46 protein-coding genes are annotated in these 52,238 nt (G+C 41.3%); 28 read left to right on the forward strand and 18 right to left on the reverse strand.

The genetic code is table 11. From position 1 onward, the window contains the following. Window positions 1–670: 670 nt before the first annotated feature. Together Q0R88_RS17020 and Q0R88_RS17025 are read right to left on the reverse strand one after the other, a co-directional pair. Complete coding sequence (locus Q0R88_RS17020; RefSeq protein ID WP_295718329.1) at window positions 671–1,183, reverse strand: DUF5606 domain-containing protein; 513 nt, start codon at window positions 1,181–1,183, stop codon at window positions 671–673. Window positions 1,184–1,271: 88 nt separating this feature from the next. Then, window positions 1,272–1,709 (reverse strand): peptidylprolyl isomerase, encoded by a 438-nt coding sequence (locus Q0R88_RS17025; protein WP_295718332.1) that lies wholly within the window; start codon window positions 1,707–1,709, stop codon window positions 1,272–1,274. 291 nt (window positions 1,710–2,000) lie between these two features. Here Q0R88_RS17025 and Q0R88_RS17030 point away from each other — a divergent pair, with 291 nt between their 5' ends. Beyond that, window positions 2,001–3,182 carry an asparagine synthetase B gene (locus Q0R88_RS17030; protein WP_295718335.1) on the forward strand — a complete coding sequence of 394 codons (1,182 nt, stop codon included), beginning with the start codon at window positions 2,001–2,003 and terminating at the stop codon, window positions 3,180–3,182. 373 nt (window positions 3,183–3,555) lie between these two features. Here Q0R88_RS17030 and Q0R88_RS17035 read toward each other — a convergent pair whose 3' ends face one another. The 3 genes from Q0R88_RS17035 to lpxK are packed head-to-tail and all read right to left on the reverse strand — an operon-like array spanning window position 3,556 to window position 7,494. Beyond that, a complete protein-coding gene (locus tag Q0R88_RS17035; protein WP_295718337.1) occupies window positions 3,556–5,652 on the reverse strand; it encodes a putative porin in 2,097 nt (698 codons plus the stop codon). Continuing rightward, entirely contained in the window at window positions 5,652–6,467 is an 816-nt protein-coding gene (locus tag Q0R88_RS17040) for a purine-nucleoside phosphorylase (protein ID WP_295718340.1), read from the reverse strand. The genes Q0R88_RS17035 and Q0R88_RS17040 overlap by 1 nt, the downstream gene beginning before the upstream one ends. After that, window positions 6,451–7,494, reverse strand: a complete 1,044-nt coding sequence (gene lpxK / locus Q0R88_RS17045; protein ID WP_295718343.1) for a tetraacyldisaccharide 4'-kinase — start codon at window positions 7,492–7,494, stop codon at window positions 6,451–6,453. Before lpxK ends, Q0R88_RS17040 begins: the two co-directional genes overlap by 17 nt. Before the next feature lie 272 nt (window positions 7,495–7,766). Between lpxK and Q0R88_RS17050 the strand changes: the two genes are divergently transcribed. Together Q0R88_RS17050 and Q0R88_RS17055 are read left to right on the forward strand one after the other, a co-directional pair. After that, window positions 7,767–8,675: a serine hydrolase gene (locus Q0R88_RS17050; RefSeq protein ID WP_295718346.1), complete on the forward strand. Its 909-nt coding sequence runs from the start codon at window positions 7,767–7,769 to the stop codon at window positions 8,673–8,675. Between the two features lie 139 nt (window positions 8,676–8,814). Beyond that, complete coding sequence (locus tag Q0R88_RS17055; RefSeq protein ID WP_295718348.1) at window positions 8,815–9,381, forward strand: hypothetical protein; 567 nt, start codon at window positions 8,815–8,817, stop codon at window positions 9,379–9,381. Window positions 9,382–9,472: 91 nt separating this feature from the next. Here the strand turns inward: Q0R88_RS17055 and purN are convergent, their stop codons facing one another. Together purN and Q0R88_RS17065 are read right to left on the reverse strand one after the other, a co-directional pair. Then, on the reverse strand, window positions 9,473–10,051 hold the full coding sequence (purN, locus tag Q0R88_RS17060) for a phosphoribosylglycinamide formyltransferase (RefSeq protein WP_295718351.1): 579 nt from the start codon (window positions 10,049–10,051) through the stop codon (window positions 9,473–9,475). Between the two features lie 110 nt (window positions 10,052–10,161). Next, window positions 10,162–10,683: a hypothetical protein gene (locus Q0R88_RS17065; protein ID WP_295718354.1), complete on the reverse strand. Its 522-nt coding sequence runs from the start codon at window positions 10,681–10,683 to the stop codon at window positions 10,162–10,164. 252 nt (window positions 10,684–10,935) lie between these two features. Here Q0R88_RS17065 and Q0R88_RS17070 point away from each other — a divergent pair, with 252 nt between their 5' ends. From Q0R88_RS17070 to Q0R88_RS17085, 4 genes are read left to right on the forward strand one after another with little or no spacing between them, the layout of a single operon-like run. Beyond that, the gene (locus Q0R88_RS17070; protein ID WP_295718357.1) at window positions 10,936–11,103 is read left to right on the forward strand and encodes a hypothetical protein; all 168 of its coding nucleotides are present in this window, start codon (window positions 10,936–10,938) and stop codon (window positions 11,101–11,103) included. Window positions 11,104–11,126: 23 nt separating this feature from the next. Next, window positions 11,127–11,924: a 3-dehydro-L-gulonate 2-dehydrogenase gene (gene yiaK, locus Q0R88_RS17075; RefSeq protein ID WP_295718359.1), complete on the forward strand. Its 798-nt coding sequence runs from the start codon at window positions 11,127–11,129 to the stop codon at window positions 11,922–11,924. Between the two features lie 59 nt (window positions 11,925–11,983). Then, entirely contained in the window at window positions 11,984–12,295 is a 312-nt protein-coding gene (locus Q0R88_RS17080; protein ID WP_295718362.1) for a type II toxin-antitoxin system HigB family toxin, read from the forward strand. 5 nt (window positions 12,296–12,300) lie between these two features. Continuing rightward, a complete protein-coding gene (locus tag Q0R88_RS17085) occupies window positions 12,301–12,657 on the forward strand; it encodes a helix-turn-helix domain-containing protein (RefSeq protein ID WP_295718366.1) in 357 nt (118 codons plus the stop codon). A 52-nt stretch (window positions 12,658–12,709) separates the two neighbouring features. On the opposite strand, the gene Q0R88_RS17090 is transcribed toward Q0R88_RS17085, so the two are convergent. Then, entirely contained in the window at window positions 12,710–13,432 is a 723-nt protein-coding gene (locus Q0R88_RS17090; protein WP_295718370.1) for an RluA family pseudouridine synthase, read from the reverse strand. Between the two features lie 149 nt (window positions 13,433–13,581). Next, on the reverse strand, window positions 13,582–14,394 hold the full coding sequence (gene panB / locus Q0R88_RS17095; RefSeq protein WP_295718372.1) for a 3-methyl-2-oxobutanoate hydroxymethyltransferase: 813 nt from the start codon (window positions 14,392–14,394) through the stop codon (window positions 13,582–13,584). Window positions 14,395–14,887: 493 nt separating this feature from the next. Here panB and carA point away from each other — a divergent pair, with 493 nt between their 5' ends. Further along, a complete protein-coding gene (carA, locus tag Q0R88_RS17100; protein WP_295718374.1) occupies window positions 14,888–15,988 on the forward strand; it encodes a glutamine-hydrolyzing carbamoyl-phosphate synthase small subunit in 1,101 nt (366 codons plus the stop codon). A gap of 99 nt (window positions 15,989–16,087) precedes the next feature. Here the strand turns inward: carA and Q0R88_RS17105 are convergent, their stop codons facing one another. Further along, complete coding sequence (locus tag Q0R88_RS17105; RefSeq protein WP_295718377.1) at window positions 16,088–18,331, reverse strand: tetratricopeptide repeat-containing sensor histidine kinase; 2,244 nt, start codon at window positions 18,329–18,331, stop codon at window positions 16,088–16,090. A 122-nt stretch (window positions 18,332–18,453) separates the two neighbouring features. Between Q0R88_RS17105 and Q0R88_RS17110 the strand changes: the two genes are divergently transcribed. After that, window positions 18,454–18,930, forward strand: a complete 477-nt coding sequence (locus tag Q0R88_RS17110) for a helix-hairpin-helix domain-containing protein (RefSeq protein ID WP_295718379.1) — start codon at window positions 18,454–18,456, stop codon at window positions 18,928–18,930. Window positions 18,931–19,043: 113 nt separating this feature from the next. Here the strand turns inward: Q0R88_RS17110 and Q0R88_RS17115 are convergent, their stop codons facing one another. Then, a complete protein-coding gene (locus tag Q0R88_RS17115) occupies window positions 19,044–20,648 on the reverse strand; it encodes a hypothetical protein (RefSeq protein WP_295718381.1) in 1,605 nt (534 codons plus the stop codon). Window positions 20,649–21,248: 600 nt separating this feature from the next. On the opposite strand from Q0R88_RS17115, the gene Q0R88_RS17120 reads away from it, so the two are divergent. The 8 genes from Q0R88_RS17120 (at window position 21,249) to Q0R88_RS17155 (ending at window position 28,843) form a co-directional block, all read left to right on the forward strand. Beyond that, a complete protein-coding gene (locus Q0R88_RS17120; RefSeq protein WP_295718383.1) occupies window positions 21,249–22,013 on the forward strand; it encodes an ABC transporter ATP-binding protein in 765 nt (254 codons plus the stop codon). Between the two features lie 147 nt (window positions 22,014–22,160). After that, window positions 22,161–23,261 (forward strand): ABC transporter permease, encoded by a 1,101-nt coding sequence (locus tag Q0R88_RS17125; RefSeq protein ID WP_295718385.1) that lies wholly within the window; start codon window positions 22,161–22,163, stop codon window positions 23,259–23,261. A 67-nt stretch (window positions 23,262–23,328) separates the two neighbouring features. After that, a complete protein-coding gene (locus tag Q0R88_RS17130; protein WP_295718387.1) occupies window positions 23,329–23,697 on the forward strand; it encodes a hypothetical protein in 369 nt (122 codons plus the stop codon). Between the two features lie 345 nt (window positions 23,698–24,042). Continuing rightward, window positions 24,043–24,780: a DUF2490 domain-containing protein gene (locus Q0R88_RS17135; protein ID WP_295718389.1), complete on the forward strand. Its 738-nt coding sequence runs from the start codon at window positions 24,043–24,045 to the stop codon at window positions 24,778–24,780. A gap of 96 nt (window positions 24,781–24,876) precedes the next feature. Then, window positions 24,877–26,172, forward strand: a complete 1,296-nt coding sequence (gene eno / locus Q0R88_RS17140; RefSeq protein WP_295718391.1) for a phosphopyruvate hydratase — start codon at window positions 24,877–24,879, stop codon at window positions 26,170–26,172. Between the two features lie 139 nt (window positions 26,173–26,311). Beyond that, entirely contained in the window at window positions 26,312–26,842 is a 531-nt protein-coding gene (gene lspA / locus Q0R88_RS17145; RefSeq protein WP_295718393.1) for a signal peptidase II, read from the forward strand. Between the two features lie 214 nt (window positions 26,843–27,056). Further along, window positions 27,057–28,382: a DEAD/DEAH box helicase gene (locus Q0R88_RS17150; protein ID WP_295718395.1), complete on the forward strand. Its 1,326-nt coding sequence runs from the start codon at window positions 27,057–27,059 to the stop codon at window positions 28,380–28,382. Window positions 28,383–28,519: 137 nt separating this feature from the next. Continuing rightward, window positions 28,520–28,843, forward strand: coding sequence for a septum formation initiator family protein (locus Q0R88_RS17155; RefSeq protein ID WP_295718398.1), 324 nt, complete (start codon window positions 28,520–28,522; stop codon window positions 28,841–28,843). Window positions 28,844–29,008: 165 nt separating this feature from the next. Here Q0R88_RS17155 and Q0R88_RS17160 read toward each other — a convergent pair whose 3' ends face one another. From Q0R88_RS17160 to fabG, 3 genes are all read right to left on the reverse strand, one after another. After that, window positions 29,009–29,434 (reverse strand): endonuclease domain-containing protein, encoded by a 426-nt coding sequence (locus tag Q0R88_RS17160; RefSeq protein WP_295718399.1) that lies wholly within the window; start codon window positions 29,432–29,434, stop codon window positions 29,009–29,011. A gap of 150 nt (window positions 29,435–29,584) precedes the next feature. Then, complete coding sequence (locus Q0R88_RS17165) at window positions 29,585–31,669, reverse strand: hypothetical protein (protein WP_295718401.1); 2,085 nt, start codon at window positions 31,667–31,669, stop codon at window positions 29,585–29,587. Window positions 31,670–31,927: 258 nt separating this feature from the next. Then, window positions 31,928–32,671: a 3-oxoacyl-[acyl-carrier-protein] reductase gene (gene fabG / locus Q0R88_RS17170; protein WP_295718403.1), complete on the reverse strand. Its 744-nt coding sequence runs from the start codon at window positions 32,669–32,671 to the stop codon at window positions 31,928–31,930. Window positions 32,672–32,963: 292 nt separating this feature from the next. Here fabG and purH point away from each other — a divergent pair, with 292 nt between their 5' ends. The 6 genes from purH to rodA all read left to right on the forward strand — a co-directional run bounded on the left by purH (window position 32,964) and on the right by rodA (window position 40,522). Then, window positions 32,964–34,493, forward strand: a complete 1,530-nt coding sequence (gene purH / locus Q0R88_RS17175) for a bifunctional phosphoribosylaminoimidazolecarboxamide formyltransferase/IMP cyclohydrolase (RefSeq protein ID WP_295718405.1) — start codon at window positions 32,964–32,966, stop codon at window positions 34,491–34,493. 276 nt (window positions 34,494–34,769) lie between these two features. Continuing rightward, window positions 34,770–35,792, forward strand: a complete 1,023-nt coding sequence (locus Q0R88_RS17180; protein WP_090651245.1) for a rod shape-determining protein — start codon at window positions 34,770–34,772, stop codon at window positions 35,790–35,792. Window positions 35,793–35,897: 105 nt separating this feature from the next. After that, the gene (gene mreC, locus Q0R88_RS17185) at window positions 35,898–36,722 is read left to right on the forward strand and encodes a rod shape-determining protein MreC (RefSeq protein ID WP_295718408.1); all 825 of its coding nucleotides are present in this window, start codon (window positions 35,898–35,900) and stop codon (window positions 36,720–36,722) included. Further along, window positions 36,722–37,240, forward strand: coding sequence for a rod shape-determining protein MreD (locus Q0R88_RS17190; RefSeq protein WP_295718409.1), 519 nt, complete (start codon window positions 36,722–36,724; stop codon window positions 37,238–37,240). The genes mreC and Q0R88_RS17190 overlap by 1 nt, the downstream gene beginning before the upstream one ends. Then, window positions 37,237–39,249, forward strand: a complete 2,013-nt coding sequence (gene mrdA / locus Q0R88_RS17195; protein ID WP_295718411.1) for a penicillin-binding protein 2 — start codon at window positions 37,237–37,239, stop codon at window positions 39,247–39,249. The genes Q0R88_RS17190 and mrdA overlap by 4 nt, the downstream gene beginning before the upstream one ends. 1 nt (window position 39,250) lies before the next feature. Continuing rightward, window positions 39,251–40,522 carry a rod shape-determining protein RodA gene (rodA, locus tag Q0R88_RS17200; protein WP_295718414.1) on the forward strand — a complete coding sequence of 424 codons (1,272 nt, stop codon included), beginning with the start codon at window positions 39,251–39,253 and terminating at the stop codon, window positions 40,520–40,522. Window positions 40,523–40,655: 133 nt separating this feature from the next. On the opposite strand, the gene Q0R88_RS17205 is transcribed toward rodA, so the two are convergent. Then, window positions 40,656–42,743, reverse strand: a complete 2,088-nt coding sequence (locus Q0R88_RS17205) for a TonB-dependent receptor (RefSeq protein WP_295718417.1) — start codon at window positions 42,741–42,743, stop codon at window positions 40,656–40,658. An 81-nt stretch (window positions 42,744–42,824) separates the two neighbouring features. Continuing rightward, window positions 42,825–43,190, reverse strand: a complete 366-nt coding sequence (locus tag Q0R88_RS17210) for an MmcQ/YjbR family DNA-binding protein (protein WP_295718419.1) — start codon at window positions 43,188–43,190, stop codon at window positions 42,825–42,827. 118 nt (window positions 43,191–43,308) lie between these two features. Here Q0R88_RS17210 and Q0R88_RS17215 point away from each other — a divergent pair, with 118 nt between their 5' ends. The 3 genes from Q0R88_RS17215 to Q0R88_RS17225 all read left to right on the forward strand — a co-directional run bounded on the left by Q0R88_RS17215 (window position 43,309) and on the right by Q0R88_RS17225 (window position 48,838). Further along, complete coding sequence (locus Q0R88_RS17215) at window positions 43,309–43,920, forward strand: class I SAM-dependent methyltransferase (protein ID WP_295718422.1); 612 nt, start codon at window positions 43,309–43,311, stop codon at window positions 43,918–43,920. Window positions 43,921–44,210: 290 nt separating this feature from the next. Then, window positions 44,211–46,571: a TIM-barrel domain-containing protein gene (locus tag Q0R88_RS17220; RefSeq protein WP_295718424.1), complete on the forward strand. Its 2,361-nt coding sequence runs from the start codon at window positions 44,211–44,213 to the stop codon at window positions 46,569–46,571. Window positions 46,572–46,663: 92 nt separating this feature from the next. Then, window positions 46,664–48,838, forward strand: a complete 2,175-nt coding sequence (locus Q0R88_RS17225) for a DUF5916 domain-containing protein (RefSeq protein WP_295718426.1) — start codon at window positions 46,664–46,666, stop codon at window positions 48,836–48,838. A gap of 81 nt (window positions 48,839–48,919) precedes the next feature. Here Q0R88_RS17225 and Q0R88_RS17230 read toward each other — a convergent pair whose 3' ends face one another. Then, window positions 48,920–49,714, reverse strand: coding sequence for an SAM-dependent methyltransferase (locus Q0R88_RS17230; RefSeq protein WP_295718428.1), 795 nt, complete (start codon window positions 49,712–49,714; stop codon window positions 48,920–48,922). Between the two features lie 70 nt (window positions 49,715–49,784). Further along, a complete protein-coding gene (locus Q0R88_RS17235) occupies window positions 49,785–50,078 on the reverse strand; it encodes a GNAT family N-acetyltransferase (RefSeq protein ID WP_295718430.1) in 294 nt (97 codons plus the stop codon). Window positions 50,079–50,355: 277 nt separating this feature from the next. Between Q0R88_RS17235 and Q0R88_RS17240 the strand changes: the two genes are divergently transcribed. Continuing rightward, window positions 50,356–51,021, forward strand: a complete 666-nt coding sequence (locus Q0R88_RS17240) for a hypothetical protein (RefSeq protein ID WP_295718431.1) — start codon at window positions 50,356–50,358, stop codon at window positions 51,019–51,021. Between the two features lie 105 nt (window positions 51,022–51,126). After that, on the forward strand, window positions 51,127–52,238 hold a 1,112-nt coding region (locus Q0R88_RS17245; RefSeq protein WP_295718433.1), incomplete at its 3' end, for an ATP-binding protein.

A 52,238-nucleotide genomic window follows, 5' to 3' on the forward strand; every position in this document is an offset into this window, starting at 1 on the left:
TAATATCGGCTGTCCGGTAAAAAAAGTACTTTTGCTCATGTTGGTTATTAAAGTGTGGTAACTCTAATATCAACACAAAAGGGGTGGCTTTTAGCTACCCCTTACTTTTTTTCAAAAAATTCGTTTACCGGACAACAGTGAACGCAGTGAAGGATCTAATCGCAGACTTTACAGGTCGAAAAAGCATGGCGAATAATAGATCCTTCACTGCGTTCAGGATGACAAAAAGGTTTTTTGCAAAAAAGAAACGTCATACGAGTGAAAGAATTTTGCGGAACTCTGAAGGAGAAATGACGCTCTTAAAAAAGGCTGTCTTGCTGAGTTTTAAAATCCGTTTCGGCCTGTGAAGGAGAAAATGACGTAACAAAAATGGCTGTCACCCTGAGTGGTAAAATTCGGTGGCCTCTGAAGGGGAAATGACGTAACAAAACTGGCTGTCATCCTGAGCCTGTCGAAGGATAGCGGGCAAAGGCCTCTCCGCGCGAGTCTTCGACAGGCTCAGACTGACAGGCCGACACGCCTCAAAATCCAATACGTCATGGGTAGCCTGTCGAAGGATAGTGGGCAAAGGCCTTTTCGCGCGAGTCTTCGACAGGCTCAGACTGACATGCCTACCCACCTTGCAATGACGGTCGAAAAATGATTAATAGGGAGAAAAGCAAAAAGCCGATTACTCGGCTTTTTTTGTAGTCTTTTTAGCTTTTGCTTTGGGGGCCTCGGCTGGTGCAGATTCTGCTGCTACGGTTTCTGCAACCGGTTCTTCTGCAACCGGAGTTTCAACTGCGGGTGCCTGGGTTGGATCAACTTCGTTAAAAAGTGGCAAATCCTTTAATAACTGGAACCATGATATGATCTTTTTCATATCAGAGGCATATACTTTTTCTTCGTCGTGCTGTGGTGCTACTTCATAAAAGAAAGTTCTTAGCTTTTTACCATCAGCCTTAGCATCCGGAACATTTGAAGCAGCTTTCATTTGCTCAAATACATCAGTAAGCCTGATATCATCATCAACACCAAAAATGGTGATCTCGCTCAGTGCAGCTAATTTGGCTGTTGAAAGGTTGGCTACCAGTTTGGTTTTTTGAGCATCAAGGCTCTCCAGTACATAACCGGTTTTATTTTGTGCTAAAGCTCTCCACAAGCCCGGTTTACCCGATACGGCTACAATTCCTTGTAAATTCATTTGTTTTGGTTGATTAGGTGAGTGGTTGATTGAGTGAAGTTGTTTTGGAAATTTAACCTGATCAACTCAATCAACCGTTCACTATTCGCTATTCTTCTATTACTTCGATTGTTAAAATTTTATCGCCCTGGCGGATAGCATCAACTACGTCAACATTCTCAATCACTTTACCAAACACAGTGTGGTTACGATCTAAGTGAGCTGTATTTGCGCGGCTATGGCAGATGAAGAACTGTGAACTGCCAGTGTTACGACCTGCATGAGCCATTGAAAGTACACCACGATCATGGTATTGGTTTTCGCCGGTAAGTTCGCAATCAATTTTGTAGCCTGCGCCACCAGCACCAGTGCCGGTTGGGTCGCCACCTTGAACCATGAAATTAGGGATAACGCGGTGAAAGGTTACGTTATCATAAAACTTTGATTTTGCTAATTTTTTAAAGTTAGCTACAGTATTTGGGGCATCCTGATCGTAAAACTCTACGGTCATATCACCTTTTTCAGTTTTGATTATTGCTTTGCTCATTTCTTTGTTTTTTTAAAAACAGTTGGCAAAGGTAATAAAAAAGCATAAAGCCAAAAGCATAAGGCTTAAAGCTTTTTATACAATAGTTGTAAGATAAAAAGACAAGCCTTGCATGGTAATACATTAACCGTTTATTCGTTACATTTGATAAATCGACACCCAAACAAATACTACCGGATAGTGAATAATCAATTATATAAAAAACGTTTTTTATCTTCTTTCCGGCTTTTAGCTTTCTGCCTTTTGCTTTTAGCTCCAATAATATCCCGGGCTGCATCTATCCTAATCCCCATGGATGAGGAGCAAAAAGACCACCTGAAATCATATGGTATCGCTTTTCTGGCTTTAAAAAATGGCGAGGAAGTTGACTGGCTGCTTAATTACCGTGGCGGGAGTTTTATGCTGAAGTACGATGAGAAGATAGAGCAGGAGTGTAAGATCCGCGGGGTAAGCTACCAGGTGCTGGCAGATGCTAAGGTGAACGAGATTGTGACCGAAGTAAGTGATCCATCTGTAAATATGGATTTGGTAAAACTGGAGAAAGCTCCCAAAATGGCAGTATACTCGCCCAAGAATAAGCTGCCCTGGGATGATGCCGTTACGCTGGTGTTAAAATATGCCGAGATTCCTTATGATGTGGTTTATGATGAGGAAGTAATAAAAGGCGATCTGCCTAAATACGACTGGCTGCACCTGCACCATGAGGATTTTACCGGGCAGTACAGCAAGTTTTATGGCGCATTCAGGTTTGCGCAGTGGTATAATGATGATGTAAAAGGGCAGGAGGCATTGGCGCACAAACTGGGCTTTAAAAAGGTATCGCAAATGAAACTGGGAGTAGCCAAAAATATCCGTGATTTTTGTGCAGGCGGAGGCTTTTTATTTGCCATGTGTTCGGGTACCGATACGTTTGATATTGCCCTGGCATCGGCTAATACAGATATTTGTGAGCGCATGTTTGATGGTGATGCTGCCGACCCGGATGCGCAATCAAAGCTTGATTTTACCCAAACCTTCGCCTTTCAGAATTTTACGCTTGATTTGAATCCGATGTCGCATCAGTTTAGTAATATTGATGTAACCACCACCCGGCAGGTTGAGCGTCAGCGGGATTTTTTTACCTTGTTTGATTTTTCGGCCAAGTGGGATGTGGTGCCGAGTATGCTTACGCAGGATCATGATAAAGTAATTAAAGGCTTTATGGGGCTTACCACCGCCTTTAACAAAAGCATGCTTAAGCCAGGCGTAACTATCATGGGCGAAATGAAAACATCCAACGAGGCCCGCTATATTCACGGCGAATTTGGAAAAGGCCAATGGACTTTCTACGGTGGCCACGACCCCGAAGATTATCAACATGCCGTTGGCGATCCGCCAACCGATCTTAAACTACACCCAAATTCGGCAGGTTACAGGTTAATACTTAACAACGTATTATTCCCCGCTGCTAAAAAGAAGAAACAGAAAACGTAGTCGGGTTCGGGGATCGAGGTTCGGGTTTCGAGGTTCGGGTTTCGGGTGTTTGCAGTTTGCAGTTTGCAGTTTGCAGTTTGCAGTTTGCAGTTTGCAGTTTTTTGAGAGGCCCATCAAGTTAGGTAAAATTCTGAGAATTCTTTAGTTCTGAAAATTCTGATTCAGACAAATGCGTAAGGGATATTAGCGGATACCGTCCGCTAGCCAGCGGATAAGGCCTGGGTAGTATGAGCGGTTAGCCCGGCCCGAAGGGATACGCCCAATAAGCTTTTAATTCATAACAAATTCTTTCTCCACGAACCTCGCAACCCAAACCTAGCAACAGGTATCCCGAACCTCGCAACCGGCAACACGACCCCCGAACCCCGCAACTCTAATTATAAAACGTCCAGCTTACGCCAAATTTTAACAGGCGATCTTGTTGCGGATACCGGTTAACAGTATAATATCCTTTGCTTTGAATACCCTGGTTGGCATAATCATACATCAGGAACAGGTTGGTGCGTTGCAGGGTGGCTTTAAAATACACAGATGCAACAGGATACGAGGAAAAGGTAATGTTTGGTCCGTTATAAAACTGGGCAATCCCTACTGCATATGATGGCGCAACATACGGGCTATTATAACGAACGCTCACCCCAAAATTTGATTTCAGTACCCCGAAAAATGTTTTGTTGAAATACAGGTTGCTATAAGTGTAAACCTCCGGTGTGCGCAGGGTTGACTGATAATCTGTTTTTTGATAAACCACATAATTATCAAAGTGCAGGCTATGGTAGCTTAAATTTTTACCAATACTGATTTTAAGCAGGTTTATGTCATTGCTTAACTGGGCAGGGTGTGCATCAATGCCGCCTGGCTGTGCTGTAAAATACAGGTAGTTGGCTATCAAAAAATACTCGGCCTTAATATCTAACTGTAATGGATTGTTCACATAGTTAAATGAGGCGCTTGTAGTTTTTTGATTATCAAAACTGTTGTGAAAAATGTAGTGGTTTGATACCCAGTTGGTGTATATTAACGGGGGCGTACTGTTTTGCGAGTAAGCTTCTAAAATAATTTTCCCTGCTTTGGCTCCACCGGCAAGGGTAAGCTTTGCGCCATAGTAATAATCGCCAAAATCGCGTCCCTGTACTATTTGTCGCAGATCGCCCTCCAGGCCAATTCTATCGCTAAAACGGTAGCTTAGTTTTGCTTTAAGGGTGATATCCTGGAAAGTATTATTTTGAACCTTATTCTGGTGAATGTATTGGTAACCATATTGGTTTAAGGTAGTATCACTTACATATTGCGCGTAATGATAAAGGTCATGTATCAGGCCCAGATCAAGCTTCAGCTCATTCTTTACAAACTTTACCGATTTGCTCCTCAGGTAAAAACTGTACGAAAACTCATTTTGAATATGCGTAACCACCAATGAATCTCTCGACCTGTTATTGCTGTAATAATAATCGGGGAATACATTATAGGTATCGGGCTGGTTGGTTTGCAGGTAATTGTAGGTGTTGTTTTGTACAAGGAAAGTATGTGCAACGCGTTGTGTTGGCAATATTTTAGAATTGGCGTTCCCTTTATTTAAGCTGTCAATCCGCCCTAAATAATAAAACTGTTTAATGTAAAGGCTTTTATCAGTCCAGTTTTCATAACTATTGGGTAGGCGTACTGCTGAGGAATTTTTATAAAAAAGGGTGTTGCCTGAGCTTGTAAAAACCGAGTCATTGAGGATAGCGCCAGTTTCGGGCGATTTTAAGTTGTTATATATCACATTAGCCAACAGGTTGTACCGCTTGCTTTTTGATTGGTACCAGGTAAATAATGCTGCGTTAACGTCGCTCACATTTTGCTGCAGAACATTGCTGTAACTATAGAAACCCCTTGATCCATTAAAATTAAGGTTAAAGCCCACATTCCAGTTAGGCTTAATGTTTTGGGTATGAATGATTTTAAACACCTGCTCGGCCGAACTGCCGAAACCGTTGAATAGGGTGAGATTGGAGTAAGCTACCCGCGCATTGTAATATTTTATATCCTGCGGTCGTAAAGCATAAACATCAAGCGCATGCTGACCGGCATCAAAGCCAATAGTTTTACTGGGCTCAAACAGCAAACTCCTTTGCGACAGGCCCGTATAGCCCAAACTAATACGCGGGTTGCGCGGATCCATGAGGGGACTATAGTTTTCAAAATTATACAAACCTGTATCCAGGGCGAAGGTTTGTGTACTATCGCTCAGGAACCGTTCCATAGTTACCCGGATAAATTTGGCGCTAAAAACAACGGAGTCTTTTTTATTGTCTTCTTTTTTACGCAAACTATCCAGCAGTTGGTCGTCGCTAACTTTTTTTTCCGTTCTTAATGTATCCCTTGTTGATAGTGGTTTTGCACGGTTTATTTGGCCGTATTGCGCAAAAACAGTGTGCACATTGAGGCACAACAGTAACAATAAAATATATTTGAGCTCTTTACGCATTAATTACCTGCTATCAGATTTTTTAAGATCATGGTCAGTTTGGGTTCGGCATCCTCGGCAATTTTTATGATATCCTCAAGAGATACAGGTTCCAGTACATCAGTAAAGCCTTCGTCTGTTAATACAGATATGGCAAATACCGGTAAGCCCATGTGGTTTGCAACAATAACTTCTGGTACGGTACTCATGCCAACTGCGTCGCCGCCTATAATCCTTAAGTAAGTGTACTCTGCCTTGGTTTCTAAATTAGGGCCGGTTACAGCAACATAAACTCCCTTGTGGCAGGTAATATTGTTTGCAACGGCAATACTTAAAGCTTTATCAATAAGTACGCGCTGGTAGGGCTGGCTCATATCCGGAAAACGCGGGCCTAGCTCTTCATAATTGCGCCCCACAAGTGGATTTTGCGGCTGCAGGTTAATATGATCGGCAATAACCATCAGGTCGCCTTTTTTAAAGTCGGGGTTTAGTGATCCGCTGGCGTTTGATACATACAGGGTTTTAATCCCCAGGTATTTCATTACCCTAACGGGGAAGGTGATCTGTTGCATGCTATACCCCTCATAATAGTGTAAGCGGCCCTGCATGGCAACAACCTTTACACCGCCAAGGGTACCAAATATTAATTTACCAGAGTGGAATTCCAGTGTGGAGATAGGGAAATCGGGTATATTAGAATACATTAATTGTTTTTCAACAACTATCTCTTTAACCAGGCCGCCCAGTCCTGTGCCTAAAATAATACCCACTTCGGGTTCAAAATCGCCAATACGGTTTTTAATATACCGGGCGGTGCTTTCAATATTGTCTAACATATTCAGTTACTAAATTATCAAACTGCTGCTGGCTTTTATTTAAAAAATTGATGCCTATTGGCAATACCAAAACAGGGAGTTTTTTTATGGCCGATTGCAATTCCTGTTCCCCTAAACGCTGCGCATCCTTTTCTGTTGTGATGATTATTTTTTTTTGTGATGGGCAGCCAGAAAAATCATCGGCAAGTTTACTGATATTTTTTAAGGTAAACTGGTGATGATCGGGATAATTATGGTGAATGATGAGCGGGGTGAACTTTTTTAAATGCGATAATAATGGTGCTGGATTGGCAATGCCAGTAAGCAGGAATACGGTTGTATGCTCATCAATAGTATGATAAATAGTAGAGCCTTCCATGTTACGCAAGGGCAGATAGCTTATTGACGTAAAGAATAAAGACTGATGTGGAAACGGCTTTATACGTTTGATAATTCTCGCTTGGTCCTCAGCAGATAACGTTGCCGGGCATTTGCTGATGACGAGGATATTCGCCCTTTCGCGACCGCTGAAGGGTTCACGCATATTGCCGGCCGGTAATAAAAAATGGGGCTCAAATACGCGGCTATAATCAAACAGTAAAATGTTAAAACCGGGTTTAACCGCCCTGTGCTGGTAAGCATCATCCAAAATAATAACGTTATGTTTATAAGCAAGCTGCTTAATGCCTTCCACCCGCTTTTCGCAAACGGCAACCGTAACGCCGGGGAATTTATTTTTAAATTGGGCAGGCTCATCGCCAACTGATGATGCACCGGTTGTGTCATCAGCAATTAAAAAACCTTTGGTTTTTCGGCCGTAACCCCTGCTCAGTGTGGCCAGTTTATACTTATCCTTAAACAGGCGAATCAGGTACTCCGTCATCGGGCTTTTGCCTGCACCGCCCACATCCAGGTTGCCTACAGCTAATATTGGTTTATTAAAAGTTGTGGTTTTAAATACCCCTGCATCATAACACCAGTTACGAATGGTAACTACCAGGTTATAAATTAGTGAGAAGGGAAACAGAAGCCAGCGCAGGTATTTCATATATGTTGTGAACTTCTTAAAACGTTATTGCTTTGTATTTTCCTATGACTTGTTGTAAAAAACTTTTTGTCATCCTGAACGCAGTGAAGGATCTACTATGCGCTATGCTTCTTCGCCCTGCAATGTCTGCGAATAAATCCTTCCCTGCGTTCAGGATGACAAATCTTTTTTATTATGTCATCTCCTCAAAACCCGCAATAACGTTTTAAGAAAACAAATCTAATTATTTAAAGCCCATTTTAATAACTTAGTGTTTCAACGTATCATTCCTTATGAAATTTAAACTCTTTACTCTTTTTACATTTCTCACTCTTTCTTCCTTCGCTCAAACTGATAAAAAGCTTATTGCCCAATTGCAAAATGCCATTAGCAGTTTTCACGGGCAGGCAGGTATCTATGTGCAAAACCTTAAAACGGGTAAAACAGTTGCCATAAATGCCGATACGCTGTTCCCTACAGCCAGTATGATCAAGGTGAGCATTCAATGTGGCTTGATGGATAAAATAGAAAAGGGCGAATTGAAGTACAATCAGAAACTTGTTTACCGCGATTCGCTTTTGTACGCCGGTGAGGATATTTTGGGCTCGTTTAAAGATAAAGATACCGTACAGTTAAGCAAGGTGGCCATGCTGATGATTACCATGAGTGATAATACTGCCAGCCTGTGGCTGCAAAAGCTGGTTGGCGGCGATTATATTAATAGCTGGCTGCAACAAAACGGTTTTAAAGTGATGCGGGTAAATTCAAGGGTAGCCGGTCGCGAGGCTATCCGCAAGGTTTATGGCTGGGGGGTAAGTACTCCTTATGAAATGTGCCGTTTGTTTACCATGATAAGACAGGGAGAAGCGGTAAGCCCGGCGGCCAGCGAACGTATGTATCGTAATATGGGCCGGATTTATTGGGATGAGAAAGCGCTGTCACAGATTCCGCCGTATGTACATACCATATCCAAACAGGGCGCGGTTGATGAATCAAGATCCGAAACCGTACTGGTGAACGCTCCTCATGGCGATTATGTATTCTCCATTATTACCAACCACAATACCGATCAAAGCTGGGGTACTACTAATGAGGCCGGTTTGCTTATAAAAAAGGTATCGGCGCTGCTGTGGCATTACTATGAACCAGGCAGCGACTGGAAGCCTGCCGATGGCGTTGATAAATACATGCTAAATGAGTAAAATGCAGATAAACTGAATAGTAAGGGTATTGAAGAACAGATAAGTATCGCCCTGTTTAATTTTTACTATGTATTGAGCTAAGCATCAACAAATAAGGTAAGTTTTAATAAATTAGAGTGATTTATTAAAACTTACCATTATGACTCAGCCTACTTCACCGAAATATAAAGTGTTAACGATTAAGAAAAAATTCCTGACGTTAATATGTCTCGTGGTTTTAACCTTGGTTTACCAACCATCCCGAGCCCAGGTAATTACCAAATACGGTGATAACGTGAGCACGCTTGACGGTATCATGAAAGCCTATTACGATGTAGTAACCGTGAAGAAAGGGGAGAAGGTAAGCTATGAGCGCGATAGCCTGCTGCATATTGCCGATGCGCGGGTAGGTTCGGGCTATATTGATAAGCAGGGAAAACAGCGTTTTAATTATATGACGCTTAAAGAATATCACCGCCTCTCGGATGCCTCACTTTCCCGTGATGGCTTTGATGAAAGGGAAATTTCCCGGAAGGTGGAAAAGTTTGGCAGTATATACCATGTTTTCAGTACCTATGAATCGCGCAATATTAAAAACGGACCTGTGATTGAGCGTGGCATCAACAGCATCGAACTATTTAATGATGGTATCCGTTTCTGGATCCTGGCCTGGTTTTTTGATGGCGAACGGAAAGATAACCCTATACCAAAGGAGTATTTAAATTAGTATCAAGTAGTTAGTATCAAGTATCAAGACTTGATTGGAATTGCAGCGAAAGGAAAAAATTCTGTCAATCCTGCCAAATCCTAAAATCGTGTTAGCTTTTCATCTTCTTCAACAGTGCTTCAACCACTTTAGGAAAATGCAGATGTTCTAGTTGCTGCCCCTTGAATTTTATCATTTCCAGGTTATCACCGGCCTCTATTTTGAATTTCGACTGGTGGATAACTTCGCCTTCGTCAAAATTCTCGTTCACAAAATGGATGGTGATGCCGCTTTCTTCTTCCTTAGCGTCTAAGATAGCTTTGTGTACATGATCGCCATACATGCCTTTGCCGCCATACTTAGGCAACAGGGAAGGGTGCAGGTTGATGATTTTATTGGGGAAAGCCTTTAGTAAGGATCCCGGTATCAGCCATAAAAAACCGGCCAGTACAATGAGGTCAACCTGGAGGTTTTTAAGCAGGCGAATTACATCATCTGTCTCAAAAAATTCATGACGGGTAAATATGTGCGATGGCACTTCAAAATTGTCGGCACGTTGTAATACGTAAGCTTGTGGGTTGTTGGTGAGTATCAGTACAACTTCGGCTTCGGCATTGCGTTTAAAATGCTCCATTAATTTTTGGGCGTTTGATCCCGAACCTGAAGCAAAAATGGCAATTCGTTTCTTCATTAAAGTTTATGCTTTTCAAAAGGTTATGAAGCTACCGGTAATCTGTATGCTACCGGTAATTAAGTAATAAATCGTTCAATTATATTTCAAATATATATTTATTACGTGTTTTAATTGGTAATTGTTGTCGCATTTTGCCTTATAAATCCATATCGTACTACCTGCCGCTTTTTCGTTGCCGAATAATTGGGTTCAACATCACCGGTTTGCAATACCAGCGAGTAGGTGCCAAGGTTAAATATCTGCGTGTTTTTAAATGGGGTACTTGTACTAAAGCCACCACCTGCTACATTAATCTTACAAACCATATCCGATGCAAAATATAACCTGTTAGGCGTCAGTGTCCAGGTGCTGTTTGTGGTTTGATCAAGGCAGTCAAAATTTGTATAAGAACAGGTATTGTCTGTTTTAAAGGTGAAAAACTGCGATTTTTGACAATCGGTATTTAATGTATCCGGGTCGCCTACCTGTGCATTGCCTAAGTAATGATAAACCTGTACAGAGGCCAGTTGCCAAACACCGGTTGTTAACAGGTGGGGTATATTGCTGTTATTGTCCTTTTTGCAGGAATTACTGAACAGGCTAAGCGTAACTAAACCAAGTATAAATATTAATGGGAGTTTATTTTTCATGTAAAGTGTACCCGCAAAAGTAAAAAATCCTGTTTATTAGTTGGCTATCAGGATGTATTTATAACTGTTTTAAAGAAAAATTATTACCTAACCCAATAACGGGCGTAAGAAAGGGCTTGAAAACCTGAAAATTGCCGATAGACCTGGTTATTGCTATAGCGCAAATTCTTGACTACAGAATCGGCATCAAAAATTGATTGTCCTGCTATAATAAGGATTGATTTTTTACATTTGAATTTTGACGTTAATACTATGCGTATTCCCTTCCCTCAACTCAAAGCCGAATTTAAACGTGTTTTGCAAAGTCTTGATTTTACAGAAACCAAGGCTGAAGCATGTGCTGATATTTTTGCGGGTAACAGCAGAGATGGCGTATATACCCATGGACTTAACCGGTTCCCGGTTTTGTACAGCATGTAAAGGATGGTTTGGTAAAGCCAGGCATGGAGCCAACCAAAGAAGGTGGTTTTGGCGCGATGGAACAATGGAACGGTAACTACGGACCAGGCATACTGAACGCTGTTTTTTGTATGGACAGAGCAATTGAGCTGGCTGATTTGAGTGGGATAAGTTGTGTAGCTATAAAAAATACCAACCACTGGATGCGTGGCGGCACCTATGGCTGGCAGGCTGCCGAAGCTGGTTATATTGGGATCTGTTTTACCAATACCATAGCAAACCTGCCGCCCTGGGGAGGGCTTGATCCACGTTTAGGGAATAATCCATTGGTTATAGCCGTGCCGCGTAAAGGTGGTCATGTGGTGCTGGATATGGCTATATCCCAATACGCTGTAGGTAAATTGCAGCAATACAAATCAAATCATGAAGAATTGCCTTTACCCGGCGGGTATGATAGTAAAGGTAATTTAAGTACTGATGCCGCTGCCATTCTGCAGTCTAAAAGATTGTTGCCGGTTGGTTTCTGGAAAGGCTCGGGCTTATCATTGGTGCTTGATCTGTGGGCAACGGTTTTAAGCGGGGGTAATTCCACAGCTAAGATTACTGAAAGCGGTGCAGAATCCGGCGTATCGCAGGTTTTTATATGTATAAAACCTAACAGCGATGCGCAAACAACTGCACTTATTGAAGAGATTATAGCCTATACTAAAACCAGCGCCCCTGAGCCCGGAGGCGGATCAATATCATACCCGGGAGAAAACACCATTAAAACGCGCGTAAAGAATTTAAATGAAGGTGTATTAGTGGATGAACGGATATGGGAAGAGGTGAGAGGGTTGTAAGGATGTTTCAATTCAGCAATTGAATAATAAATTCCCAATTCGGGAACTTTTCATTATGTTTGTTTAAAGAAAATGCTTTGAGAGTTATAGCAAAGAAAATACTTAGAGACTTTTGGGAGATACATCCAGACTGTCAGCAACAATTGAAGGCTTGGTTCCAGGAAACAAGTAGCAGTGAATGGCAACACCCAAACGATATTAAGAAAGAATATCCGAGTGCAAGCATTTTACAGGATAACAGGGTTGTATTTAATATTAAAGGAAATAACTATCGTTTAATTGTGAAAATAAGCTACAACTATCAAATGGTTTGGGTTAGGTTTATTGGAACCCATTCTGAATATGATAAAATAGACGCTACAAAAATCTAATCATCATGACTATAAAACCTATTAAAAATGAAAACGATTATCAACGGGCTTTAGAAAGGCTTGAATTGATATTTGATGCGCGAAAAGGTTCTGAAGATGGTGACGAGCTTGAAGTTTTAGGGATTTTAATTGAAAGGTACGAGGATGAGCATTTTCCAATCGATTTTCCAGATCCTATTGAAGCCATAAAATTCAGAATGGAACAAATGGGATATAACCAAAACGACCTTGCAAAAGTGATAGGGCTTAAAAGTAGAGCAAGCGAAATTTTAAATAAAAAGAGAAAACTGTCATTAGAAATGATCAGGCTTTTACATGATAACCTGAAAATTCCTACTGAAGTATTGATCCAGGCTTATTAATGATTAAAAATTTTTGATAATATACTAAATCAAGCTTTTATAGGATAGGAAATTAATCCATCATCCCCTGAAATTTTTCCCAAAAGCCATCATGCGGAACAGGCGCTACTATTTCAACCGGCTCATTTTTTACAGGATGAATAAAGGTTAACCGGCGTGCATGCAGGCAGATACTTTTACGCAGGCTGCCACGCGGATAACCATATTTATTGTCGCCCACAATAGGGGTGCCCAAAGTGGATAGCTGTACCCTGATCTGGTGAGGACGGCCGGTTATAGGGTCAACCTCAATTAAGTAATAGCCGTTAAGCTCGCCAACCAATTTGTAACTCAGTTCGGCCCGTAAGCTACCCTGTACTTCTTTGTCGTGCGCTTTAGTTACGTTTTTCTGCGGATTTTTAACCAGCCAGTGCACTAAAGTACCTGCTTCGGGGTATGGTTTTTTGCGTACTACGGCAAAATAAGTTTTGTGCATTTCGCGCCCCTTAAACATTTTATTGATTCGCTCCAGGGCCTTGCTTGTTTTGGCAAACAGGATAACGCCACTTACGGGCCTGTCAAGCCGGTGTACCACACCCAGGAAAGCGCCATTAGGTTTGCTGTATTTTTTGGCAATATATTTTTTTACCTTGTCATCAAGCGATTCATCGCCGGTATCATCAACCTGCACAATATCGCCGGCACGCTTGTTTATGGCAATAAGGTGGTTATCCTCATAAAGAATATCCGCATCGGTAATATCGTAACTTGTATAATTAAATTCTGGGCGAGCCATTTTTATTTAGTTCATGGTTGATGGTTAATAGTACATGGTAGCTGCAAATGACTATGAACAATAATCTGCTAACTATTAACTATTTAATCGGTTCATTTTCAAATCTTCAAATCATTTGCATATCTGCACATCTGAAATTTGCACATCTATTAATATTGTTCCTTATCATTAGGGAAGCTCTTTGATTTTACATCGCTGATGTAGTTTTTAAAGGCCCCGTTCATTTGCTCGTATAAATTGGCGTACTGGCGTAAAAAACGAGGTTTAAAATCGTTATTGATACCCAGCATATCGTGTACCACTAAAACCTGTCCGTCGCACTGGCCAGCGCCGATACCGATGATCGGGATCTGTACGCTTTCACTTACTTCCTGGGCAAGTTTGGCCGGGATTTTCTCCAGTACTATGGCAAAACAACCCAACTCCTGTAATTTTAAGGCATCTTCCCTTAGTTTTTGGGCTTCTACTTCTTCTTTTGCACGTACGGTATAGGTGCCAAATTTATAAATAGACTGTGGTGTTAAACCCAGGTGACCCATAACCGGTATGCCTGCGGTAAGTATGCGACTAACGGATTCTGCAATTTCTACGCCGCCTTCCATTTTAACACCATGTGCACCCGATTCCTTCATGATACGGATAGAGGAGTTCAGCGCTTCTTTTGAGTTACCCTGGTACGAACCAAAAGGCAGATCGACCACCACCAACGCGCGTTTTGCAGCGCGAACCACCGAAGAGGCGTGGTATATCATCTGATCGAGCGTTATAGGCAATGTAGTTTCATGACCGGCCATTACGTTGGAGGCCGAGTCGCCCACCAAAATAATATCCATACCGGCATCATCAACAATGGCCGCCATAGAGTAATCATAGGCGGTTAGCATGGCAATCTTTTCGCCACGGTTTTTCATCTCCTGCAGTATATGCGTGGTGATTCTTTTAACTTCTTTGTTTACAGACATTGTTAATTGTATTAAAGAAAGCACAAAGGTATTGAAAGGCACGAATTTCACGAATTTAATCGAATCGGGCTAACTGGATATATGAAATGAATAAGAAATATCAACTTTAAAAAAGAGATTTAGGATGGGTTTTATAACCAGCCATTAAAAAAAATGCAGCATAAATTCGTGAAAATCTGATTTTCTAATTTGTGAAATTCGTGTTTTATAAATTGATACTGTGGAATTAATGAATAAGAAATATCAACTTTCAAAAAGAGATTTAGGAAGGGTTACATAACCTGCCAGTAAAAAATCTGCTGCGTAAATTCGTGAAAATCCGGTTTTCTAATTTGTGAAATTCGTGTTTTATAAATTTGTCTTTTAAATCCGAAATAAATTCCTACTTTTGCACCGTGAATCCGGAAGTTCCTTACTTCAATATTTCTATCAGTTTTCACGGGGCTTTGAACCAGGCGATCCGATTTAATAATCCATTCAATTTTTTTGCTAAATGACTTACTTCACCAAATTACCGGCTGTACTTTTATTGGCCGACGGAACCGTTTTTCACGGTAAAGCCGCCGGAAAGATTGGCACTACAACCGGCGAGATCTGTTTTAATACAGGTATGACCGGCTACCAGGAAATTTTTACCGACCCATCATACTTTGGGCAAATAATGGTTGCAACCAATGCTCATATTGGTAATTATGGCATTGCCGATAACGAAGTTGAATCTGGAAATATCCAGATCTCGGGCTTGGTTTGTAAAAATTACAATATCGCTTATAGCCGTAAACAGGCCAATGAATCTATCCAGGATTATTTTCAGACGCAAAATATTGTAGGTATCTCTGATGTGGATACCCGCCAGATAGTTCGCCACATCCGTGATAAGGGTGCAATGAACGCTATCATCTCATCTGAAATACTGGATATTGAAGAATTGAAAGCCCGGCTTGCCGAAGTGCCTTCAATGGATGGACTGGAGCTTTCATCGCAGGTATCAACTACCGAAACTTATACTTTTGGTGATGAAAAGGCTGCTTACCGCGTTGCTGTGCTTGACCTGGGTGTTAAAAAGAACATCTTGCGCAATTTTGATGATCGTGATGTATATGCCAAGGTATTCCCTGCAAAAACCACTTTTGCCGAAATGGAAAAAGATTTTGCACCAACCGGTTACTTTATATCAAACGGCCCCGGTGATCCATCGGCTATGCCTTACGCTATAGATACCGTAAAAGAAATTTTGGCGGCTGATAAGCCAATGTTTGGGATTTGCTTAGGCCACCAGTTGCTGGCTTTAGCCAATGATATTCCGACCAAAAAAATGTTTAATGGTCACCGCGGCTTAAATCACCCGGTAAAAAATATCATCATTAACCATTGCGAAGTGACTTCACAAAACCATGGTTTTGGAGTAGTGCCGGAAGCTGTGCGCGCATCTGATAAGGTAGAGATCACCCACGTGAACCTTAATGATCAGTCGATAGAAGGCATTCGTGTAAAAGATAAAAAAGCATTCTCGGTACAATATCACCCCGAGTCATCTCCTGGTCCACATGATTCAAGGTATCTGTTTGATGACTTTATAAAATTGATGAAATAAGTTTTTTTAATTTGAAGATTTGAAAATCTGAGGATTTGAAAATGATTTTAAAAGCCTTTTGAGTTTTAAACTTGAAAGGCTTTTTTGTTGCTTTATCTACTAAACTGCTACTGCATTAGCAGCAGCCATTACAGGCACGGTAAACATAAATTCAGTGCCAACCCCCGGCTCGCTGGTTACCCATATTTTACCATGGCAGCGTTCAACCAGGTCTTTACAAAATAGCATACCCATGCCCGTGCCTGATTCATTTTTGGTGCCAACTTTACTATTCACCTTACCTTTAAAAAGTTTTTCGCGCTGATCTGCAGACATGCCGACCCCGGTATCTTTTACTTTTATAGTGATTTGCTGGTCGTTATCCTGCCAGGCGGTTATCTCTATGGTATCATGCTCGCGCGAGAACTTTAAGGCATTGGTGATCAGGTTACGTATAACAATGCGGATAGAGTTGGGGTCGGCCAGGGCCGATAGATCATTAGGGATGCTATCTACCAGTTTAATGCCTTTTAACGCGGCCTGTTCCAGGTAGCTATCAATTTCAAAACTTACCAGCTCCTTTATTGAAAAGTTTTTTACCGAAGCATCAAAGTTCTCCATCTGACTATTGATCCAGAACAATAAGGTATCTAAAAAGTCGGATGTGTATTCCAGTTTTTTCAATACGTTAGGTATCATCTCCAGCAACTCATGGTGACTGATACTATCATCCTGTAACAGATCAAACAGTCCCCGTAAAGTACTTAACGGTGCGCGCAGATCATGCGCTAAAATAGAGATAAGGCGGTCCTTTAAAACGTTCAGGTCATTTAGCTTCTCGGCCTGATCATCAATATTGGTTTTTTGTTGCAATATTTCATGGTTTCTATCTTCAAGCAGGGCGTTTATCTTTTGCTGTTTGCGTTTTTGCCGGTAATAAATGCCAACGGTAACTATCATTGCCAGGATGATAATGAGGAATATAGCATTTATAAGGCGTTGGCTTTTTATTTTTTGCTGATATATCAGGTCGCGCTCATGTTGCTGTTGGGTTAGTTGCCGCTTTTTTTCGGCAAATCCAAGTTCGTAATTATAGGAGGTAAGTTTTTGAATGCTCTCGTTATCATTGACTTGATTTTTCAGGTCAATGTATTCATTCAGCAAGCGGTTGGCATCTTTAAACTTACCCAAACCTGCCATTGCCTTATTTAGCTGCAATGCCGCGTTTGAGCGTACCGATATGTTGCCTAATTTAATGGCATATATTTCACCGTGGATGGCATATTTATAGGCGTTTTTATAGTCCTTCATCAAATTATATACAGTTGCATAACCATTTAAGGCATAAGCCTGGTTGTATACAATTTTAAATTTGGTGGCTATTTGTAATGAAGTGTCAAGATAGGCTATTGCCAGCTTCATTTGGTTTTTGTTGGCATAGCACAGCCCAAGGTCGGTATAAACAGAACTCAGGCCATCTTTATCATCCTGTTTTTTAGCAATATTTATCGATTTTAGTAAATAAGTAATCGCCTCATCATATTTGCCTTGTGCAAGCAATACCTCACCAATGTTTTCATTTATGGTACCCATAGCTTGTTTGTTATTGGTCGTTTCAAACACCTGGGCGGCTTTCTTATAATTTTCAAGCGCATTTGGATATACCTCCATGCCTTGCAATACTACACCTATATCATTATAAATCTCTGCCGATGTGGTAGTATAGCTGTTTTTCAGGGCAATAAAAAGGCCCTTGTAGTAAAAATCAAGCGCATTTGAAAGTTGTCCCTTGCTAAAATAGGTAATACCAATGTTTTTATAGCAATCCGTTAATGTAGCTTCATCATTATCTCTGAGGCATATCAAACGCGCCATATCTAAATAGTTCAAAGCCAATTTATATTCGGCAAGCAGGTTGTACATGCGTCCGTATGAAATATAGCACTTGCTTAGCCCCTTATTATCATTCAGGCTTTTGAATAGGGCAATGGCTTCGTCAAAGTTTTGTTTGGCTTGTGCCGATTTACCTTTAAAATAATTTACGTGGCCGGTTTCAAGCAACCCATTGGCTATGCCGGCCCTGTATTTGATTTTTCGGGATAGCTCGATGCCTTTTTGACCGTAATAGAAAGCACTATCAGGATTGGATTTGAAATAATTCGCCGCCAGTTTGTTCAACGTATTTATGGTGGCAGTATCCGGAGTTTTTTGATGAAGCGCGGCAGGAGAAAGCGAGTTTTTGATGCTGTCCACCTCGGGATTCGATGTTGCAAATGCCGGTATAAACAAAAACAAAAAGAAAAGCATCGGCAAAAGCTTCGACGGATGAGGATTACCAGTATCGATATGTTGTGTAAATTTCAAACTCAGTTAAATAGTTAAAGTACTTTATACGAAAGTAATAGACGATTTAGTTCGGTTTATTTTTAATTAATAATTTATTGTTGTGCCTTTTGATTTTATATAAATTAGCTATTTGTTGAGCTATGAAAAAGAATATCGATCTGAAGCTAAGTGCCCCTGAAAAGGCTTTACTAAAAGTGCAAAAGATAAAAATAAGTGAGTTGGGCGGATATGCACCTGATGAAATTGCGTCCGTATTAAAAGCCCCTGCCCAACGGGCAAAAGAGATAGCTGCACTGATTGAATTTCAAAGCATCCCATCATTAGGGATCAATTTCGCTACTGAGCTGATTGATCAGGGTTATTATTCGTTACAACAATTGGAAGATAAAGATCCCGTTGAACTGTTTAATGCTTTTGAAAAACATTGCGGCGCATGGGCCGATCCGTGCGTGGAAGATTCATACCGTTTGTTAACCCACTATATTCAACACCGGGACGATAGTAAACGCTGGTGGCATTTTACAGCTGAGCGAAAAGCTTATCGTGAAAAACATGGCTTCCCGACTGACAGGCCGGTTAAACCATGGCATCATTTACCGCAATATCAAAAAACTTGAATGACAGTAATTGATTTATGCGATGTTCAAATGTGCAGATGAACTGAAAACGTAATTAAAAAAAGCGGTGGAATTTAAACTTCACCGCTTTTTTTAATTATTAAAACTTTACTTTATGGCTGTAGCCAAACAACTTTCACACCTTTTCTACCGCTTTCTTTTGATAATTCAAGGGTTACATATACGTTGTTTTTACCATCGTAATCTGATATAGAGAATAAGCCCAGGTTATGGTCGTGTTTACCTGCCGGGTTACCAAAAACATAATCTCTTTTTGGTACAGTGCCGGCTCCCGTAAGCCCGTAGTAAAACCCATCTGAATCACTTACTCCTTGTATAGATACTAAGCTTCCTTTTTCCTGCTTTTCATTATTACGCTCTGTATCGTTAAATAAGATGAAGCTTTTTGTATTTCCACTGAGGTACGCAAATGATTTAAACTGGTTGCCTTCGTTAAGTTCCTGCCCGGTACCTTCTCTTAAAGAATGATAAAAAGGTTCCAGGTACGATTTACTTAAAATGTGGTTTTTACGGATAAGAAAGTCATTTGTAAATTCACCTGTTTTGCTGTAGTTAACTATGGCCATATCTCCTAAAGTTGTAGAAGAGTTACCGGCAGAAGCTATAGTTATACCATAATTAGTGCGGGTTGATGTTTCCATCTCTTCATATACAACAGTAAAAGTACCATCCTGGTTTATAAAAATATTTTGAGGCAAACCTCTAAAACCCTTTTTTGAACTTGCATATTGATTTACCCTGTCTGAGGGGGAAATAATATTAAATCGGTTTATCTTTTTTTCGAATGGATTAATGAATGCCAAAACAGATGTGTAACCATCATCATTTTTCTTTTCTTTAACAACGGCAGATAATATGAGTGATTTTGTAACCGGGCTATAACGGGTAATACCTACGTAAACCATAAGGTCTTTTGAAAAGCCTAATTCAGTAAAATTAACAGAAGAAGATCCTTTATCAAGGTTAGCCAAAATAAGCTCACTCGCATCGCCACCGCTGTGTTTGGTGTTGTAACCATAGGCTAATACACAAACTTTATCGCTGCCAAGTACAGCCATATCTACATATTTAAGATATTTATATTTTTCATCAGGCGATGCATAGTAGGCCCTGCTCACTTCTTTATTGTTTGCACCATAACTTACTATTTCTATGCGTTTGCTTCTTTCACTTTCAAAACTGTTGAACATAACTACCGCATAATTATCGCTGTTTGGATCTTTCCGTACAAAAAAGTCGGGTATTGGAACACCGCCAAAGGCCACAGAATAGCCTTGAAACATATTTACTTTATTTAATTCGCCAATTTTTGTATCGTCTTTTACGTTCCCGGTTTTACCGTCAACAATAATTCTGTATAAGGTGGGTACACGTGAATCAAGCGAACTGATCATCAAAACAGCATCTCCGTTAATTTCAAATGCGCCTTTAATGTTACCGCCCCTACTTATTTTGCCGTAAGATGGGTCAATGTGTGTTACTGCTGTTTCATGATGGCCCGGGTTATACATGTGAATATCAATCCCGTCTTTAACAGTAATGTGAATAAACATGGTGTTGCCATTCTTCATTTGTAAAATCTTGGCAAACCCTTCTTCAGGTTCTTTAAATACCGGTCCTTCGGCAATGAGTTTAAATTGGGCATTAGCAATGTTGAACGCTAAAATGGATAGAAATAGTAATAAGGTTTTTTTCATATTTTATAATAATAAGGAGGCTAAAGGTATAAGTAATACTTATAATCGGGGTTATGTGAAATAAACTTATATGACTATATCGTATTGATGCTACCGTTGTTTGGGATTGTTTTAAGTAAATTAATTAATATTTAATATCTGCCCGCGACTTTTACCGATGTCGCTCCATTTTCACCATACATTCATCGGTGTTTTTCCGCCGTTTACCGGAACTTTGGTCAACTTCGCCTAATAACTATTTCGTAAAGGGCTTTCTGTGTGCAATTTTGAATCAACAAATCGCAACCATCATGAAAACTTTACTTGCAATACAGATAATCCATTTGGTAATGAAGGCAGCCCAACATGCCGAATCCATCATTCACTCCATTGGTCACCTGGTAAAATAAGCCTCAACCCATAAAAGGGGCTTAAATCAAGAATTAAAAAAAGGGAATAATTAACCTGGAACAGGGTGAAACCGGAAGCTTAAGGCACGATGAACCCGTAACCAAAATCATAAAAGTGTAGCCTCACCCGGCTCTTATCCAAAGGATAGGAGCCGGGTGAGGCTTAAAAATAATTCATGGTTATTTCATTATTCTGATGCATTTTTACGCTATGGCAAAACAACCTATTATCACTGTAAAAAACCTGGTAAAAAATTACGGCGATTTTGCAGCCGTAAAGGGAATTAGTTTTGAAGTTTATGAGGGCGAGATCTTTGGCCTGCTTGGGCCTAACGGTGCCGGTAAAACCACCACCCTCGAAGTAATAGAAACCCTTCGCGAAAAAACATCGGGCGAGATCACCGTTGATGGTTTCAATATTGAAACTGATAAAGACAGCATTAAACAACGCATCGGGGTACAACTGCAAGCCGCGGGCTATTATCCAAATCTTAATCTGTCGGAGCTGATCGACCTGTTCTCTGGCTTGTACGGAATTGATAAAAGCCCCATGGAGATGTTGAGCAAGGTAGCACTCACAGACAAAGCCAAAGCAAAATACAAAGACCTTTCTGGCGGGCAAAAGCAAAGGTTCTCCATAGCCACTACGCTTATTAATAATCCAAGGATCATTTTTTTGGATGAACCAACTACCGGCCTTGATCCGCAGGCCCGCCGCAATCTTTGGGATCTGATCCGCGAGATTCGCGACCAGGGGACTACTGTTGTAATCACCACGCATTATATGGATGAAGCTGAAGTATTGTGTGATCGTGTGGCTTTTGTTGATGGCGGACGCATTATTGGTATTGATACCCCCGATCATTTTATTGATCAGTTGGTCGCATCCGGTTTCGAACGCAAGAAGCAAGTAAAATTGGCCAACCTGGAAGATGTATTTATAAAACTTACGGGTAAGGAGTGGAGAGAAGGGTAGCCCCCCGGCCCCCTTAAGGGGGAGCAAGTTTGCAGTTTTAAGTCGGCAGTTTAGGAGCCCAAAAACTATGGATGGATTACGCTGCAACCAAATGACCTGGCGATACTTCGCCAAAAAAGACCAATGAACTAATGAACAATTGAACCAATGAACCAAAATCCAAAATACAGCAATACAAAAGCAACCCTGGCTATTGCCAAAGCAAGTTTCCGGTCGATACTGCGCAGTCCTTCGGCGGTGGTGTTTACATTGGCTTTTCCTTTAATTTTCATTATTGTTTTTGCCAATATTGGCGGCGGCGGTGTTAAGGTTGATGTGGGTTTGGCTAAAACCAGCGATACTTTAAGCCCGGTTTACCAGGCGCTTAAAAATATAAAGGTTGTTCATTTGATACAGGATCAAACAGCGGAGGATATGAAGGGCAACCTGGCAAAGGGCATTATTGATGCCGTGGTTGATATTCATAAAAACAATGCACAACCCATCTATACCATAAATGTACAGTATACCAAAGCATCTGCCGAAAAGGGTAATATTTTGCGGTCGGTGCTGAGCAATATTTACTATAATATAAATAGCAGAACCTTGGGCGCTACCCCGCCCGTAGCCGAGATTAAAGAAACCACGGTGTCGGGTCGCGAATACAAATACATCGATTTTATTTTACCCGGGCAGTTGGGCTTCTCTATTTTAAGCAGCGGGGTTTTTGGTACAGCCTTTGTGTTTTTAAGCCTGCGTTTAACGCTGGTGATCAAGCGTTTTTTTGCTACGCCGGTAAAACGCTCCAGCATAGTTTTGGGCGAGGCGTTGGCCCGCATCACATTCTCTTTATTAGGTGCGTTGTTCATTATCCTGGTAGGCCATTACTTGTTTGGTTTCACGCTGATACATGGCGTAATTACGGTATTGAATATGCTGGTGCTCTCCACCTTAGGGCTTATCATATTTATGGGGTTTGGGTTTATTATATCGGGCATTGCCAAAAACGAAAGTACGGTTCCACCGCTTTCCAACATCATTACTATGCCGCAGTTTTTATTGTCGGGAACTTTCTTTTCCGTAACGGCGTTCCCCAAATGGCTGCAGGCAATCAGTAACGTGCTGCCGTTAACGCATCTCAACAACGCCATGCGCAAAGTAGCCTTTGAAGGCGCAGGTTTAGGCGATGTAACCCATCAGTTGCTCATACTGCTTGTTTGGTTTGTAATTACTTACGCCGTTGCGGTGAAGACGTTTAAGTGGGAGTAAGTTTTACTATTATCAGACGATCAAAATGATAACAACCGGCGACAACGGCCAGAAAAACGAGTTTCAGATGACCAAAACAACCCGGATTGTCGTTGGGTGTTTTATAGCATTTGCAATGGCTTTACCCCTTGGCTTAGCTTTGTTAGCAAACCTTACTAGGGGGCCCAGTGGTGTAGAGGCGCTTTCGATTGAAGCTTCAATCGAAATTTTAAATGGTAAAGTAGATTCCATTTACAGAGATAATCGGAACCATAATGTTGAAATGCTTGTGTTATCCAATGGGCAACTATACAAAGTTTGGTCGGAATGGGAGGGGAAAATAGAATTAGGGGATTCTTTATCAAAAAAAGCAGGCGTTTTTATATTAGAAGTGCATAAAAAAAGTGGGGCGAAAGTTATATTAAATTATAAAGACATCTTTAAAGATTTTAAGTAGCTATTTTATGTATGAATGGCGATAGTTCGATGGATATTGAATCAACAAGGAAAGCCTAAACTAAAACTTATTGGTATAACAATGGTATAAGTTTTCTAATTAAAGCACTTACTAATTTATCCTGTTCATTCTTTAATTCTGAAAATTCTGATTCAGACAATTCCTTTGTGATAGCAGATCAACCTTATGAACCCCTCTGTACAGCTTAGAGAATGCTTTGTACCTCGAATGACGATTTTTAAAGCCTACTACTGCCAAAACTTAACATTAATTTAACATTAACACTCTTGTATTTAACATTGAGATAACATTAAGGAAATACATTTGCAGAATTAAACTCCTGTAATGATGTATAAAGTGTTTATTAATATTGTTTTAGTGTTTGTTTTGTTAACGGTGTGTTCAATTACTGTTAAGGCACAGGATTCCAAATTGGGTACCTGGGGTATTGCCACCGTAGTTTTACCTGGCGATAGCAGCCATAAATGGGGTGGATATTCAGAACTGCAAATCCGTACCAACGGTGCATTTACCCAATTCCAGTATTACGAGGCTAAGGCTGGTGTAAGTTATGACCTGGACAGAAACTTTACCGCATTATTAGGTACCGGTACTTACCATACTTATGATTATACAGATTTAGGTAAAGGCCCTACTACAAACGAGTTTCGGTTATGGGAGCAAATGACCGTTAACCAATTTCTTTATCGCTTTAAATTCGAACATCGTTACCGTGTAGAGCAACGCTGGGTAAATGGTGATTTCCGAAACCGTTTCAGGTACAGGTTAAACCTGTTTATCCCTTTAAATAATACCAAAATTGTAGCCAAAACACTATTTATATCTGTTTTTGATGAGGTGTTTTTTAATAACAAAGCCCCCAATTTTGAGCGTAACCGTGTATCAGCAGCTTTAGGTTATCAGTTTGATAAAAAATGGATAGTACAGGCAGGTTGGATAAACCAGCACAATTATACGCTTACGCAAAGTAGCGGTAAAAATAATATTATGTTAATGTTAATGTATCGCATTGGTCGCAAAAATGCGGTTGAGCAAGAGCATGTTCCTACAACAACAGATTAAGAATTATAACAAATACGAAATTTCCATTGTGATTTCTTGTTTTTGCTATTAACTTAGCCGCCGGTTTACAAATTACAAATATCTGACAATAAAGAAATGAGCTTAATAATTGACGTACACGCCCGCCAGATTTTAGATTCGCGCGGTAACCCTACTATCGAAGTAGAAGTATTAACTGAGAATGGTGCATTCGGTCGCGCCGCGGTACCTTCAGGTGCATCAACCGGTATACACGAGGCTGTTGAACTTCGCGATGATGATAAAACAAAATACATGGGTAAAGGCGTGTTAAAGGCCGTTGCCAACGTAAATGACATTTTAGCTCCTGAATTAAAAGGTATTGATGTTTTTGACCAAAACACCATTGATGCGTTAATGATTGAGATTGATGGCACCGAAAACAAAGGTAAAATTGGCGCTAACGCTATATTAGGTGTTTCTTTAGCAGTTGCAAAAGCAGCAGCACAGGAAAGCCGCCAGCCTTTATACCGCTACATTGGTGGTGTAAATGCAAACACATTGCCTATCCCGATGATGAATATCGTTAACGGTGGTTCACACTCTGATGCTCCTATCGCTTTCCAGGAATTTATGATCATGCCGGTTGGCGCGCCATCTTTTTCTGAAGCATTACGTTGGGGTACCGAAGTATTCCACAATCTGAAAAAGATCCTTCACGATCGTGGCTTATCTACAGCTGTAGGTGACGAAGGTGGTTTTGCTCCAACTTTTGACAGCACTGAAGATGGTGTTGAAACTATTTTAAAAGCTATTGAAAAAGCTGGTTACAAAGCTGGCGAAGATATTTTTATCGCGTTTGACTGTGCTGCTTCTGAGTTTTACAAAGATGGCAAATACGATTACACTAAGTTTGAAGGCGAAAAAGGTGCTATCCGCACCAGCGCTCAGCAAGCTGATTACCTTGCAGAACTTGTAGCTAAATACCCTGTTATTTCGATAGAAGACGGTATGGCTGAGGATGATTGGGATGGCTGGAAAATTTTAACCGAAAAGCTTGGTAAAACTGTGCAGCTGGTAGGTGATGATTTATTTGTTACCAACACCAAACGTTTACAACGCGGTATTAACGAAGATACAGCAAACTCTATATTGGTTAAAGTAAACCAGATTGGTTCGTTAACCGAAACCATTAACGCGGTAACTTTGGCGCAAACTAATGGCTATACCTCTGTAATGAGTCACCGTTCTGGCGAAACTGAAGATGCAACCATTGCTGATTTAGCTGTAGCATTAAATTGCGGTCAGATCAAAACCGGTTCGGCTTCACGTTCAGACAGGATCGCTAAATACAACCAATTGCTTCGTATTGAAGAAGAATTAGGCAGCAATGCAAAATTCATTGGTAAAGATTTTAAATTCTACAAAAAATAATTTAACCTTATTAAAGAGCCATCTGCATAAAACAGATGGCTCTTTTTTATTTAAACCTATATATCAACCACAGTATTTTCGGTTGATAATTAAAGTAACTCCTGTTACGTTATATACTAATACCAGTAATTGAATTTTGATGAATAAGAAAAGGATTTCGCGCGGATTGGGTTTATTGTTGCTTTTAGCTTTCGTTATTGGTTTTGACAGGGTTACAAAAATATATGTTAGGGATCATATCCATTTTTCTATCGTGATCACCGTTATAAAGGATTTTTTAACCATTACCAGGGTTGAAAATACCGGCGCGTTTTTAAGCCTGGGTACTTCTCTTCAAAACCCATGGCGCTTTATAATTCTCAACCTTTTACCGGCGATAGCACTTGTTTGGGGTTTACTTTATGTATTAATTAAACCTAATCTGCACTTGCTCAACCAGGTTGGTATTATAACCATTTTGGCTGGTGGTATGGGCAACCTGTATGACAGGGCTGTTTACGGAAGCGTAACCGATTTTGTACATATGAATTTCGGCATTTTTGAAACAGGCATATTTAACATAGCCGATGTAGCCATCATGATTGGTGTAGGCATATTACTGTTAAACGCTTATTTACGTGAGCGTGATGAGAAGAAACAGGCTTCGGACGAGAAACCGGTTACGGTTTAAGTATCTATTCCCCTTTGCACATCTGGAAGCTGAGGTTACATACCCAAACAGCTTCCTGAACCTGCATATTTGCACAGCCAATATTATCTAAGATTAAAACTGTATCTTTGCAGAAATTTAATGCCTTAATTAAAACATGAGGACATTAGCAATCTATAATATTACCAGCACATCTGCACATCTGAAATTTGCACATCTGCACATTTAAAGAATCATGTCATTCGAAAATTTAAAATTGATTGAGCCTCTCCTCAAGGCCTTAAAAACTGAGGGATATACAACCCCAACTCCAATACAAGCGCAAGCTATTCCTATTGTACTAAACCATCGCGACCTGTTGGGATGCGCGCAAACAGGTACCGGTAAAACGGCTGCATTTGCACTACCTACCTTACAGTTGTTGTACGAGGATAGGATGGCTCATAAAGAGCAAAAAACCATCAAGGCTTTGGTTTTAACACCAACCCGTGAGCTGGCCATACAAATTGCCGAAAGCTTTACTGCTTACGGTAAAAATACCGGACTGAAAAACCTGGTTATATTTGGTGGTGTATCACAAAATCCACAGGTTGATGCCTTACGTCGTGGTGTTGATATATTGATAGCAACTCCGGGCCGTTTGTTGGATTTAATGAACCAACGCTTTGTACACCTTGAGCACGTTAAAATGCTGATATTGGATGAAGCCGACCGTATGTTGGATATGGGTTTTGTAAATGATGTAAAAAAGATCATTGCCAAAGTTCCTTCAAAAAGACAAACGCTGTTTTTCTCGGCTACAATGCCTAATGAGATCCAGTCTTTGGCTAATACTATATTAACTAATCCGGAAAAGGTTGAGGTTACACCGGTTTCATCAACTGCCGATACCATACAACAGTCATTATTTTACGTACAGAAAAACGACAAAAAATCATTGTTGGTCCATATATTAAAAGACAAAGAAATTAAAACCGCGTTGGTTTTTACCCGTACCAAACATGGTGCCGATAAAGTGGTAAAAGATCTTGTGCGGGTTGGTATAACCGCCGAAGCTATTCACGGTAACAAATCACAAAACGCGCGTCAGCGGGCGTTAACCAACTTTAAAAACCGTACTACACGTGTACTAATAGCTACAGATATTGCCGCCCGCGGTATTGATATTGACGAGCTTACCCACGTTATTAACTACGAGTTACCAAACATTCCAGAAACTTATGTGCATCGTATTGGCCGTACCGGCCGCGCGGGTGCAAATGGCATAGCACTATCTTTTTGCGATGAAGAAGAGATCCTGTTTTTAAGGGATATTCATAAACTTATAGCTAAAGAAATTCCTGTTGAAGAAGAGCATCCATACCCTATGAGCCCTGTAGCCATGACAGCAACCTTAATGGCTGGTCAATCCAAAAAAGGATCGGGCAGCTTTAAACGCGACAGCGGCCGGGGCGGAAGTGGACGTAAACCATCAGGTGGCGGCGGCAGGCCGGCCGGTGGCGGAAGTCGCTCAGGTGGCAACGGTATGAGTGGTGCAAGCCGTTCTTCGGGCAGGAGGTAAGTTATTGAGTTATTGGTTGATTAGGTTAAGTTGTTAGTTTTTTAGACTTAAATAGCCCAATCAACCAATAATTTGTTCAGCTGCCCGCTACTGAGCTTAAAAAATTTGTTTCCTTCAGAAAAAATAAATAGCTTTAAATGAAAATCATAGAGCTCATATCAATGCAACGCCTCATAAGCCTTTTTAAGAATAAATTCTTTTTGGTTACGTTGGCTTTTTTAGTGTGGATGATATTTTTTGATAAGAACGATTTGTTCTCGCAGTATGAGTATCGCCACCAGGTAACTAAACTAAAGCAGGAACGAGATTTTTATAAAGCAGAAACCGACCAGGTAACCAAGGAACTAAACGAGCTTAGCTCGAATCCACAGCAACTGGAAAAATTCGCCCGGGAAAAATATCTCATGAAAAAAGATAATGAGGATGTTTACCTGGTAGTACCGGAGAAAACGGAGAAGTAGAATCAAGAGTTTAGAGTCAAGATATAAGATAGCGATAGGTTTAGACCTGTCGCTTTTTTTGTGATAAAATATTTTGTGATAAAATATGAGGAGCAGGGGCCCGTGCGATTCCCTCCCAACGGGAGGGTGCAGGGAGGGGTTTCTGCAACATTAAAGCAAACGCTATTATTTTAATAAATCCAGGTTAAAATCCTTAGGTAATTTAATAGAAAGATCACTCCTGATAATTTCAATTACTTTACTCTCAAGAGTTCTTAATACATTAAACATATCGTTTTTCATTTCGGATTCTGTAAAACGTAAAAACTGTATTCCAAAGCTTTCTAATTTTTGCTGTCTTATTTCATCTTTGGCAAATGCCTCTTCATTGTTGTGCGACATGCCATCAATTTCAATAGCCAGCATTAAATCCTTACAGTAAAAGTCAATTATATAATTGTCGATAAAGCGTTGGCGATCGAAATCGAATCCTAATAGTTTATCATTTTTTAATTCATTCCACAATAATAGCTCGCCATCAGTCATGTTTTTACGAAGCTTGCGAGCCTGGGCTTTTAAAATTGGGTTGTATGGAATGATCTTTTTAGCCATGGTAGTGCTGTTTTATGCCGCTTTAAGAAACCCCTCCCTGCACCCTCCCGTTGGGAGGGAATCGCACAGGCTCGCGCTTTTGAATAGCTATTTCTTGTTGTTTTTAGCTTCTAATTTCTTGATTCCTGACTCTAACCTCTTGATTCTAACTTAAACCTCTCCTTCACGCTTCCTTAAAAACCACTCAGCACTTAGTAATAGAAGTATCAGCACAAATAACCATTTTACATCAATAATGTCGGCATAATGTTTGTCTTCATACACAACAGTTTTGATATTGTCATTCTTGCGGATTAGGTCTGCAAGCTGATTTATTTGAGAAGGTTGCAGCATTTGGCCTCCACTTTGTTTGGCAAGCGCGTTGAGCAGTTGATGATTGGCGGCGCTTTGGCGGGTTTCCAGGTTAAGGGCCTTTACAGTTAGCTGTCCGCTGGCTTTAAATAGGTTTTTGCCGTTTTGGGTTGATGCATTGTAAGTGTATTCGCCAACAGGTAAGGTGCCAGCATCAAGTTGGTAGCTTTGCCCGCTGCGGCTAAACAGGAAGCTATAATTTTTGCTTGTTCCGCTTTTTAGGTCGATTTTAACATCGGGGGTGTTGATGAGTTCGAGGGCATCATTATAAAGTTCGGCGTTAAGGATTACATTTTCGCCTTCATCAAATATAGTACGTGCCGGGTAAGCCCTAAAGCGCTGGCGGTTGGCGTTGGCGGTTAGGTATTGTACGGTTTGGCTCAACAGCTCATCTGTAGCATTGCGGTTGCCATAGTTTTGATATTCGGCTAATTGCCAGCGCCAGATGCCTTCACCGCTGAGCACAGCTGTGCGCCTGCCTGCTTCATCTCCAAATGCAAGTAATGGATAGGTGGTAGTAACAGCGCCAATTTTTTGTCGCAGCAAAATATTTGTTCCTGTTGATGTTCCGTAACTGCCAAAGGGTGCCAGTAGCGGCGGTAGTGTGGCAATCTTTTTACGGGACGAATCGGATAGGGTAAAGGCTGTAAAACCAGCTTCGGGCAGGGCATAAACTTCTTGCGTTTCACTTCGGCCCGCGCTTATTTTTACTACATTTTGTTGGGCATTAAAAGCCGGCAGGTTACTTTGCGAACCTATGATGTACCAAACAGGTATTTTGCTTTTGGCGATGAAGTTTTTTACCGGTTCAATATTACCTGCGTTTACCTGGTAAAGGATTATTAAACTATAATCTGCCAGTTTAACGCCTGCCATATCTGGTAGCGGCACAGTTTTTACTTCAAAGTTTTTGTTGGTTTCTATAGCTTGTTTAATAACAGTGATATCCGGGTGGGCACTTTGGTAAAGCGCCAATACCTTTTGCCGGGCATCCAACACATCTACATAAACAATTTCGGTATTGTTTTGGGTAGATAGCTCGTTTTTAACAGGGGCTATGCTGATGGTAAATTTTCTTAACCCTTTCTTATCTGCAGTTAATTTTATGGGGACAAGCTTTTTAAAATCAGCACCGGTTACTGGAATGGTTTGAGCGAAAACCTGTTTGCCATCTTCATTAACAGTTAGGCGCATGTTTTCGCCTTTGCTTTGATAGGCTGCCGTTAAAATCTCCACTTCAAAATCGTTGCCTAAAAAAGCGGTTTTGTTATAGTTTACATTGTCTATCAACAAATCGCGTTTGGCGGTGGTATCGCCCAGTGCAATGGTATAGATGCTGGTCTTGATGTTTTTGGCCTCGTATTGCGGATCGTCTCCCTGGTTATATACGCCATCGGTAGCCAAAACTAAAGCGCCTATGTTTTGATTTACAAATTTGTTATTCAGCTGGCGCAGGGCATTGGCAATATCGGTTTGTTTACCATTGAATTTATTGGAGAGGCCATTGTTCAGGTCTTTATCAAAATTAAATTCCTGTACATCGTATTTGTCACCAAGCTCCTGTTTCAATTTAGCCAAATCGGCAACGAATTTATCAGAATTGAAGCCGGGAGCTTTAAATGTGTTGATGGATGAGGAATTATCCTGCGCAACTAATACCAATGGTTTCTGCGGATCGTATTTTGTCGACTTCACTAATGGCGAAACCAACAGCATCGCGACAAAAAATACCACCACTGCCCGGATAGCCGAAAGCCCGTATCTGAAATACTTGCCCAGGTTAACCGGTTGCCGGTAAAGTAACCATGCGTACAGTGCCCCCAATACCAAACAGGCAGGCACCCACCATCCTGAAACCGAACCCCATGTTAGTGAAAATTGCATATAAGTTTACGTAGTACGCAATACGTTTTACGTTCACCTGCAAAATGCGAAATTATTGTGAAATGATTGGAATTAGTTTTAAGGTAGCAGGTATTAAACAAGTAAGGCAAGCTTTTCGCTTGCCTTACTTGTTTAATATAAGTCGTGCCGAACTTGTTTCGGCATCCCACATGCTAAGTGTAACGCATGCAGCTTACCTGTCCTGTGGGGTCCCGAAACAAGTTCGGGATGACTTCGGTGTTGTTTTTAACTTAATTACTACAACATTCCACCATCAACAGGGATAACTTGCCCGGTGATGTAGGTTGCCATATCTGATGCCAGGAAAACACATGCGTTGGCTACATCTTCAGCTTCGCCGGCGCGTTTAAGCGGGATTGCTGCTGCCCAGCCTTCAACAACTTTAGGGTCCAGTACTTCGGTCATTTCGGTTTTAATGAAACCCGGCGCAACCACATTGGTACGTATGTTACGTGAACCTAATTCTTTAGCCATTGATTTGGAGAAACCGATGATGCCCGCTTTTGAAGCTGCATAATTGGCTTGGCCTGCATTGCCCTGTACCCCTACAACCGAGCTCATGTTGATGAACACACCATTGCGGTTCTTCATCATGATTTTGGAGGCTGCTTTGGTAACGTTGAAGATAGATTTAAGGTTCACGTTTAAAACATCATCCCAGGCCTCTTCGGTCATGCGCATTAGCAAACCATCTTTGGTTATACCGGCGTTGTTTACTACAATATGGAGGGTGCCAAAATCGGCTATAATGTCTGAGATCAACTTTTCGGCTTCATCAAATTTGGAAGCATCAGAGCGGTAACCCTTTACCTGTGTGCCAAAACTTTGCAGTTCCTGCTCAAGCGCCTGGCCTTTTTCTACAGATGATAAATAGGTAAAAGCTACGTTGGCGCCGTGTTCGGCAAACTTTTCGGCTATTTTACGGCCTATTCCTTTTGATGCACCGGTGATAAGTGCGGTTTTTCCTTCTAATAATTTCATTTATGTACTATTTCGGGCGGTGAAGTTAGTTAATTATTGTGAAAAGTCCGAAAGTTGGAAAGTCCGGGAGTCGGAAAGTTTGAATTGGATAAAAGGAATTGCTGCAAGGTTTCATTGAAATTTATGCGATCGTAAAGCTTAAAAATTAGCCAGTACTTAATGTTGACTATCAAAAGATTGCTTCAAAAAAGCAGGAGAAAAAAACTTTCGATCTTTTCTGACTTTCGGTCTTTTCTGACTCTCCGACTAATAAAAAATATCACTACCTTTGCGGCTCAAAAAATCACTGTAAATGAGCCAGTCTGTTCAAATAAAAAATGCTTTAATTTCTGTTTACTACAAAGATAATTTAGAGCCTATAATCCACGAGTTAAATCGCCTTGGTGTTAATATATATTCAACCGGTGGTACCGAAACTTTTATACGCAATTTAGGCGTTAATGTAATACCTGTTGAAGATCTTACTTCATATCCATCTATATTGGGCGGTCGTGTTAAAACCTTGCATCCTAAGGTGTTTGGTGGTATTCTGGCGCGCAGAAGCTTTGATAGCGACCAACAGCAACTGGCCGAATTTGAGATCCCGGAAATTGACCTGGTGATTGTTGACCTGTATCCTTTTGAAGAAACCGTACAATCTGGCGCGGGTGCCGAAGATGTGATCGAAAAGATTGATATCGGTGGTATTTCCCTGATCAGGGCAGGTGCCAAAAATTTTAAAGATGTGGTGATCGTTGCATCAAAAGATGACTACGGTACGCTTGAAGATATTCTGAAAACACAGGATGGCGTTACCACTATTGATCAGCGCAAATTATTTGCCCATAAAGCATTCAATATTACTTCACATTATGATACTGCCATTTTTCAGTATTTTAACCAGGAAGAACCTTTGCCTGTTTTTAAACAAAGCATTCAAAAAAGCCAGACTTTGCGTTATGGCGAAAATCCGCATCAAAAAGGTGTTTTTTATGGTAACCTTGATGCCATGTTCAATAAGCTGCATGGTAAAGAATTATCATACAACAACCTGGTAGATGTTGACGCCGCGGTTGCTTTGATCGACGAGTTCACTGGCGAGCCAACCATCGCTATATTAAAACATACCAATGCCTGCGGTATTGCTTCCCGCTCATTTATTAAAGAAGCCTGGATAGATGCTTTGGCATGTGACCCAGTTTCGGCTTTTGGTGGTGTTATTATCGCTAATGACGAGATTGACGCGGCTACAGCTACCGAGATCAGCAAGATATTTTACGAAGTACTGATTGCCCCGGCTTATACAGATGAGGCGGTACAAATACTACAGGAGAAAAAGAACCGGATCATCCTGGTTCGTCAGCCTGTTGAATTACCTGCCAAGCAGTTTAAAACTTTACTGAACGGTGTTATTGAGCAGGATAAGGATGCTGTTATTGAAGGTCCGGCTCAAATGAACCCGGTTACCAACAGGAAACCAACCGAGCAGGAAATGAAAGACCTGTACTTTGCCAACAAAGTGGTAAAACATACCAAATCAAACACTATTGTGTTTGCTAAAAATAACCAGCTGATGTCAAGCGGTGTTGGTCAAACATCGCGGGTTGATTCATTAAGGCAGGCGGTTATTAAGGCGCACAGCTTTGGTTTTGATTTGAATGGTGCTGTAATGGCGTCTGATGCATTTTTCCCGTTCCCTGATTGTGTGGAACTGGCTGCGGAGGCAGGTATCACGGCGGTATTGCAACCGGGAGGATCAATAAACGACAAGCTATCAATAGCCATGTGCGATGAAAAAAACATCTCCATGGTTACCACGGGAGTACGTCATTTTAAACATTAATTTCATAAACACGAATTGCACTAATTATTTCGAATTTCACGAATTAATAAGGCAAGAATTACATTAATTAAAACGTATTTTCACAAGAGGATATTTACACGAACTGCAGGGGTAAAAAGTAACAAATAAAAGGGGTGGGGATACGAATAAGGGAATTTTTGAGTTATTATAACCAACCTGCATTAATTCGTGAAAATTGTGTAGGCAACGCAAGGATTCGTGAAATTCGTGCCCTTATATTATTTAACTTTGCAGATTATTTCAAGGAAACATTAGATGGGTTTATTTAACTTTTTTACACAAGAAATTGCTATAGATTTAGGTACCGCAAATACCCTCATTATACATAATGACAAAGTTGTTGTTGATGAACCGTCTATCGTTGCATTCGACAGAACTACCAATAAAGTTATCGCCATTGGTCGGCAGGCCATGCAAATGGAAGGTAAAACACATGATAATATCCGTACCGTTCGCCCGCTTAAAGATGGTGTAATAGCCGACTTTAACGCCGCCGAGCATATGATACGCGGGATGATCAAAATGATTAACCAGGGTAAAGGCTGGTTCTTCCCTTCATTACGTATGGTAATCTGTATTCCATCGGGTATTACCGAGGTAGAGAAACGTGCTGTGCGCGATTCGGCCGAGATTGCCGGTGCTAAGGAGGTTTATCTTATTCATGAGCCAATGGCTGCTGCGGTAGGTATTGGTATTGATGTGGAAGAGCCAATGGGTAACATGATCATCGATATTGGTGGTGGTACTACCGAGATCGCGGTTATCGCTTTATCAGGTATTGTTTGCGATCAGTCTATCCGCGTAGCGGGTGATAACTTCGATTCTGACATCGTTCAATATATTCGCCGTCAGCATAACATCATGATTGGTGATCGTACTGCCGAGAAAATCAAGATTGAAGTTGGCGCCGCATTGCCTGAACTTGCAGATCCACCGGCTGATTTTGCTGTACAGGGGCGCGATTTAATGACCGGGGTACCAAAGCAGATCATGGTATCATATACCGAAATTGCACATTGTCTTGATAAATCGATTTCAAAGATCGAGGAAGCGATATTAAAAGCATTGGAAATTACCCCGCCAGAACTTTCGGCGGATATTTATCAAACCGGTATTTATTTAACCGGTGGTGGTGCCCTATTGCGCGGACTTGATAAACGTGTGGCAGCCAAAACAAAGCTGCCGGTTCACGTAGCCGAAGATCCGCTGCGCGCCGTAGTACGCGGAACCGGAACCGCCCTTAAAAACATAGGTAATTTTAAATTTTTAATGCAATAGTTTTTAGAGTCAGGAATCAAGAGTCAGGAACCAAGACAACCGCGTTTGTTTTTTGTCTTGAATCTTGATTCTTAGTTCTTGATTCTATCTTCAATCTGAAAAGCAATGCGTAACCTCTTGATATTTATCACTAAGTATAACGCGTTTTTTTTATTCCTGATTTTTGAAGTAAGCTCGCTGCTTATCTACATTAAATACAACTCTTTTCAAAAAGCAACTTTTATTAATTCGCAAAACCAGGTTACCGGTAGCTTATTTGCGCAGGTAAGTGAGTTTAAAGGATATTTATCTTTAAAAGAGCAAAATGATAGCCTGGCACGTGAAAATGCCAAATTGAGGGGAATGCTTAAAACCTCATTTTATGTTGATACAGTTGAAAAGCATAAAGTGGTTGATACTGTTTACAAGCAACAATATACTTACCTTGTGGCCAGGGTTATCAACAATTCAACCAATCAATCAAATAATTATATTACCATAAACAGGGGCCGTAAAGACGGGATCGCAAAAGATATGGGTGTAATTTGCGGGGCAGGCGTTGTAGGGATGGTGGCCGATGTTACAGATCATTTTGCCATTGTTAAGTCGCTGCTGCATTCCAAAAGCCAGTTTAGCGCCATGCTGGCAGATGATAAAGCCGTAGGTTCGTTTACCTGGGTAAGTAATCTCGACCGGCATAGAGGGTTGCTGAGCCTGCAAAACGATGCAAGGCCAAAACTGGGCGAACCCGTAGTTACATCCGGCTATTCTCTTTTCCCTACCGGGATTCCGTTTGGTAAAATAACAAACCTTCATGCAAAGGAAGGTGGTTTATTGCTTAATGTAGAGATTGGCTTATCGGTTGATTTTGCGAAACTGCAATACGTATATGTGGTAGTTAACAAATTTGCACAGGAACAAACGGGGCTGGAGGCCGTACAAAGTAAATAATGGGCCGTACTATTATCATCAATACTATCCGCTTTTTGGTTTTGGTTTTTATGCAGGTATTCCTGCTTAAAAACATTGCCTTTTATAATCTTGTTACACCTTACTTCTATATCCTGTTTATTTTGTTGCTGCCGTTTGAGATTCCAAATGTGCTGCTGTTTGCATTGTCATTCCTACTGGGACTCACTGTAGATGCATTTTACGATACTCCGGGGCTGCATGCGGCGGCATGTGTAGTACTTGCCCTGGTGCGTATACTCTTTATAAACATAACCGTGCAAAAAGAAGGTTTTGATAATGAGCCCGAACCTACGCTGAGCATTATGGGCTTAAGGTGGTTTTTTACATATGCGCTAATACTTACCTTATCCCATCATTTTTTCCTGCTAAACCTTGAAGTATTTAGTATTTCTGCAGTGCAGTACACACTAAGCCGTGTTGTTTTGAGTTCAATATCTACTGTGTTTTTAATATTGATTTCTGGCCTTCTATTTTTCAAAAGGAAAGAACGTAAATGAATAAATTTTTTGAACGTCGCTACGTTGTAACAGGTATTTTTATTGCTATAATTTTTACGCTGCTTGCAAGGCTTTACTATATCCAGATAGTTGACGACCGCTACGCTCTTTATGCCACTAAAAATGTTATCCGCAATTTTATTGTATACCCGGCCCGTGGACCTATACTGGACAGGAACGGTAAAGTACTTGTTCAAAATGAGCCGATCTACGATATCATGGTTAACCCAAAAGAGGTAAAACCTTTTGATACCCTTGAGTTTTGTAGAATGGTAGGTATTGATAAAGCCGGTTTTGATAAACGATGGATCAAGGCCGTAAAATATTCACCCAATAAAGATTCTCCTTTTGAAAAGCAGGTACCAGCCGAGCTGTTTGCTTCGCTGCAGGAGAAAATGGGAGATTTTGTTGGCTTTTACATATTACCCCGTACGGTGCGTACTTACCCGGATTCTGTAGCTGCACAATTTTTAGGTTTTATTGGCGAGGTGTATGACCGGGATATTAAACTCTCGGGGGGATATTACCGCCTGGGGGATTATATTGGTAAAACAGGTGTCGAGAAAGCTTATGAAAATGTGCTTCGCGGCCAGCGTGGTGTTAAAAGCATGATGGTTGATTCGCGCGGGGCGCAAAAAGGCTCATTTGCCAATGGCGCTTTTGATACCGTTGCCCGTACAGGCGAGCGGCTTACATCATCGTTAGATATTGACCTGCAAAAACTGGGCGAGAAACTAATGACGAACAAACTGGGTAGTATTGTAGCCATTGAACCTTCAACCGGCGAGATCCTGGCCTATGTAAGCAGCCCGACTTACGATCCTAATTTGATGGTGGGACGCGAGCGTGGTAATAATGCGGCCAAAATGTACAATGATCCGTATAAGCCATTTTTCATCAGGCCAATACAGGCGCAATATCCGCCAGGTTCGTCATTTAAGCCATTAAGTGCTTTGATAGCGTTACAGGAAAATATTATCTCACCTTCAGAAACCTATTATTGTACAGGTCACTATAGAGCTGGTAACCGCTTGGTACCTTGTAACAACGGTGAAGCCCATGGTTCGGTTAATATGGGCAAAGCAGTAGCTGAATCCTGTAATGGTTATTTTTCGATGGTATTTCAACGCATTTTGGAACGCAGCGGAACAAAGTATACCGAAGCCGAATTTACCAAATGGAGGGCCAACGTAATGAAATTCGGTTTAGGCACCCGGCTCGACCTGGATATGCCAGCCGAAAGCCGCGGAAACGTTCCAACTCCATTGCATTATGATAACGTTTATAAAAAAGGTGCCTGGCGCGCCAGCACTATCATTTCTTTAGCTATAGGCCAGGGTGAGTTGTTGGCAACGCCTTTACAAATGGCTAACCTGGAATGTACTATTGCCAATCATGGGTTTTTTTACAAGCCACATTTAATTAAAGCCATCGGCACCGAAAACGTAATTAAAGCGGAGTATACCAAAAGGAATTATGTTGGTATCGATTCGCAATATTTTGAACCTGTTATTAATGGAATGCAAGCCGTGGTTGAGGGTGGTACAGCGCGGAGATCAAAAATCCCAGATATTATTATGTGTGGTAAGACAGGTACCGCGCAAAACCCGCGTGGCGAGGCCAACTCTGTATTTGTAGCTTTCGCCCCGCGCGAGAATCCTAAAATTGCTATAGCCGTAGTGGTTGAGAATTCTGGCGAGGGTGCACACTGGGCCGCGCCAATTGCCAGCTTTATGGTGGAAAAATATTTAAAAGGGAAGATTACTCCGCGCGAATCTGGAATTACGGTTGATTATTTTGCAAATGCCAATCGCCTGCCTGATCTTGGCCTTTATGAGCTCGACCTTAAGAAAGAGCGTCGGCGCGATAGTATCCGAACCGCAAGAGCCGATTCGATTAAAAAATTTAAGGCCGATTCTATAAAAAAAGCAGCTCGGAATAAACTGGCAAACAATAATAAACGTGGTGTGTGGGTTAATTTTTTAGCCGCAGGGAGGACTGGCAAATAATATGAATAACAATAATAACCAGCGCAGTTTCTTTTTTAACGTTGATTGGGTTACGGTATTTCTGTACCTGGTACTTTGCACCATTGGCTGGTTTAATATTCACGCAGCTGTGTTTGATGAAAGGCACCCAAGCATTATTGACGGGGCAACTAACTATGGCAAGCAGTTCATCTATATTATTGTAGCTGTAGTGGTGGGTATGATTATTTTATTGTTGGAGAGCCGTTTTTTTAGTGCGCTTTCTCCGGCTTTTTACGCTATAACGGTGCTGTTGCTTATCCTGGTTTTAATAATAGGCAGAAATGTGGGCGGTAACCAGGCCTGGATAAATATGGGTGGTGGTTTCAGGCTGCAGCCCTCGGAGTTTGCCAAGTTTTCTACCTGTTTATTATTGGCCCGTTACCTGAGTGGGCCTAATATTCGCGTTACCGAACCAAAATCATTTATGGCTGCAGCCGCAATTATTGGTGTACCGATGGTGCTGATTATGCTGCAACCAGATACGGGCTCAACGCTGGTATTTTGCTCCCTTATATTTGTGTTATACCGCGAAGGTTTATCCCCTTATTTCCTGGCTGTTTCAGGTTTGTTGATCACCCTTTTTGTGGTAGCGCTTTTGTTTAATCCAATAAGTATAATTATTGGGCTGGTAGCATTTACGGCCCTGGTGATCTTTTTATTTAGACGCAACCGCAAGCTTATCACTACCATGCTGATAGGGTTGGCCATTTCCATATCGTTTATTTTTTGCGTTAAATTTATTTATAGCCACGTTTTAAAACCTCACCAAACCGAGCGTATCAACATCCTGTTGGGTATTACTACTGATTTGCGGGGTAAGGGTTACAATGTAAATCAATCAAAAATAGCAATTGGTTCGGGCAAATTATGGGGTAAGGGGTATCTGCATGGCACACAAACCAAGTACGCGTTTGTGCCAGAACAAAGCACCGACTTTATTTTTTGTACCGTAGGTGAGGAGTGGGGCTTTGCCGGTTCTGTTGTGGTAATAGGGCTGTTCCTGTTTTTAATCCTGCGGGTAATTTTTATTGCCGAGCGACAGCGATCGCCATTTTCGCGAATCTATGCTTACGGGGTGGCATCAGTGTTGTTCTTCCACGTCGTAATCAATATCGGTATGACCATTGGTGTGGTTCCTGTAATAGGTATCCCGCTGCCGTTTATCAGTTATGGCGGTTCATCGCTATTAAGCTTTACCATTCTCCTGTTTGTGCTTATTAAGCTCGATTCAAATAGAATGGGAATTATTTAGATTTCGGATTTTCGATTTCGGATTTATCATGATGTCAAATCCCTCAAAAACAGACTAACATATCAATCCCGATTCAGGCAAAAAAAAGCCGCTTGTGAGGACACAAGCGGCGGCAAAATTAAATCCGAAATCACTACAACCTTACATTCATCCCAACCGAGTAATTTCTCAGGGGCGAAGCATTATAATATCGGTTGCCAATAGCATTCAGGTCATTACCCAAACTGTATTTTTCATTCAGGATATTATCGGCACCGGCAAAAAGCTCTAAATGGTTGTTACGGCCGAAAGTTGGTTGCCAGCTAATTTTTGCCTGCAGCAGGTTATAATGCCCTGCATAAACGGTATTGGCATCATTAAGCGGGATTTTTGAGGTATAGTTATGTTGTGCGAATAAGGAAAGATCTGCAGGGAACTTAACTTGAAATCCAGATACAAAAACATGCCTTGGTACGCCGGTTAAACGGTTACCTGCATAGCTGGCGTTTGTAGTGGCATCATTATAATCCCTGAACGTGAATTTACTGTAGGTGTATGATTCATTAAACTGCAGGCCACGGATAAAATGGGTATTGTTCTGCGCAATTAGCCAGTCTGTAAATGCCAGTTCAAAACCGGGCTGGTTGGTGCCACCGGTGTTGATATAGTATTCTGTTTCATTCGCATTTAAACGGCGTACAATGGCGTTGTTTAGCCGGTAGTAAAATACCGAGGCATCCAGCAACATGGTTTCATCAGTATTACGCAGTCTGAAACCTGTTTCATAGTTCCATCCTGTTTGTGCTTGCAGGGCGGTGTTGATGATGTTATCAGTCGGCCTTACTTCTGCCGTGGTAGGTGTGGAGTACCCGCGACTTACCGATGTTCGCCAAATAAAGTTATTGGTAACCTGGTAGCTTAAAGCCAGTCTGGGCATTAGTTGCGGTGTGAAATTACGGTTGGTAAAACCGCTTTGGTTAAGCGGGTAAATATTCCTGAAATCGTAACCATACCAATTTAAGCTCAGCGCGGCTTCCACATGCAGGCGTTTAAAAATATCAGCAGCGTACCGGCTAAAAATAAAATGTTGATTTGAGTGGATGTCATCGCTGGTTTGAGTGGTATCTTTCACACCCTTCCTGTTGCCGTAATTGCTGATACGGGAGTTGGTTTGCTGCCACTCCAACCCCAGGTTTACTTTCCAGTTAAAGTTTTCTTTAGGTGCGCCTGCCAGTTCAAAATAGGTACGCAGGCCGTAGGTGTTTTCGCTCCGCTGCTCAAAATTGGTGATGGCAGGGTTGGCAAAATCAACGTGGTTGCCAAACACAGAGATCACGTTTCTGATACGGTTGGTAAAATGATATTCATTGGTAAGGCCGCCCAGGTACATTTTGGTACTGATGCCTGTTTTTTGCTGAATGGCCCCCGGGAAAGCAGGAGTGGGCAAACGGGCCTGGCGGGGATTGGCTGTATACTGAGCCAGGTTTAATCCGCCGGGTGTTTCATAGGCAAGATTGGAATAGATGCCTAAAATCCGCAATTCGTTCTTATCGCTATAGTTCCATTTATCTGCAAGCTGGATATAATTACGATGGGTATCGCTGTTTTGCCTGTATCCATGATAGGTTTGGAAGCTTTGGTTGATGTTAAACAAATTGGTACCAGAGTGTACTTGCAACGTTACCTTTTCATGAAACAAACCATAACTCCCCGTATTTATTCCTGCCGATAAATAGCTGGAATCACTATACCGGTTTATAGGGCTTAATAAAACCACCCCGCCAGAGTTTGCGCCAAACAAGCTGCCATCGGGGCCTTTTAATATTTCGATACTGCCTATGCTGCCAATATCAATAGCGTTCAAATAAGAGTTACCTCCCGCATCTGTAAGCGGGATCTCGTCGAAATATATTTTTACATCCCTCACCCCAAAAGGCGACCGCAATAAACTCCCCCTGATTGATAGACGGTAACTGCCCGGCGAACGCTCCTCTGCTCTTATACCAGGCACCGTGTTTAAAGCGGATACGAAAGAATTATCGGGCTGTAACTTTAACTGGGCCGAACCAAGCACACTTACCGAAGCGGGTACACTTAATACAGGTTGCTCGCTCAAATAACCATGTACGGTTACCGTGCCGAGGTGTGTAACACTATCTTTTTGGGCGTTTTTTTTGGTTTGAGCGCTTGCATTTATAATGAGGGTAAGTACAAGAAAAAGGGAGAGGTATAGTTTTGTCATATAATGGCTTGGATAGACAAAAGTAGCTGTTTTAACTTTTAAACCCGTATCGCGTTTTACTAACAAGTTAGATAGGATCACTTAATTACGCTCATTCTTTCTCAACGCCTCATACTCTTTTATTAGTTTTTTGGTAGCGCGTGCCAGGTAAGCGGTAATTAACAAAGTTTTAAGATCATCGGGCGACACCGTTTCCAGGCGTATCAGCATGTATTTGTAGTTAAGGTAATGATCGGTAATGAAAAATGTATGCGGATCAACTGCCATCCACTTTTCACGTTCAACGGTGTGTAAGGCAAGCAGTTCATTCTTTAGTTTCACATTGGTGAAAATCTTATTATTTACATAAAATGCAGGATCATCAAAACACATCTTCTCGGTAACTCCAGGTAAGGGGAGCAGCATACTGCGCAGAAATTGCATGAAGATAGACATATCTGTTGCCATATTTAAAGTTAGTTAAATGTGATTGGTTTTGGATAGTACTATTTAATTTTCATTTATTGCCCCTGTTTTTAACCAACAAAACACGCTGGGATTTATTAAAAAACGCTAATTTTCGACCATGCAAAACAACCTCCAGCAAGCATTTGGCAATATTGATATTTATCTGTTCGATCAGTTATTAAAGGGACGGTTTGATAGCTGCAAAACCATCCTCGATGCCGGATGTGGCGGTGGGCGCAACCTGGTGTATTTTTTGCAGAACGGATATGGAGTATATGGGGTTGATCAAAGTGAGGCAGCTATTGATGGGATAAAACAGTTATCTACTTTATTATCTCCCCAAAATTCTATAGATAATTTTACTGTTGCAGGCGTGGAGGCTTTACCTTACGGCGATGATTTTTTCGACCTGGTTATATGTAGCGCCGTACTGCACTTTGCACATGATGAGCAACATTTTGATAGTATGGTACGCTCTTTATGGCGGGTGTTAAAGCCGGGTGGCTACCTGTTTGCAAGGCTGGCATCTGATATCGGTATCGAAGAATTAGTAGTATCAAGAGGTAACAGGCGCTACTTATTACCCGATGGCTCCGAACGTTTCCTGGTAAATGAGGATACCCTGTTGCACTATACACGTGAATTGAATGGTACGCTTTATGAACCTATAAAAACTACCAATGTGCAAAACCTGCGGTGCATGACCACCTGGTGTTTGCAAAAACGATAATCCTCCTATTTCTTTCTTTCATGCTGATTGAAGTATCTACTTGCCGATCTGCATATCTGTTGTGCATGGTTTTATAATGGATGCTTCGCTAAGCCTTGGATTAATAAGAGGTTTTTTTATTCTCCAAATCCGTCAACACAAATATTTTTCTCCAATAAAAAAAAGTGACTATATTCACATTTTCAAAACTGGTGTTAATCTTACACTTATTATAAACCAAATTATTGCTGTTCAGTATGTTTAAACAATTACCCGCCTTAAATAAAAGAATAAAACAATCGATTGCGATAATGTTTTTATTGGCAGGAGGTATAGCAACTCTCCCTGCAAATGCTACCATTAAATCATTTAAAAAAGGGGCCGATGGTGTTACCTTTTCCTTAGATAAAGGCTTGATGAAAGTGCTTGTACGCAGGGCCGACATTATTGAGGTAAAGTATACCATTTTTGATGCCTTTGAAACCAGGCCGTCGCTGGTGGTAGTTAACAGTTGGAAAACGCCAACTGCGTACCAGGTTGCCGAAACCAAAACTGAGGTAGTAATTACAACGGCGAAATTAAAGATAAAGGTAGATAAAGGTACCAATGCCATTACCTATACCACTTTAAAAGGGGAACTTATTACCGGTGAGGATACTGAAAACAAAACCATAACCCCGGCAACTATCGCCGGTATCAGCACCTATAATGTAAGTACGCAGTTTACTTCGCCACAAAACGAGGCATTATACGGTTTAGGCTGTCACCCGCTTGATTCTTTATCCATCAATTATAAGGGCCGAAACCAGGAGTTGCTTATAAAATATCTTACAGGCGCTATCCCTGTATTGCTCTCAACCAAAGGGTATGGCTTACTTTGGGATAATTATTCAGCATCTAATTTTTACGGTGGCGAAGCAAACAATACTAAATTTAAGTATGTATCTGAAAGCGGTAAGCAAGTTGATTACCTCTTTTTTTACGGACCAACTTTTGATCATATCATTGATCTTTATCGCACGGCAAGCGGTCGTGCCCCGATGTTTGGTAAATGGGCTTTCGGTCTTTTCCAATCCCAGGATAGGTACATGAGCGAGAAAGAGATCATTGGCGTAAAAGACAATTACCGCAACAACCATATTCCGGTTGATGTTATTGTGCAGGACTGGTATTATTGGGATCCCTTGCCAATTGGTTCGCACGTGATGAAACCCGAGCGTTACCCACATCCGCAGCAAATGGTTGATGAATTGCACCAGGCAAATATTCATGCCATGATATCAATATGGCCGGTATTTGGCAAAGGCACGCCAAATTATGATGCATTGGAAAAAATGGGTGGATTAACAGATATTACCTGGGATAATGTGGTTACCCACACTTTTGATACTTATTACGATGCCCATAATCCAAAAGCCCGCGAGCTTTACTGGGATCAGGCGCGCGATAGCCTGGTGAAGCGCTATGGTTTTGATGCCTGGTGGATTGACCAGTGCGAGCCGGATAACGGTGCTTTGCAGGATGCACGCCGCCAAAGCAACTTCAGCATTGGTAAGGGGATTGATTATTTTAACACCTATTCTTTACAACATACCAAGGGCGTTTATGAAGGCTGGCGCAGGGATATCCCTAACAAGCGCGCGTTCTTTTTGGTAAGGCAATCTTTCGCCGGCGAGCAGCGTAATGCGTCAACCTTATGGTCGGGCGATATTGAATGTACATTTAAGGATTTCAAGAACCAGGTACCACAGGGTATAAATGCCTGTGCATCGGGCCTGGCCTACTGGACATCTGATATTGGCGGTTACCACTTTCATTGGAAAGCTGCCGATTGGTCGCAGCCAGATAAACGCGAGCTGTTTACCCGTTGGTTCCAGTTTGGTGCTTTTAGCCCTATCTTCCGGATCCACGGCAAAGGCGAACGTGCTTTGTTTAGCTCAAACTGGGATGCCAATACCAAAGCCATACTGCTTAATTTTGATAAACTGCGTTACCGCCTGATGCCATATATTTACTCATTGGCCGGCCGTACAACTACCGAAAACTATACCATGATGCGCGCCCTGACTTTCGATTTCAGGAACGATGACAAAGTTTATAGCATACCAGATCAATACATGTTTGGTAATGCATTTATGGTGAACCCGGTTACAGAGCAGCTATACACATCGGCCGATGCGGATAAAAAAGCCAAAGCCCGCCAGGTTTATTTGCCGGCAGGCACCAAATGGTACAATTTCTGGAATGGCGAAGTATTGGATGGCGGACAAACCATTAGTGCCGCAGCCCCAATTGAAATTTTGCCTTTATATGTAAAAGCAGGCTCTATTATCCCGATGGGTCCACATATGGAATATGCTACCGAGAAACCTGCCAATAATATCGAACTAAGAATATATCCCGGAGCTGATGGAACATTTAAGTTTTACGAGGATGAGAACGATAATTATAACTACGAAAAAGGTCAGTTTTCAACCTTCACCTTCAACTGGAATGATAAAACCCGTAAGCTTACGATATCAGATACCAAAGGTCATTTCCCGGGCATGCTGAAAAGCCGCACCTTCAATATCGTGATGGTGAAAGGTGCACACGGATCTGATGTTGAGGTAACAGCTAAGGCCGATAAAGTAGTTAAATATGCGGGTAAAGCTTTAGTGATTAACATGTAATCATTATCTTTCCGAACAAATATTTACCTCAGCCCGCAATAATATGCGGGCTGAGGTTTGATTAAACCTTTTATAATTTAAAGTATTAAAAATTGAATTCCTTAAAACCGGTATCACTATTAAAATTCTTATTGCTGCTGGTTTTATGTTTTTTTTATTTTTCTTCATCGGCCCAAAAAAAGAATGATGGGTATCAATACCACATCCGCCGGGCTGCATCGGCCATAACTATTGATGGCATTGTGGATGATGCCTGGCTTAAGGCCGATTCTGCCAGTAATTTTTTTATGGTTACACCCATGGATACCAGCCTGGCAAAAGTGCATACCGAGGTACGCATGACCTTTGATAACAATAACCTATACATCATTGCAGTATGCTACACCGCGGGGCCGGGCCAATACATGGTTGAGTCGCTTAAACGCGATTTTAATTTTGTTAAAAACGATAATTTCATTTTCTTTCTTGATCCCTTTGATGCACGTACAGATGGCTTCAGCTTTGGAGCCAATGCCGCAGGTGCGCAATGGGACGGCACCATGTATGAAGGTGGTAAGGTTGACCTGAGCTGGGACAACAAATGGACCTCGGTAGTGAAAAACTATCCGGATAGGTGGGTATTTGAAGCCGCTATACCATTTAAAAGTATTCGCTATAAAAAAGGAGTGGGCCTATGGGGCATCAACTTTAGCAGAAACGATTTGGTAACTACGGAAAAATCGAGCTGGGCGCCTGTGCCAAGGCAATTTCCTACTGCATCACTGGCATACACCGGCTCATTAGTTTGGGACGAATTGCCACCAGATGCGGGCACAAATATTTCTATTATTCCGTATGCACTTGGTGGGATAGCTAAAGATTATACCGCTAAAACCAAAACAGATTGGCGAAAGGATTTTGGTGGTGACGCCAAGATTGGACTGACATCATCTTTAAACCTGGACCTTACTGTAAACCCTGATTTTTCGCAGGTTGATGTAGATCAACAGGTAATTAACCTGAACCGGTATGAGTTGTTTTTTCCGGAGAAGCGCCAGTTTTTTTTAGAGAACGGTGACCTGTTTGGCAATTTCGGCTATGCCGATATTCGTCCGTTCTTTTCACGGCGCATCGGGTTAAATGCACCCATAAGGTTTGGAACAAGACTCACGGGTAAAATTGACAGAGACTGGCGTGTAGGGTTAATGGATATACAAACCGGCGAAGCGAGTGACGCATCACAGCCGGCGCAAAACTATGGTGTGCTTACCCTGCAACGCAGGATGTTTGGACGATCAAACATAGCGTTTATGTTCATTAATAAAGATGCAACCGGTACAGCAACTCCCGGAACTGCGTATAACCGAAATGTAGGGATGGAGTACAACCTGGCATCCCCGAGTAATTTATGGACAGGTAAGCTGCTTGGGCTAAAATCCTTTACGCCCGGCGTAAAGGGCCATGATATAGTAGGGGCCGCTCACCTCCAATATTTAAGTAAATACTGGACGCTTTATTTGCAGGATGAGTACGTTGGTAAAAACTATACTGCAGGGGTTGGCTACGTGCCGCGCGTTGGGTATAATAAAATTAGTCCGTTGATATTGCATAACTTTTTCCCAAAAAGTGGTGATGTGCTAAGTCATGGGATACAATTAACCAGCAATTATTATTTTAACGAAAACCTTAAGCGTACAGATAATGAAAGCAACCTAACCTATTTGATGACCCTGCGCAACAGGAATACTTTTTCGGTATCGGGTATTGATACTTATATAAAATTGCTGGTGCCTTTTGATCCTACAAACACAGGTAAAACGCCGCTTCCCATAGGTTCAGAACATCATTGGAAAACGCTTGATGTGCAGTTTGTATCCAAGCCGCAGGCTTTATTCACTTATTTAATTGATGCCTTGCATGGTGGATATTATTTAAATGGTAACCGTACAAGTATTACGGGCCAACTGGGCTACCGGTTTCAGCCTTACGTAAACCTGGCTGTAAACAGTTCATACATCAACCTTAGGCTGCCACAACCTTATGGCAACACCGATTTTTGGCTGATTGGTCCGAAGGCGGATATCACCCTAAGTAATACGCTTTACTTTACTACCTATGTACAATACAACGGGCAGGTTAAAAACATGAACACTAATATAAGGCTGCAATGGCGGTACAAGCCTGCCTCAGATTTGTTTATTGTTTATGGCGATAATTCAATACCATCGCCTTACACTATTAAAAACAGGCAGTTGGTTATTAAATGGACCTATTGGTGTAATTTGTAAAACTGATGACCCGTTGCTGAGGAAACAAGATTCAGACTGAACATATTACAGGATTTTTCAACCACGCACCCAATTAACCATTCACTCCCCTTTCCCACACAGCATCGAAAAATAAATGGTTTCGCCGCTGTTAAACTTATTGTAAATATTTGAGCCGGGAACGCCCACAAAATCATTAATAGGTTTACGAAAGGGCTTAAGTACAATTTTTTTTATCATCGCCTCTTTGTAGGGTGCGCTCAATTCCATAGCCTGCAACACATTGGGTGTAATATCCTGTTCGGTTATAACCTGTAAGCCGCACTCTGTTAACTGCGCCGGCCGTTTTGGATAGTGTACACGGCCCATGAAATCAGCATATAAAAAAAAACCTCCGGGCTTAAGGGTGCGTGTCACTTCTTTAAAAAAATTCCCGCGGTTACCATAGCAGTGTGATGATTCTAGGTTAACAATAATATCAAAGCTATTATCATCAAACGGCAGGCTTTCGGCATTGCCAGCCACGAAATTTAAATTTGGCTGCTGATAGGTTTGCTTGCAAAAGCTAATCACGTTTTCAGAAAAATCAAGCCCGGTAATTGTTTTAGGCTGATAGGCCAGCATGAGCTCGCAACCACCACCACGCCCGCAACCAACTTCAAGCATGTTTTTACCGGCGAGCTGGGCCTTGCCAAGTAAATGATGGTAAAGGTTTTCGCTTAGTAAATTGAAATCATCGGTTACTTTACCCTGGGTATCTGCAAAGCCATAGTTCATGTACTTCCAGTTGGTTAGTTTTTTAAACCTGCGGGCTATAAATTCGTAAAATAATTGCCAAAGGCGTAAACTCAATTTTGGAGAAAAATCAACCAGGTTCCGAAACAGTTTTGCGACCATATGTATATTTTATGCTAAAGTAATGCATCATACTTAGCAATCAACCGGAAATAAATAAAAGATATATAGCTTAATCGTGTACTGCCAGTAATCGGTTCCACTCGGGATGCCGTTTTAAAAAAGCCAATACATAAACACAAAGAGGCACCAATTTAAGGTGGTTGCTCTCTATATAATTAAATGCCTTTTCAACAATAGCGGCCGCAACGCCCATACCTTCCAATTCTTCGGGTACTTCGGTATGGATCAGGTAAATCTTATCACCTTTTTGTTTATAATCAATAAAGGATCGTTTGCCATCAATAATTAGTTCAAAATTATGTAAAGCCTCGTTATTAATAAGTGGAATGTCCTGGTATTTCATGAAATAACAACCGATACTTTTTTTGATTTTGTATCGAGTCTAAATTAGTAACAAAATTTATAAAGCCAATTAGTTGCAGTATTTTTATGGCGATGTTTATATTCATCAAATAAAAATGATGATAATGGATTTGTTAAAGATTTTGGTGAGTGCAAATGCCTGATATTAACTTAGTTGTTTGAGTTTTTAAATTTTAATTAATTTTGATTTGTGCTTCTATTTTTATAAAATTACATACAGAAACGTCCCTGGTTTCGGCCGCTAATGAAAAACTATTGTGAAGCAATTTAAATGCACCATACTTCAGGCTATGCTTTTACTGTGCCTTACCAATGCAATGGCACAGGTAAAACAGCCGCGGTATTTGGCCAAACCTAAAAGAAAGCCCGTGCCGGCGCAAACCATTAGCCAGGTTAAGGGAAGCAAGCAGTTTAATGAGTTTTCGCGGCTTTTGGCCCAGGCCAATGTTACGTTTACTTTTCCTAAAGGTTTTAAAGAAATCCCAGCAGTAAATAATGAAGATTTTTCTTTTGATTACGCTATGGAAATTCCCGGTCAGGAGTTTGAGATCTGGTTCCAGGTAAAATCATTAAAGCAAAACTGGCTCAGTTATGAGCGTAACCACGAGCAGGAAAACCCGGATTCGTCATACCTTAAAATGGGGAAGGCGCAAGCTGCGGCCTTTACCGGCGAGATGGATAATTTTATACGCGCCATACCTGCTAATGTACTTGCCCGTTACCGGGCCGATGCAGGTAAATCATACCTGCTTAACCTGCTTGATCTGCCCGAAACAAAGCATTACAAGTACGCCTTGCTTATAACGCTGCAGCGCAACCATACAGGCACTATTATGGCCGTATGTTTTACCAACGAAAAAGACCCTGAATTTTTCAAGAATATTGATAAAGCCAGTAATAGTCTCCAGTTTAAACCCCGGTAACATAATGTTAATAAGTTGACAGTTTTGAACGCTCAATTCAAACCCTAAACTATATTTTTGCACCCGGCGCATATTTGTGCCTTTTTTAAAAATTCTACTCAATAAATGGCAGAACCAGTTAATTATAGCGAAGATAGTATCCGCTCCCTCGATTGGAAAGAACACATCCGTTTACGCCCCGGTATGTACATAGGTAAATTGGGCGATGGCTCGGCTTATGACGACGGTGTATATGTGTTGCTTAAAGAAATTATTGATAACTCCATAGATGAGTTTGTAATGGGATCGGGCCGTACTATTGAGGTAAATATGAGCGATCATAAAGTATCCGTACGTGATTACGGCCGGGGGATTCCTTTAGGTAAAGTGATTGATTGCGTATCCAAAATAAATACCGGTGGTAAATATGATAGCAAGGCCTTCCAAAAATCGGTAGGATTGAACGGTGTGGGTACTAAGGCAGTGAACGCGTTATCAAACAATTTCATTGTACAATCATACCGTGATGGCCGCACCAAACTGGCCGAATTTGCCAAAGGCGAACTGATCAGGGATGAAGCTGAAAAAGAAACCACCCAGCGCAATGGTACCGCCATTAATTTTATTCCCGATGATACCATTTTCAGGAACTACCGCTTTATACCTGAGTTTGTAGATAGCATGATCTGGAATTATGTGTTCCTTAATTCGGGCCTGACACTTAATTTTAACGGTCAAAAATATTTTTCAGAACGCGGCCTTTATGATCTATTAACTAAAAATACCGATGTTGAAACACTGCGCTATCCCATCATCCACCTTAAAGGCGAGGATATTGAAATAGCTATGACCCATGGTCAGCAATACGGTGAAGAATACTATTCGTTTGTTAACGGCCAAAATACAACACAGGGAGGTACACATCAGGCGGCTTTTCGCGAGGCTGTGGTGAAAACCATCCGCGAGTTTTATAAAAAGGAGTTTGATGCGTCGGATATCCGTGCATCCATAGTTGCCGCCATAGCCATTAAAGTGCAGGAGCCGGTATTTGAATCACAAACAAAAACCAAATTAGGCTCTAATGAAATTGCGCCGGGCGGTCAAAGTGTGCGCAGCTTTATCGGCGATTTTATTAAGCAGCAGCTTGATAATTATCTTCATAAAAATCCGGAAGTAGCGCGTGCCATTGAAGCTAAGATCTTAGCCAATGAGCGCGAGCGAAAAGAATTATCCGGCAT

Source organism: Mucilaginibacter sp. (assembly GCF_025362475.1).
Classification (GTDB): domain Bacteria; phylum Bacteroidota; class Bacteroidia; order Sphingobacteriales; family Sphingobacteriaceae; genus Mucilaginibacter.

Excerpts from the sequence above, each read along its gene's own strand:
- Q0R88_RS17160 (WP_295718399.1), bottom strand. The coding sequence starts at position 29,434 with ATGGCTAAAAAGATCATTCCATACAACCCAATTTTAAAAGCCCAGGCT.
- Q0R88_RS17215 (WP_295718422.1), top strand. The coding sequence starts at position 43,309 with ATGCAAAACAACCTCCAGCAAGCATTTGGCAATATTGATATTTATCTG.
- Q0R88_RS17120 (WP_295718383.1), top strand. The coding sequence starts at position 21,249 with ATGGCAAAACAACCTATTATCACTGTAAAAAACCTGGTAAAAAATTAC.
- Q0R88_RS17110 (WP_295718379.1), top strand. The coding sequence starts at position 18,454 with ATGAAAAAGAATATCGATCTGAAGCTAAGTGCCCCTGAAAAGGCTTTA.
- rodA (WP_295718414.1), top strand. The coding sequence starts at position 39,251 with ATGAATAACAATAATAACCAGCGCAGTTTCTTTTTTAACGTTGATTGG.
- Q0R88_RS17150 (WP_295718395.1), top strand. The coding sequence starts at position 27,057 with ATGTCATTCGAAAATTTAAAATTGATTGAGCCTCTCCTCAAGGCCTTA.
- panB (WP_295718372.1), bottom strand. The coding sequence starts at position 14,394 with ATGTCTGTAAACAAAGAAGTTAAAAGAATCACCACGCATATACTGCAG.
- Q0R88_RS17065 (WP_295718354.1), bottom strand. The coding sequence starts at position 10,683 with ATGAAAAATAAACTCCCATTAATATTTATACTTGGTTTAGTTACGCTT.
- fabG (WP_295718403.1), bottom strand. The coding sequence starts at position 32,671 with ATGAAATTATTAGAAGGAAAAACCGCACTTATCACCGGTGCATCAAAA.
- Q0R88_RS17040 (WP_295718340.1), bottom strand. The coding sequence starts at position 6,467 with ATGTTAGACAATATTGAAAGCACCGCCCGGTATATTAAAAACCGTATT.
- Q0R88_RS17210 (WP_295718419.1), bottom strand. The coding sequence starts at position 43,190 with ATGGCAACAGATATGTCTATCTTCATGCAATTTCTGCGCAGTATGCTG.
- Q0R88_RS17230 (WP_295718428.1), bottom strand. The coding sequence starts at position 49,714 with ATGGTCGCAAAACTGTTTCGGAACCTGGTTGATTTTTCTCCAAAATTG.
- purN (WP_295718351.1), bottom strand. The coding sequence starts at position 10,051 with ATGAAGAAACGAATTGCCATTTTTGCTTCAGGTTCGGGATCAAACGCC.
- Q0R88_RS17035 (WP_295718337.1), bottom strand. The coding sequence starts at position 5,652 with ATGCGTAAAGAGCTCAAATATATTTTATTGTTACTGTTGTGCCTCAAT.
- Q0R88_RS17190 (WP_295718409.1), top strand. The coding sequence starts at position 36,722 with ATGGGCCGTACTATTATCATCAATACTATCCGCTTTTTGGTTTTGGTT.
- Q0R88_RS17050 (WP_295718346.1), top strand. The coding sequence starts at position 7,767 with ATGAAATTTAAACTCTTTACTCTTTTTACATTTCTCACTCTTTCTTCC.
- yiaK (WP_295718359.1), top strand. The coding sequence starts at position 11,127 with ATGGAGCCAACCAAAGAAGGTGGTTTTGGCGCGATGGAACAATGGAAC.
- Q0R88_RS17115 (WP_295718381.1), bottom strand. The coding sequence starts at position 20,648 with ATGAAAAAAACCTTATTACTATTTCTATCCATTTTAGCGTTCAACATT.
- lspA (WP_295718393.1), top strand. The coding sequence starts at position 26,312 with ATGAATAAGAAAAGGATTTCGCGCGGATTGGGTTTATTGTTGCTTTTA.
- Q0R88_RS17090 (WP_295718370.1), bottom strand. The coding sequence starts at position 13,432 with ATGGCTCGCCCAGAATTTAATTATACAAGTTACGATATTACCGATGCG.
- Q0R88_RS17070 (WP_295718357.1), top strand. The coding sequence starts at position 10,936 with ATGCGTATTCCCTTCCCTCAACTCAAAGCCGAATTTAAACGTGTTTTG.
- Q0R88_RS17235 (WP_295718430.1), bottom strand. The coding sequence starts at position 50,078 with ATGAAATACCAGGACATTCCACTTATTAATAACGAGGCTTTACATAAT.
- Q0R88_RS17135 (WP_295718389.1), top strand. The coding sequence starts at position 24,043 with ATGATGTATAAAGTGTTTATTAATATTGTTTTAGTGTTTGTTTTGTTA.
- carA (WP_295718374.1), top strand. The coding sequence starts at position 14,888 with ATGACTTACTTCACCAAATTACCGGCTGTACTTTTATTGGCCGACGGA.
- Q0R88_RS17165 (WP_295718401.1), bottom strand. The coding sequence starts at position 31,669 with ATGCAATTTTCACTAACATGGGGTTCGGTTTCAGGATGGTGGGTGCCT.
- Q0R88_RS17025 (WP_295718332.1), bottom strand. The coding sequence starts at position 1,709 with ATGAGCAAAGCAATAATCAAAACTGAAAAAGGTGATATGACCGTAGAG.
- Q0R88_RS17020 (WP_295718329.1), bottom strand. The coding sequence starts at position 1,183 with ATGAATTTACAAGGAATTGTAGCCGTATCGGGTAAACCGGGCTTGTGG.
- mrdA (WP_295718411.1), top strand. The coding sequence starts at position 37,237 with ATGAATAAATTTTTTGAACGTCGCTACGTTGTAACAGGTATTTTTATT.
- Q0R88_RS17030 (WP_295718335.1), top strand. The coding sequence starts at position 2,001 with ATGGATGAGGAGCAAAAAGACCACCTGAAATCATATGGTATCGCTTTT.
- Q0R88_RS17155 (WP_295718398.1), top strand. The coding sequence starts at position 28,520 with ATGAAAATCATAGAGCTCATATCAATGCAACGCCTCATAAGCCTTTTT.
- purH (WP_295718405.1), top strand. The coding sequence starts at position 32,964 with ATGAGCCAGTCTGTTCAAATAAAAAATGCTTTAATTTCTGTTTACTAC.
- Q0R88_RS17125 (WP_295718385.1), top strand. The coding sequence starts at position 22,161 with ATGAACCAAAATCCAAAATACAGCAATACAAAAGCAACCCTGGCTATT.
- Q0R88_RS17055 (WP_295718348.1), top strand. The coding sequence starts at position 8,815 with ATGACTCAGCCTACTTCACCGAAATATAAAGTGTTAACGATTAAGAAA.
- Q0R88_RS17085 (WP_295718366.1), top strand. The coding sequence starts at position 12,301 with ATGACTATAAAACCTATTAAAAATGAAAACGATTATCAACGGGCTTTA.
- Q0R88_RS17180 (WP_090651245.1), top strand. The coding sequence starts at position 34,770 with ATGGGTTTATTTAACTTTTTTACACAAGAAATTGCTATAGATTTAGGT.
- Q0R88_RS17130 (WP_295718387.1), top strand. The coding sequence starts at position 23,329 with ATGACCAAAACAACCCGGATTGTCGTTGGGTGTTTTATAGCATTTGCA.
- Q0R88_RS17205 (WP_295718417.1), bottom strand. The coding sequence starts at position 42,743 with ATGACAAAACTATACCTCTCCCTTTTTCTTGTACTTACCCTCATTATA.
- mreC (WP_295718408.1), top strand. The coding sequence starts at position 35,898 with ATGCGTAACCTCTTGATATTTATCACTAAGTATAACGCGTTTTTTTTA.
- Q0R88_RS17220 (WP_295718424.1), top strand. The coding sequence starts at position 44,211 with ATGTTTTTATTGGCAGGAGGTATAGCAACTCTCCCTGCAAATGCTACC.
- eno (WP_295718391.1), top strand. The coding sequence starts at position 24,877 with ATGAGCTTAATAATTGACGTACACGCCCGCCAGATTTTAGATTCGCGC.
- lpxK (WP_295718343.1), bottom strand. The coding sequence starts at position 7,494 with ATGAAATACCTGCGCTGGCTTCTGTTTCCCTTCTCACTAATTTATAAC.